We start from the raw sequence: 57,671 nt of genomic DNA, 5'->3' as shown, positions 1-57,671 counted from the left end.
ACCATATGAAACAGCTGTCCCAAAATTAGGGGTTCCATCTTCGTTCCATGTAAACTTCTGCGCTCTCACGCTGCGATTCGCCCACCCGCCATTCGAATTTCTAAAAGCATGATAAACCATCCAATCCTCTTTTCCATCTGGTGACTTGGTAAAGCCATGATGTCCTGTTCCAAATGCTTGACCTTCTGGATTTTTTCCAAATACAGGTGTACTTTTCTTCGTCCAAGAAGAAGGATTTAAAACATCTCCATCCGTATTGGTTAATTGTCCTAACACATAGTCATCCATCCAGCTGCCATTGGCAGAATAGATAATTGATATCGTTCCATCCTTGATGATAACTTCCTGACCTTCCTGAATTGTACCTTCCCATGGTAGTGTTGGTGATGAGATTTCCACGCGTGGTCCGCTAATGGTCCAAGGGTTACTCATTGGAGCAATATACGTTCGCTGCGGCATGCCATCGTTTGCATTGCGCCAGCCGGACCAAACAAAGTACATGGACCCATCTTCCTTTTGAAAGGCCATTCCATCAATCGCCCAGACATCGGATGGATCACTTATTTTCCCTTTAAATGTGTATGTCCCTTGTGGATCTTGAGAATTCCCTTCCAGGACATACATTCGATGATTCTCATTTCGTCCATCATCAGCAGCGAAATAGATATACCACTTTCCATTTAAGTACTGTAATTCAGGTGCCCATATTTCTTTTGAGTACATCGTCCCGCTTGGAGGTGTGTACACCGTAACACGCGGGGCAGTTCCGATATCTTGTAGTCTTTTGGCTTTAGCCACAATGATGGAGGTATCTTTATCGGATTTTACGTAATAATAATACCCATCCTTATAGACTACGCTGGGGTCAGCAGAGCCGGCATGACCTGAAACAGGAACAATCGGATTTTTAAAGGTATTGGGTATATTAGTTTCCTCTACTGGTGCTGCCTCTGCTTTTTCTCTTGAAAAAGAAGGTAAAAATGTGACAAGAACAAGGGTAAACACTAAAACCTTGTGAAGCAATGTCTTCCTATTGGACCGGTTTCGTTTCAAAAATAAACACTCCCTTCCTATACTGATCAATCTCCTAACCTAATACATTCGTTACAGAATGAAATTTTCCTACTTAAAGTCACCCGAAACAGGCTGCGATGGAACGGGGAGTGATGGATTCTGCTTTTCCAAGCGAATGACCTTCCTTCTTCCTCTTCTCATAACAATCAAGCGTTGGAGCAAGATAAACAAAAAGAGGAGAAATCCTACAGCAATCTTCGTCCACCATGAGCTTAGCGTGCCTTGAAACATAATCAATGTCTGAATGATTCCCATACTTAATACGCCGAGAAGCGGTCCTATTAAATAGCCGAATCCGCCTGTCAACAAGATCCCGCCAATGACACACGCTGCAATGGCATCCATTTCCATCCCCAGCAAATGCAATCCATAGCCAGACAGCATATAAAAGGTAAAGACCAACCCACCTAAGGAAGCACAAAATCCTGAAAGTGTGTAAACCAAAATAATCGTTCGTTTCACCGGTAATCCCATTAATTTGGCAGACTTTACATTTCCGCCAATCGCATAAACATTGCGACCAAATTTTGAAAACTTTGCCATGTAAATCGCTATGATCACCACCATGATGGCAACAATGGCCCCGATGGATACATAGCTATCTCCCAGAATGTAAACCTTCGCACGTGAAATACTGCTATAGGTTTCATTGGTAATGACGATACTGTCGGTACTGATGAGAAAGCTTGCACCCCTCGCTAAAAACATACCTGCAAGTGTGACAATCCAAGGATGTAAATCAAAACGGTCAATCATATATCCTTGAAATGCACCAAAAATGATTCCGATTAGCAGTGTCACTAGGATGACGATATAAGCATTCACACCCTGCTCCAATAATGATGCAGAAACCATACTGACAAAGGCCACTAACGCCCCTACAGATAAATCAATTCCACCTGTAATAATCACAAACGCTAAACCAGTGGCTACAATGATTAAATAGGCATTATCAATGAAAAGATTTAAGATTACCTGGGTACTAGAAAATCCTGTAAAAGAAAAAGAACCATATCCATATAACAAAAGAATAAGAGCCGTGGTGGCAACAATAAAGATATGATTCTCCTTTATACTAAACGGAAGTGATTTCATGAGAAGCTCACCTTCTTCTTCGTAAACTTTAAAAATAGCTTTCTAAATTCTTGAGATTGAAATAAGCAAACTAGGATAACAACGATTGCTTTTACCACCATGACAATTTGCGGATTAATCCCTACGGAATAGATGGTTGTTGAAAGTGTTTGAATAAAAAATGCTCCCACGATCGTTCCGCCAAGAAAATATCTGCCTCCACGCATCGAGGTTCCGCCAATTACGACAGCTAAGATGGCATCTAATTCAATCCACAATCCTGCATTATTGGCATCCGCACTGCTCACATTTGCACTGACGATAATGCCGGCTATGGCAGCACAAACTCCACAAATGGTATAAACCAAGATGATCATTTTTTTCGGCTGGATTCCAGCAAATTTACTGGCTGTCATGTTGTTCCCAATCGATTCAAGAAATAGTCCCATCGCTGTTCTCTTCTTTAAATACATCATAATGAGAAAAATTGCTGCTCCGATGAAAATAGGAAATGGCAGTCCCAGAAGAAAACCAGAGCCAAGGTATTGATATACACTATTGTCAATGGATAAAATCTGCCCACCCGTGATCAATTGGGCAATTCCTCTGCCCACTGTCAATAAAATCAAGGTTGCGACCATTGGCTGTATTTCAAAGACAGAGACTAAAACCCCATTCCAAAGGCCGCAAATGATTCCCACCCCCACAGCAGCAAGAAGTGCCACCCAAACAGATGTATGTTCCATCATCGCTGCAGCCAATGCACCAGAGATCGCCAGTACAGAGCCAACAGAGATGTCAATACCTTCTTTGGCAATGACCATGGTCATTCCAAGGGAAATAATTAATAATGGCATAACACGATTTAAAATATCGATTACACTTCCAAACAAATGTCCGTCTTTTATTTGAATGGAAAAGAACCCAGGCAGTAAAAAGAGATTTAACAGGAGGAGGACAGCCAAAGCCACAAGCGGCCAAAATATCTTCATCTGTGTGATCTTGTAAAAATTATGTTTCATCTACTGGCACTCCTTCCGCAATCATATCCATGATTCTCGATTCGCTCATCTCTGTCCGGTCTAATTCTCCTATTTTTTTTCGGTCGCGAAGAACGATGACCCGGTCACAGCAAGCAACCATTTCCTCTAGTTCTGCAGAAATAAACAGGATGGATATTCCCTGGGATGCTAAATCTAGGATTAACTTCCGTATCTCGGCCTTCGAACCAACATCAATTCCTCTGGTCGGCTCATCTAAGATTAATAGCTTAGGAGCTGTTGCCAGCCATCTAGCAAGGATCACCTTTTGCTGGTTGCCTCCGCTTAAATTATCAATTCTTTCTTCCATATTAGGGGTTTTTATGTTTAACAATTCAATGTATTTTTGAGCGATCTCCCTTTGCTCGTTCATGGGGATGTACTTGAACAACCCTCTCTTTGTTTGCAGACCTAAAATGATATTCTCACGAATTGAAAGATCGTTGACTATTCCCTCGACTTTACGGTCCTCAGGGCAAAAACTAAAGCCCTTATCTATGGCTGCTTTTGGTGTCATATTTCGGATTTGTTGATGATCAATGGTCAACACACCTTGGTCTGCCTTTTCAATTCCAAAAAGGACTTTAGCAAACTCTGTTCTTCCTGACCCTAGCAAACCTGCCAATCCCAATATTTCTCCTTTTCGTAAGGTAAAATCGAGCGGGCTAATCATCCCCCTGCGTCCCAAATTTTGTGCGCTGACAAATACCTGTTGCACTTCTTTTCTTGTATTCTTGTTCTCTTGATTCGAATCTTTTCCCCATTCTCTGCCAATCATTTTCGAGACCAGCTGGGATCTTGAAATTTCTTTCGTTACATATTCGCCGATTTGTTCTCCATTTCTTAATATTGTAATTCGATCGGTAATTTCATAGATTTGATCCAAAAAATGACTGATGAAAACAATTCCCATGCCCTCACTTTTTAATTTTGTCATCACCTCAAACAGCTGTTTTACTTCGTTTTTATCCAAACTGGAGGTTGGCTCATCAAGTATCAGGACGCCGCTTGATATATCGACAGCCCTGGCAATCGCCACCATTTGCTGAATAGCAGTAGAATAAGAGGATAAAATTTTCGTTACATCAATATTAATTTTTAGCCGCTCGGATAGAATTCTCTCCGCCCTGCAATTCATTTCCTTCCAATCAATTCTCCCTCGTTTCTTTGGCTCTCTGCCGATAAAGATATTTTCGGCAACAGAAAGGTTTTCACATAAATTGATTTCCTGGTAGACGGTGCTTATTCCTAACCGTTGTGCGTCTTGGGGCGAAACGGGGCTGATTGGCTTTCCTTCTAAATAAAACGATCCCTCGTCTTTTTCATGTACACCTGTTAACACTTTTATTAACGTCGATTTCCCAGCTCCGTTCTCACCCATTAGGGAGTGAATTTCACCTCTTCGCAAGCTGAAGTTGACGTTGGACAATGCTTTCACTCCTGGGAACGACTTTGATATTCCTTCGGCTCTTAGTAAAATAGCAGAACTCAAATGCATCACCTACTTTATTCAATTTAATAGAATAACTCCAAGCTCTATCATTCTTACGTTTAGTTTAAAGAAGCCCGCAAAAAAAGTATTTAAAATAAAGAGTTATTTTTTATAATTTTCAGTTAACACCACGAAAAAGAGTCAAGTATTGATTCATACTTGACTCTTCCCATCACCTATTAATAATTCCGTTTTTTAATTTCCTTCCCCGCTTCCTCTTGCGTAAATGTTCGTTCTGCCGTAATAATTTTCATCGGAATTTCTTTCCCTAGCACTAAGTCTTTTGCAGATTTCATAATCTGTGGTCCTAACAGTGGGTTGCATTCGACAGAAAAATTTAATTTCCCGGTACTTAAGGCACGAAATGCCTTTTTGGTTGCGTCAATGCTGATAATTCTAATTTCGCTGCCTGGCTTCAAACCAAATTCTTCAATCGCTTCAATTGCCCCGATTGCCATATCGTCGTTATGAGCGTATACGACATCGATATCCTTGCCATATTGTTCAAGTGCATTTTTCATCATTTTCTTTCCTAAAGCATGGGTAAAATCACCTTGGTACGATTTAAGGATTTTAAAGTTTGGATTTTCAGCCAAAATCTCTTCAAACCCTTGTTTTCTTCCCTCGGCAGGTGCAGAATTCCTCGTTCCTTCAAGTTCAATAATATGAACACTTTCGCTCGCCTCTTCATTTACAAGCCACCTAGCCGCTCTTCTTCCTTCCTCGACAAAATCTGAACCAATAAAGGATGTCCAAAGAGATGAATCCTTAACATTAATTTCCCTGTCGGAAAGAATGACGGGGATTCCAGCTTCTTTTGCTTCCCTCAAAACTTCTTCCCAACCATGCTCCACTTTCGGAGAAAATGCAATCACATCTACCTTCTGTTTTATAAAGTCCCGGATGATTTCGATTTGTTTTTCTTGGTCGTTATCTGCGTTTTTTAAAAGAAGTTCAACACCTGCTTCTTTTGCTGCCTCTACAATGGACTGAGTATTTGCGGCCCGAAATTCGCTTTCGTTTCCCACCTGGGCAAATCCAAGAGTTAAAGAATGATCCCTAACACCTTCATGGGAACTGGCTGTCATCTCTTTTTCTGTCAGGTAATTCTTTATATTCGTTTCATCAATCTCATGATTTCTTAAAATGATTTTTTTTGGAATGACTTCTTTTTTTCCAAGAATTTCAATTGCATACTGGATGGCTTCCTTACCGCCCGTAGGAGTAATGAAGGTTGTATTTATTTTCTTCTCTTGCACTAGTTGCAAACCGCCATTGTGTTTATTCACGCCGTCACTGCCAATGATGATAATATCCTTTAATCCCAAAGATTGAATGGCTCGATAAGCACCCAATGCCATCGCATCATTATGGGCATAAATCAAATCAGGCGGGTTATCACGATGCTGCAGGAGTAGCTTTAATTGATCCTCTGCATCATCTCTTTGCCAGTTCGCCACAAGGACATCACTTATTTTATACGCTGGATTTTTATGTAATGTCTCTTGAAAGCCTTTGCTTCTCTCCTCTGCTTGCAGCGCATTCGTAATTCCCTGTATTTCAACAATAGAGCCCCCTTTATTTCCTAATAGATTCATTGCCGCTTTAGCTGCAGTCTCTCCTATAAAATAATAATCAGAGCCAATGTAGAGTGTATAATTGTAGCCTGTCACTCCTCTTCCAAGAACAATAACGGGGATTTCTTTATACATGTCTGAAATAATCGGCGTTAAATCGGAAGAATTATCAATGGAAACAATTAATAAATCAATGCCGTATTCTTTTAACGTTTGAATATCTCTGATTTGCTGTTCTGTACTTTGAGCTGCATCGGTATAAATGACCCGAATATTCTCATGCTTAGCCACTTCGTTTTTTAATTCCTCATTCATAAGAACCTGCCATGGTTCGTGTAAATTAGGCTGAGACACCCCAATTACATAATCCACTTCTTGTTGATCAGACGCACTTCCATTCATTTCTGTCTGTCCAAACATATAAAGAAGAAAGAGGCACATACTCGTCCCAAACAGCATAGTTCCAAAAATCACTTTTTTATTCATAGCTTTTTGCACCGCCCCTATATACCGTTGGAGAAATGCCTGTTACTTTTTTAAAGGCGTTAGAAAAATAGTGTTGAGTACTATAACCAACCATGTCAGCTATTTCATAAATCTTTAAATGAGGATCTTTCATTAACATAAGGGCCTTTTTTATACGGACTTTTGTCAGATAGGTAATAAAAGAAGCACCTAGCTCTGTTTTAATCCTTTTACTTAAATAGGTCGGACTGACTTGAACCATTTCAGCTACCTCATTTAAAGAGATGCTAGGTTCAAAAAAGTGATGATCGATATAGTCTTTTGCCAATATCACCATCGGAGAAAGACTGTGGTAAGATGCAATCTCTTCTTTTAACATCTTGTAATGGTCAGGTAGCTCTAATTGTGTCAACATCAGTTTCTCAAGATTGATTATCACTTTTCCTAAAAAGTTTTCTGTGTATTCTTTTATTTCTCTGTTCAAACGCATCAATACTTCCCCTTCGGCATTTGGCAGGAGGGCGATCATATGTCCCAATGGATCCTCAAACACTTCGGAAAATGGATGCGCTTTCAAATGTTCTTTTATAATATTTTTCATTGAAAAAGAAATTAGCCCATCATTCCATTGCTCTTGTGTGATACTTTCTTCAATCTCTTTGACGACTTTGAACATGCTGATACCGACTGGTCCTTCTAATTGTATACTTAATAACTGAAATTGTTTTCTGACTTCATCATCTGCGACCATGCCTGTTACCCATTCTTGCAAGAATTTCTCTTTAAGTAATGCTTTATTATCTTCTAACTGTAAATCTACTTGTCTTCTTCTATTATTCTTTTCAAGAATCTTCACTGCTTTCTTCACAGTCTTTATCAATTCCTCTTTATTGACTGGTTTTAATAAATAGTCGAATGCATCCATTTTAAGGGCTTGCTGTGCATAACTAAATTCATCATACCCGCTAATAACAATAAAAATAGCTTCTGGAAGATGCTCCCTTAATGCTTTCATCAATTCTAACCCATTTAAAAATGGCATATTGATATCGACAAATAGGATATCGGGTTGTCGTTCCATCGCCATTTCTAAGGCGATTTCTCCATCTTCCGCTTCCCCAACAATGGTAATAGAATAATCCTCCCAATTTGCAGCAAACCTAAGCCCTTTTCTTATGGTCGTCTCATCTTCTGCAATCATTAATTTCCACAATACTATCCCCCCTTGCTCATCAACCAATTTCATAGCTCTATAGAAACTTAATAGGAAGTAATGCGATTATTGTGGTTCCTACTTGATATTCGCTTTCAACAGTGATGCCAAATTGTGAACCATGTGTCAATTTAATTCGCTCATTTACATTAAATAGGCCATAGCCTTTTTTACGTTCATCGCTCATCGTCTTTAAGGAGTGATTTAATTCCTGCAGATGTTCTTTTTCGATGCCAATCCCCGTATCATGAACACTTAATTCAAGTGCGGCATTCTTCTGCCTAATTGAAATGGTAATTTTCCCTTTTCCTCGCTTGTTTCTGATCCCATGATAAATGGCATTTTCCACAAGTGGCTGCAAGGTCAGCTTCAGTACTTGAAATTTTTTCACAGCTTCATCAATCTCGATTTCATATTCAATCTTCGATTCATAACGTGTCATTTGAATGATTAGATAACTTTTGACATGCTCGATTTCTTCTTCAACAGAGATAAATTCGTTTCCTTTATTTAAGCCGATGCGAAATAATGTTGTTAGTGCGTTAACAAGTTCTACAATTTTATAAGCTTTATATTCCTGTGCCATCCACTGGATTGTATCTAACGTATTATACAAGAAATGGGGTTTAATTTGGGCTTGTAAAATCTTAAGCTCTGCTTCTCTTTTGCTTTTTTGTTCCTGGTAAACTAATTCAATAAGCTTTTCTACTTTTTGTATCATCTTATTGTAACTGTTACCCAATTGCCCTATTTCGTCCTCGTATTTTGCATGAAATCTTAGGTCAAATCTACCTTCCTCCACCTTTCCCATTAAATCCATTAATTTCTTCACTGGATTCGTGATGGTACTTGCAAAAAACAAAGACATCATAGAACCTATCAATAATGTCACAATAGCAATGATTAATGTGTAACCCTGAACCTTTGATACCACCTCAGTCGTTTCATCTAAAGAAAACACACCAACAAATTTCCAATCTATATCCGGAATCGTATTATAAATGATCTGGAACTTATGGCTATCAATCTCTTTTTCTATTGGTGGTGACTTTTTTTCTGCAATCCATGAAGGATGAATATGATACACCGTTGGGTTAACAGGGGAGTAGACAACGTTTCCATCTTTGTCCATGATAAAAATGAATCCACTTTTCCCAATCTTGATGGATTCAATTACATTTTTAATGAAATCTAACTTTAAATCGATTAAAATAACTCCGGCAACTTCGTTTGTTAAAGGGTTCACGATTGCTTTTGCTAAGGATAAGACATTATTTACTTGATAACTGTGTTGATTTTTCAGATTTCTCCCAATTGGATTGCTGATTAATTGGATTTTTTCTGGAGATTCCAACGCTTTTTTATACCAAGTCTCTTCTGTGAGAGGATCTCTGGAAACACGAATCATTTCATTGCTGATAAATTGATCATATTGATTGACGATTACCGTCCCCGCAATTTCAGGATGGCGTTGTTGATAGACTTGTATTTGTTCTGTCACACTGTTCGTCATTTCATCCGTGGTGGTTTGCTGTTCCATAAACTCTTTTACAGATTCTTCATTCGCTAAATAGTACATAATATTATCATTTTCTTGTATTGTACTCTCGATGGTATTCCACACTTGCTCAAGCATTTGATCCGTATAGGCGTTCGCTTCTTCTTCCATAGATTTCTTATAAATATTTCCGCCTAAAATGCTTAAAGTTGAAATACATAGGATAATGATGACGATAAAATAAAATAATAGTTTAAATCGGATACTTACGTTTCTTAAGCGCGCTATCATTTTTGAAACAATATGGTCCACCCTCTCTTTCCGGCTTTTCTTTATTATTAACAAAATTGAAATAAAATTCAAACATTTTTAACAATTCGATAAATAAGAAAATCGAAATTGTTGTCCCACAATTTCGATTTCTCCCTATCTATTAATATTTGCGTGATGGTAATGCAGTTTCTGCCGCTTCTTTACCAACAAAAACGGTTTCTTCTGTTTTAATCCATCTTTCGATTTCCTTTCCAGCTTGTAAGTCTAAGGCTGCTTGTGCAAGCTGTGGTCCAAGTAGTGGATTACATTCAACAATAATATTTGCTTTCCCTGCTGCAACCGCTTCAAAAATTGCTTTGATTCCATCGACTGAAACCACTTTGATATCTTCCCCTGGTTTTAATCCGTATTCTTCAATGGCTTGAATGGCACCTAATGCCATGTCATCATTATGAGCATACACTGCATCGATGTTGTCCCCATCCGATTTCAAAAATGCTTCCATTACTTCTTTCCCTTTTGCTCGGGTAAAGTCACCACTTTGAGATTTTATAATGTTATAGTTTGAGTTTTCCTTAATGACATTCGCAAAACCTTCCATTCGGTCATTTGCTGCACTAGCTCCTACGGTTCCCTGTAATTCTACAATGTTAACCTTTGTATCTTCACCCATCAGTTTAATTAATTCTTTGGCAGCGTTTTCACCTTCAAGGATAAAATCTGAACCGATAAAGCTTGTATATAATGATTCATCTTTTACATCGATGCCGCGGTCTAATAAGATAACCGGGATTTTTGCATCCTTTGCTTCTTGGAGCACTGTTTCCCATCCTGATTCAACAACGGGAGCTAACGCAATGATATCTACCTTTTGAGCAATGAAACTTCTAAGTGCTTTAATTTGATTTTCTTGCTTTTGCTGAGCATCTGAGAATTTTAATTCAAATCTTGAATCGTTTCCTAATGTTTCTTTGATTGATTCTGTTTCTGCTGTTCTCCAGCCACTCTCAGCGCCTATTTGCGAGAAGCCCACTACAATTTTTTCTTCTGCTTTTTTGTCGCCGTCTTCGTTGTTATTGCCTGTACTAGTTGAATCGCTATTACATGCTGCTAGTAAGAGAATTAACATTAGTGTTGAAAATAAGTACGTGAGAAGTCTTTTTGTTTTTTGCATTTTTCGCTTTCCCCCCAATTGATTTTGTCTCCTTTAGAATACAAAGAAAAGAAACAATTGTATTTATAATAAAACAGTAATATTTGCAATTTTCAGTTTTGGGGAAAAAAACTTTTATAGCGTGCTGTGTTAAACTAGGCTGTTGATTTGCGCTCCAGGCGCTATGCTTTCCGCGGGCTCGCCCGTAAGCCTCCTCGGTCGTACCGACCTGCGGGGTCTCACTCAGCTCGTACATCCCGCAGGAGTCAAGCGCCTTCCGCTCCAATCAACAGGTTCTTAAATCAATAGTTTCCTTTAACACAGAATTATAGAAAAAGGATGTTCCAAAGTTACTTTAGAACATCCTTAAAACTAGCTTATGAGTCTATTTTATTGAATCAAGTAAACCGGTTAGATCTGTATTTAGGTTTTCTTTCACATCTTCTTCAATATATTTTTCCATGGCTTTATTATTTATTGCTCTTAAACTATCATTCAATTTTTTGATGGTTTGTTCTTTATGACCTTTATCGAAGTGGTGCTTAGCTTGGTTTAAGAGGTTGGATAGTTGGCTCGCTAATGGATGTCTGATACTGCCATTCTTTTCATACTCATTTACCCTTTGATAGAGTGTTTCCAATTCTAATTTTGGCGTAACCGGGTTTGGAACATCTGCTTTATACATCGTGATATAGTCTAAATTCACATTCCCAATGGAACCATTGTCAATTCGATAACTAATCACATTTTTTCCCACTTTTAATGATAATCGCTCGGAAGCTGTGAACCATTCTTCCCAACTGATGGCTGTTTTATCAGGTGCAATTGTTTTCGCATGAATGCCATTTACATAGACATCCACTTTTGCTCTTGCTGGCAATTGAGTAGAAGGATTATGATTATATTCGCCATTCACTTTTTCACCATAGGCATACCTTACTCCCACAATATAATCTCCCGCTACTTCAGCATTTACGGTGAAACTTGCTTCGGCACCTGCTGTTTTTGGCAGGTTGATATAACCTGTTCCTTGGTAGTTTGCAAAAGTAGTATCCTTTGTGATTTCACCATAGAGAATGGCATCTTCTGCTTGATACATATCTCCCTGCCCCAAATCACCAGAAGGCAGTTCCTGCCACTCATAAGGAGAAACTGGTTCACCAAAATTAGGAGTTCCGTCTTCATTCCAGGTGAATTTTTTAATATTTACCTGACGCCACCAATTACGCTCAACATCTTTGTAAACACGCGAATGATAAATCATCCAGTCCTCAGTACCATCAGCCGATTTCACAAAACCAGCTCTTGCAGGGCCGGATACATCGCTTGTAGCTTCAAAAACATCCTCTGTGCGACTCCATGAGTCTGGATTTAAAATATCCCCGTCTGTGTTCATAAAATACGATAAGCGGTAAGCATCCGATTGGTAGTCTCCTTCAGATACAGTAATAAAGGTCTTTCCATCTCTTTGCAGGACACGAGGACCTTCTCCGCCGCCGCCTGGTAAAAATGAACGATCGGCCGTAATGGTGTAAGGATTATCCATTGGAGCGATGGCCGGACCTTCTGGTTCGCCGGAACCTAATGTTCCCCATACGGCATATAATTGTCCGTCCTGTTCAAATACGGTAATATCATTTGCTTGTTTATATTCGCCATTTTCACCCGTATAGAGGGCACCTTTATCAATATACTCACCTTGTGGATCATCTGTAACGGATTCCAATACCGTTGCCATATGTTTGTAGCCATACTCTTTTAAATCAGCACAGTAATAGATATACCATTTGCCATCAAAGAAAAAAATTTCCGGTGCAAAAATACGAGTCTGTGTTCCTTTTGAATCAAAAACCATTACCTTTTCCCCTTGATCGGTCAGGGTCCGGGATTTTGATACATAAACTTTATTGTTGGAGTCTAAGTTGCTCGATGAGACAAAATAATAATAGCCGTCTTTATATGTTACAAACGGATCCTGTCCCTGGTATAATGGGTTGTTAAATTTATCAAAAACAGAGGAGCTTGTGACTCCCATCTCTTTCATAAATTCTGAACGTGCAATCGAAACGGTTTCCGCTTCTTTTATTATTAATTCTGCCTTGCCTCGGTCCTCCATTCCATTATCATCAATACTCCGTAGCAATTCTTCTGCAGTTGATTTTGCTGCCTTTAATGTTTTTAGCGTTTTTCCGTTTACTTTGTCAGAAAAGTTCGTCGTTAAGTAGTCTGCCTTTTGTATTTCTGCAGCTAAATCAGCTTTTTTCGTTTCAATTACGCGTTTGATTGGAAAATATAGCGCGGACTCTGGAACAATTTCTCTTTGTTGGCTTGCACTTTCCCATTCCATTTTAAGCCAAGCCCCGCCCCAGCCTTGCAGATATTCCACTTTGATATCGTAATGTTTTCCAGCTTCCAATGGTATCGGTTTACTTTGTTGTGGTAATTCCCATTTTTGCTGCCAAAAATCAATGATCAGCTCGTCATTAATCCAAAGCCTAAAACCGTCATCCCCTACCATATGGAAGGTATACTCTTCGGAATATTTCGGAACAATTGTCCCCGTAAAGCGTGCTGTATTATAATCCGGTGTACCAGAAAATTCATTGAAAATACTGGTAAACGAATCACCATTCAAATTCGCAATCGCTCTTTCTCCGCGAAAGTCCTCGAAATTGAATACGGTGATATCTTCCCGATCATCAGGATTGCGTTCCACCTTAAAAAATTCACCCATCAAGCCATGGCCATCCATTGTTGGATCTGCTGCATGGCTATTGATGGGTTGGCTTAACATGCCTGCTAAGAGAACAATGGTCATGAAGATTCCTAACATTCTTTTCATCTCTTTTCCTCCTTAAGATATTTGACTATCTTAAGATTACAGAGATAGATTAAAATTGTATTTATAAAAAAACAGAATATTTTGTAATATTCAGTTTCATTAGTCATTACGCTTTTATTGCCATTCTAGCATCTCCCTCTTTTACTTAATATTCTCCTGTACACGAATCCAAATTAGAAAATCACGCTCAGTTTAGTCACGTAAATAGTGGTTTTCGATATGGGTCAAAACTTGATTGTTAAAAGGAAAATTCCCTTTTTTTACTTCTTCTTTTAACTTTTCTAGTGCTTTAACAGCCCCATTCTTTAATTCTACTGGGTACTTATATTTAATACTATTTAACTCAAATTCATCCTCGTCTACTACTTTCCATTCTTTATTTTTTTCCTTAATGTAATCTAAGTCTAAATCAAGAAAACTTATTTCACCGTTTTGAAAGAGGGAAGGTTTTGCTACATTGCAATATGCAGAAACAACCTTTCCCTCTTCAATTTCCATCGCTGCAGTGAACCATTGTTTTAAAGAAAAAAATTCTAATGACGTGTTATTGACAGTAAAAACCTTATTTTTGGTATGATGAATTAATTTGCGGCCTGGTTTACATAAGACAAGTACATAGTCTGGCGTGAGTCGAAGTAGTTCGCCTTCCCACTCATAGTGGAGAATATCAGGGTATTTAAGAGCTTTAATTTTTATCACTTTACTCACTATAATCATCCTCAATTCCTATATTTTCTTGTCCATTATCAACGCCTAACCAAAAAATATTTCTATAAAAAAAAAGTTCGGCTTCCTTACCTATGACGATATTATAGTAAATATAAGCTTATCCCAAACCCAAGCTTGAAAGGTTACGCTGTTTGCTTCTACCAAGATGATACTTCCTATCTTCGGATTAATGCCAAGCTTTTGCTCAAATGGAGAACCATGTCCTGAGAATGTATTACCATTTACACCATTAAAGTTAAGTGTTGTATGTAAATACTAAGAATAACCATATTATAGATAAGAGAATTTTTAGAGGATGATTTAAGATGCTATATATCTATAATGATTTTGCTGGTACCCATTCCACTGCTTTGGCAGCAGCCTATCATTTGAAACAACTGCCTCAATCAGAAAGAAAGCTGACAAAGGAAGAAATCCTTAATGTTCCTTATTTTAATCAGTTAACGAAAAGGGATTTTGGAAAACTTCTTTTTCACGGGATTGATCACGAAGGTAACTCCGTTTATTCCATTGGTCGGAAACGAAACAAATATGCGGTGCCAGCAATGAAAGAGTTAGCGTTGGTCTTTCATGAAAAATTTGATGTAAACGAAAAAATTATTTTTTCCAATACCTCTCCAACTGTCCCAATGGCCATGTCACTTGGGGGATTGCTTTCAAGAGGGCTTAAGATTGACGTCATTGGCGTCCCTTTATTAGTGGTCGGTGCCAAACAATGTTGTGATAATATTTACCGTTTGGTGGAGAATACGAAACATGTCGCGAACACAACCTTTAAAGAGAATGTGATTATTTTAGATAATGAAATGTACAAATAAAAACACTATTTATGTTTGAGTGTACGTCGCCAGTTTAATAAAAGTGCCAGGCACACCCAATATTTGAATGGCGCCTGGCACTTATATTTTTTTTATTACAAACACCCATTGAATCCCCATTTCTTCACAAAACCCCAACTGCTCCAGATATTGATTTTCTCCCTTTTTGCTGAATTCTCCACCTCTCTATATGTTTCAAAGTATTTATAAGGAGGATTCATGATATAAGACACTCGTGCGTACCCTTCTTTCAGCAGCGTTTCTTGAATCGATACTCCATCCACATACACATAGGCTAACAGTCGGCCGTAGGTATCTCTGGTGTTATCCTTTTCAAACTCTAATGTTAACCTCCCGCTCTTTACTAGCTCGCTATTCCGTAAGAATGCCTCCTTCGCATAAGGTTGGACACAGGTTTTGGGACTCTTTGATTCTGGTGTATCAATCAATAAATAGCGCACAGTTTCTATTTTTCCGGACACCATTACTTTAATGGTGTCTCCATCAATAATATTGACTAGAGTAGCAGGTACATCGCTTGCTTGATTTTCGGTAACCTGAACAGTATTTTCTGGTAATGTTTCTTCAATTAGCGTTGGAGCTGAATAGAATGCTATAGAAGCAGTCGCTGCGATTACAGCGATTCCACCAGTTCGTTTCCTCATGAATCTCCCCCCATGGTATTTTAATTGACCTTACATAACTCATATATGGTTTTAAGACTAAAACGGACATGATGTTTTATATATAATAGTGAATGTTATGTGACATAAGGTTTAGAAATTTACACTATTTAAAGAAGATATACGGAGTAGAATGGATCCAATAAAAAAAACCACTCGCAAACATTGATTGTTCAACGTTTACGAGTGGAAGAATTGTAGGGTTAAAGAATATTCATAGTTTTAAAGAGTTTAATACTTTCCTTAGTGAAGGGATTCCGTACCTTTTTGTCATTACCAATTTGTTAGATTATAAAACCGCTATAGACCATTCCAATATTAATTACGATATGAAATATGATACTCGGATAGATACTGTTTGTCTTAAGTGTAATTATTGCATAAATTAACCCTGCCAATGAAATTAACAAACTTAGTGAAATAGAAAATCCTATTGAGAGATGGAGAAGTCCAAAACCAACACTTGTAACGATAACAGCATATCCTGTAGATGCGTGTTTCTTTAAAGCAGAGAGCAATATCCCTCTCCAAATAACTTCTTCAAAAACTGCATTGATCAGTGAAAAAAATAAACAAAAAACGATTAGCGTTTGAATATGCTCTATATCCTTTTGAACAATAAAAAACGCATATATTACTACATTAACAACTATTCCAATCATCCAAAACCAAAATGTATTAATCTTATGAAACGGTAAGACGATAGGATTATTCCAATCAGGTTTTCCATTGTACCAAGAAATCTTTTTATTAAAGATGAGATGGTTAAAGATGATTCCTGTAATAATAAAAATAAGAGATAGACGATTAAGAATACTTTTCAACTCTTTTGAAATGTTCATACTTCCAACGAATTCATTTGAAACCATAAATATCACATAACCGATTAAAAACGATAGCAGTAGTGATATAATGAATCGTTTTTCTTTCTTAGAAAAGAATAACAATACTCCTAAACTCATAAATACAAGTAAGGATACAACTTCTTGCTGATAGGAAATAGAAGTAATCCCTATGAAAAATAAAGCCGCAATAATAATCAACAACAAAAAATTCCCCATTTCCCTTAACTCTTGTACATTATCTTTATAACATTCTCCCAGTAAAAGGGAATATCCTTCAATATCCTACCCTTTAATGATGAAGCGACTTATTACAACATTTCCCTCAGTCGTCGTATGTCTTTCATTGGGGACAGGCCAAATTTACGGCTGTATTCCCGGCTGAAATGAGATGGACTTTCATAACCTACCTGAAACGCTGCCTCAGCCGCTTCTAGGTTTTCCGTTAAAAGCAATCGGCGTGCTTCCTGCAACCGAAGCTGTTTCTGAAACTGGATTGGGCTCATACCCGTGACATCCTTGAAATGATTGTAGAAGGATGAAGAGCTCATTCTGGCATCTTTCGCCAATTCGTTTACCTTTAAGGGCTGTGCAAATTCACGGTTTAACACCCCGATCACCTTTGCAATCCGTTGGGCCTGACTCCCTACAAGTGCAAAATGCTTTAAGGAATCATTCCGGTCATTCTGTAGAATCCGGTAAATGATTTCACGTTTGATACCATCGGCAAGGATTGGTATATCCTGTGGAGTCTCCAGTAGCCTAATAAGCCGTAATACCGCTTCAAGGAGCGAGTCATTTATTGTGCTGATTACCAGGCCACGTCCAGGGGAGTCATTAGAATTTACTTGACTCGATGACTGAACGACTTCGAAAATCTGGTTCATATCAAGCTGCAAATGTACGCATAAATAAGGGTTTTCGGGCGAAGCCTTTATGACCTGGCCCGTAATCGGCAGATGAACGGAAGCAGTCAGATAACTGGCAGAATCATACTGATAGCTTTCTTCCCCAAGCATGACCAATTTTGATCCCTGGGCCACAACACATAGGGAAGGTTCATACACAGAGTAAACGGGTTCAGAAATCTGGGTAGTACGAACAAATCGCAATCCTGATATAGACGTGTCATACGTTCCATCCACCGCTACATTTCTCTCGATTAACTCCGCTAATTCCTTAATCCGCTCCATGAACCATTCCTCCGCTTTTCTGAGTTACATTTATGGATCTCTTGCTCACTATACTATAATTTATTGGAGTATTAGGCAACAATTGTATATTTTCCGACTATCCCCTCTTTGGGGCAAAAGTTCATAATGAGTTTATGGTCATACACTTCAATTAGATGGTATGGATTTGATAAAGTTTCTGTTACGTTCTTTGGATCACTTTATTTGCCTTTCAATCCTGCCAAGATTTGAGTGCCATCCATCTTTTAAATATGAGAGGAGATTATAAAATGAAAAAAGAACTTATAAAAAATTCTCATCCCTATGTAGGGATGTGGGTGACCGCGGACGGCTATATTCAGCACGAGCTGCTTCCAAACGGCCGATACGATGAAGCCCGCGGCAACCGCGAAAGCGCATATCAAGGCAGCTATATCGTCAAAGACAATCATATCGAATATGTCGATGATACAGGCTTTACTGCCAATGGTGATTTTATCAACGGGGTTCTTTACCATGCAGGTATGGTGCTATATCTGGAAGAAGGGAGCAAGGAATAATGTCTGTACTTAATGGAAAAGTGGTTGTGATTACAGGGGCAAGCAGCGGAATTGGTGAAACAACAGCCCGCCTGCTCGCAAGCATGGGCGCTCATGTTGTGATCGGGGCAAGACGTGTGGAAAGACTAGAGTCATTGGCATCTGACATTCAAGGGGATGGCGGTTCTGTAGTCATTCAACAGCTCGACGTGACAGAACTAGAACAGATGCAGGCAATTATAGGTGCAGCCCAAAGTCGCTTTGGAAGAGTTGACGCCATTATTAACAATGCAGGGGTGATGCCGCTCTCTTCGCTGGAAGCATTAAAAATTGAGGAATGGAACCGGATGATTGATGTCAACATACGCGGTGTCCTCCATGGCATTGCCGCAGGTCTTCCGGTCATGAAAAAACAAGGTTTTGGACATTTCATCAACATCGCATCCATCGGCGCCTACGAAGTGACCCCGACGGCAGCTGTCTACTGCGCGACCAAATATGCCGTACGTGCAATAACGGACGGATTGCGGCAAGAGACTGTAGGCCAAGGGATCCGTGTGACCCTTGTATCGCCAGGAGTAACGGAATCAGAACTAGCTGAAAGCATTAGCGACAACCAAGCTAGAGAATTCATGAAGAAATACCGACGTAACGCTCTGCCAGCTACGGCTATTGCCCGTGCGATCGTCTATGCACTTGAACAGCCTGTTCATGTCGATGTAAGTGAACTGGTCATTAAACCTGCAATGTAAATGAAACAAAGAGATATCAGGAATACAAATAGAAAAATATAGCTTTCTCCGTTCACGAATTAATTCGGAGAGGATTCATCGTTTTCCTGACTCCATATCATCACAGAGAAGAATTGTATGTAGTAAAATACCCTCAAATCCTCACACGGTAGGGACTTGAGGGTATTCCTTTATTTTTTGCATCAAAACCAAATGAATTTTTCAGAGGTAACTAATTATTATGTCGTTTGTTAACTTCAATTCTAATGAACTCCGGCAAATAGCTGGGAGTACATCCTTTTGCTACTTTTTCATCTTTGTAAAGACCCGTTTTCTCACCAAGTTTCATACTACGTGCACGATTCTTTTCATCATAAACGCCTATCCAGCCTGCGGTGAAATTCATAGCCCATTGAACTTCCGGTTCTTCCTGCGTAACATTAGCTTCTATTGCAGATAGCAAGTATGCGGTGTTATCAGGCGGTGTTTTACCCGTTAGTGAAAAAACTACAAATACTCTGGCAAGTGATGTTTATACATTTCTAATGTATTTGTATTTTCTTCTAAAACAGCCACAATTTTGGGATGAGGCTTAGCAAAGATAACTGGATAATCCTTTTCATCAAGTTCTTCATTAATGGGAAAAGCTAATTTTTCTTCTTCAATTGAAAATTGGGCATCAATTCCCTCTTTATTTCCACGAGCATCAACCCTAATCCATTTATTAAATGATTTAAGGAATATGGCATTTAAAGCGTGAATACAATACCCTTTTTCTGGAGAATCAAATAACATCAATCTTTGATAACAAAAACCTGTTGGTATTCCCTGTGAACGCAATAAAGATGCTAACAGGTGTGATTTTGCATAGCAAATTCCTTCTTTAAAATCCAATACTTCCGAAGCATTACAAGTAACTCGCTTCGATTGAATATCCCAAGAATGAGAAATTTCATCACGAACAAATTCATAAGCTATTTTTGCTTTTTCAATTTCCGTTTGAGATGGATTAAAAAGCTCAACTGCCTTCTTTTTTATAATTGGATTAGAATAATTAACTTCGGTTAATTCGCTTAAATAGTCATCTAGTTTTTCCGACTCACAAAACAGAATCATTAACCTTCTCCCCTCAACAAATTGCAAAGCAGTCTTCATCTTTAACTCTTGCCCCGGTTACTGAAATAAAGAGCTATCTTTTGGCTTGTTTCTTTCCATACCATTTTATAATTAAAATACCTATTACACCAATCCATAGGGATGTTAAAACCCAACTATTAAATCTATCAAAAAATTCTCTTCCAATATCGAAAAATGCCAACGTGTATGAACCTCCACTGACAATAATTAAAGATTGGAACAACCAGTTTAACTTTTGCTTCACTTACTAACCTCCCTCCTATCGTTTTCCTTTATCTATATACGTTTATGAAATTTGTAAGTTTCAGTTTTTTAACTATCCTGCTCGTTATTCTGGGAGGAATAGTTAAGGGTGATTGCCTTAAGCTATCATTCACGTTCAAATATATGTAGGAAATCATATTCTCAGTTTAAGAATGTGAAGGAGTTTAATAGTCATCGAGATGCGGTTAGCGGTGAAGAAGGAGGAATGTCAGTTGAGGAAACCAATCGTTTACTAGAAGCCGGATTAACTGAAGAAGCTATTAAACTGATACTATAACACCAAGGGCAAATACCATTAGGTTGGTTCTCGTGGACCTTTTTTACCACGAGAACCGACCCGCTGGAGTTCCTTAATCTCTGCCAACCACTTCAGGGTCACCAAACTGACGCTTATTCTGATTAAGTGTACTTATTTGCTGTAAATCTTCTTGTGTAAGTTCAAAGTCAAAGATATCCGCATTTTCAGCAATACGATGTGGTTTAATTGATTTTGGAATCGTCACCACACCTGTCAGGATATCCCAACGCAGGATTACTTGGGCAGTAGACTTATTGTATTTATTAGCAATCTCAACTAAGACCGGGTCGTTTAGCAGACTGCCTTGCATAAGCGGGGACCATGCTTCAAGCTGAATTTCATTTTTCTTACAAAAGTCATGTAATTCCTGTTGATTAAAGACAGGATGATATTCCACTTGGTTGACCATCGGTTTTATTTCACAGTTTGCTAGAAGGTTTTCGAGATGGTTCACATTGAAATTACTTACTCCAATAGCACGGACGCGTCCATCCTTATAAAGCTTCTCAAGTGCCTTCCATGTCTCAACATATAAGCCTTTAGAAGGTACTGGCCAGTGAATTAAATAAAGGTCTAAATAGTCTAAACCTAATTTGTTCAAACTTGTTTCAAAAGCAGCCAAGGTAGATTCATAGCCTTGATCACCGTTCCAGACCTTCGTTGTAACAAATAACTCTTCACGAGGTACGTTGGATTCAGCTATCGCTTTCCCTACTCCCTCTTCGTTTTGATAAATAGCAGCGGTATCAATGCTCCTATACCCGACCTCGATGGCGGTCTTTACTGAATTTACTACTTCTCTCCTTCTTGTACCTTGAAAACACCAAATCCCAGCCATGGCATTTTCACACCATTGTTTAACGTAGTAGTACTAAGCAAATCTTTTGTCATTATACTCTCACTCCTTTATCCTTTTATAAAAATAATTTTAGTTCTACATAATTTCGCCATTGATGGACAGGCTTCCAATTTAATAGCTTCTTAGCTTTTTCATTACTTAACAATGATTGAAATCCTGACAAATCACTTCTGAAATCCTTCACTTCCGGAAAACATGTTTCCATAAGCTGCATGCTCTCAATATCCATACTCGAATCATCCGCAGCAATACATAGAGGGACTGAACCTAGTCCCTCTGTTTCTACTGCTAAACGATAAGCAGTTGCTGCATCTCTTGTGTCAATGTAGCTCCAAAGAATACTTTTTCTTAATTCAGGCTTATGTATAAAACTAGGGAAATTTTCATACATCTCAGGCGAGATTACATTGCCTAACCTCATCGATACAACCTGCATACCCGTTCTTTGATGGATCATATCAGCGGTTTTCTCATTCACGATCTTCGATAACCCATAGCTATCTTCAGGCAGTTGTGGATGATCTTCATCGATGGGTACATATTTTGGTGTTAAATTCTGTTTTGAAAAAACAATGCCATAGGACGATTCACTCGAGGAGATCACCGCCTTTTTAATCCCTAAATTCCCTGCTGCTTCTAAAATATTATAAGTACTCATCACATTATTCTGGAATGTTACTTCGTTTGGATGGGAGTATGCAACGGGTATAGCTGCCAGATGTACAACAGCATCAACTCCTGCTAAGACGCCATAAACTTCGCCAAGATTTGTTAAGTCTGTAATCACCGTTTTACAAAGAGCATCTTTTGGATGCTTTATATCAGCATTAACCACTTCGTACCCATGATTTAAAAATTCTTTTATCACATCGTGACCTAAAAGGCCGCTGCCACCTGTTACAACTACTTTTGGCATAATAATACCCCCTATTTAAACCTCCACAGCCTGTGGATGATTAACTGATACCAAGTCTAAGTCTGCAGCCCTTGCATTTAATTCAACTTGTTCTACATTTTTACATCCTGGGATTACACTCGTAACTGCTGGATGCTTTAGACACCAAGCAAGTGCCCATTGAGCCATGTTAACTCCTTCTGGGACTTCATTTTGTTGAATTTCTTCCACTAGTTTAAGCTGCTTTAACACTTCACTTTGTACATGGTTATTCCGAACATCGTTTTGGTCAAATACTGCACCTGGCTTATATTTGCCGCTTAAATAACCGCTTGCTAATGGAACTCGTGCCAGGACACCAAGATTTTGCCGCTCACAGGAAGGAAAAACCAGTTCTTCTGGTTTACGGTCTAACCGGTTATACACAACCTGAATCACACTGGCATTTACTTCTGTTGCTAAGTCCGTTTGATAGATATTTTCATTTGAACCAATTGATATTCCTAGATGGCGGATTTTCCCTGCCTTTATCTGCTTGTCCAACGCAGTCCATAATTCATCATTTTTAAATACGTCATCACTGCCAGAATGAAATTGATAGATGTCTATATAGTCTGTTTGGAGAGCTCTTAAAGAATCGTCCAATTGTTTAACGACTTCCCCTGGTGACCAATGATTTGTACGGGTAAAGGATTCATGGAAATGATGGCCGAATTTAGTTGCGACAATCCAATCCTTCCTGTTTTGATTTTTTAAGTAGCTGCCGATCAATCTTTCAGAAAGATGGTCACCGTAACATTCGGCTGTATCAATCAAATTAATTCCCATTTCCTTGGCTTTGTCTAGGATTTCATCCACTTCTTTTTGTGTGAAATCTTTTCCCCATTCGCCGCCATATTGCCAAGTCCCGATTCCGACAACAGACACATTTACATCTGTTTTACCAAGCTTACGGTATTTCATATGTTTGATCTCCCTTTCTATATCTTGGTAATAACCTTACACAAAAAAGTATACGTTTTCACCATTTAAACAACAACCACTGAAATATTTTTGATATACTAACCTATATATTAATTACTATAAAATTTATAGTTTCTATAAATAAGAAAGAGGCAGTCTATGAGCGAAATAAAAGAAACGAAACCCTTAGTGATTGAATGTTCGATTGAAAAAGCACTTAGTGTCATTGGAGGAAAGTGGTCTTTCCTCGTATTAAGAGAGTTATTCGAAGGGACAAAGCGATTTGGAGAATTACAAAAGGCTATATCAAATGTAAGTCCAAAGGCCTTAACCGATACGCTAAGACATTTAGAATCCAATGGTGTTCTAATTCGGACTGTTTACGCTACAGTACCCGTAACAGTTGAATATTCACTTACAGAAAAAGGACAATCCTTACATACCATCATAAAAGAAATGAAATACTGGGGTTCTTACTGGGCGTAGCATTACCCTATTATGGGAAACTCCTTCGAAGATATTGGGATTACACCCTGACCCAATAACAGAGGAAGTCCCTCCCCAATTGCAAAAACTCTAAACAGGACAATTAAAGGAACACCTATAAATTCGATATTTTAAGGAAATTAGCTCCTCTTATGCAATGATTGGTCATAGGTTACTACATTTGTTCGTATAAGATATTAGCTGGACTAATTAACAGTTCACAAGACTGTAACAACTTCTTGAATATCACCTTGTCCTTCTGCCCCCTAGCTTCCTAATATAGAGGGCAGAAAGAGTGGTGCAATTTTATGAATTTAAAATCTGGCAGAATTGAATGCTTTGAAGGATATTCTCAGTTTAAGAGTTTGAAGGAATTTAATACACATATCGAGATGTGGTTAGTTGTGAAGAAGGATGAGTTCTCGAAGGGCGAGCTCGACTGATTAATAAGTCTAGTTCGTTTTTGTTAAAAGTCCCTGGTTTTCTTTATGCAATATTGGAACGCTGTTAAAGGCTATTAATGAAGAGTATCAAGGTAATGGCATCTCCTGCTCTATTGTTAAACGAATAATCATTAAGCGAAAGATTTAGGAATTGTCACCAACAAATTAAAACACTCTTTCTCGATCATTTACCTATAGTTCGTGAATTAAACCGTTGCTCTATGTGCTCGAAACAGGCAAAGTTAAGTACTTTGATTGTCTTCACGGTGAAACACAACAACAAGTTTGTTAGCAAATCCAAAGAAATAATTAAAGAAGATGAGCTCCCTTTCAACCCATAGAAAAATGTAAATTTACGCTGGGTTATGAATACTATAGGATACCCCCTTTTTAGGAGCGTTTGGAATTATGACAATTCGTGGAGAAGACCTTCTTATTTCAGGCACTTGGTTACTAGTTGTTGGGTCACTCATTGATACAATCGGGCAGACCCAGCAAACTTTCACTCACAGCGATTTGGGGAAAGATTTAATAATTAAAGGAAATGGGGTTGAAGCCCTCGGAAATACGTTGCAAGCTATTGGGAGATCTAAGCTGTTAAAGTCAGAGAGCCAGCTATCTCAACTATATACCATCTTCGGTAATTGGCTTGAGGCAGCTGGTAATACTACAAATTCAGTTGGAGTAAGTTTAGATATCCATGGCGCTGAGGAAGAGGGAATAAAAATCGATACCCTTGGGAGTGCAGTCCAGGGTCTTGGTGCAGCTTTTGAAGCAATAGGTGCATCCCTTGAAGAGGATTCATCCTTTAGGAACCTTGCTATTACAGGAAATAGCTTAATTTCTTTAGGTTCCTTTTTAGGTGCGATTGGTAACATTTATGTTATAAACGAAAAAAACGTAATTGGAGAACAGATAATATTAGCTGGCAGCTGGATTCAAGTTATTGGCGCATTTATATTAATTAGTGCCATTACACTTGAGGTTGAATACATTGAACACGAGGAAAAACAAAAAAATGAAAACGGCGACTCATATTCCTATTCTTATGAGTATTATAATTCGTTCAGTAAATAAACTTTTAAAACGGGAAAAATCAAGGACTAGTTAATCAAACCCCTTTTTAAGATTGCACCATTGCAATTTCAATTCTTCGTTGATTTTATATTTCCTTACCTTTCTCGTAATCGAAGATGCATCTACTCCTAGCTTCTTACTGGCTTCTTTCAAGGTAGAAGAAGTTTTTAAGTTTGAATGAGAATTTGCTTCTCGAATTGCTGCACTTCCTCCTTAAATTTAAATCCTTTCCCCCCAGCTCTATGATAATATAAAGCTTCCCGGAACGTAGCATTTTTCATCATTTCTTACCTTTCCGCTTTTCAGATAACGCTTTATTAGCAAAGGGGAGGAGATTCTTGCACCGTAAAGTGTGAGAATCTCCTTCCTTTTTTTGCTATGGGATCTGACCCCAAAAACAAGTTTAATTTTAATTCTTCCAGGTATTGACAACCGACTCAGCATCATTATTTAGAATTTCTTTTGCATGATCAGTCACATACTTACTCAAATCTTCATTATTTAAGCGCTTAACAAAATCCTGTATTTTTTTCATCGCCTGTTCCTGGTTCCCTTTATCAAGCTGATGCTGTACTTGATTAAGAGAATTCGTTAGCTGTGGAATCAAGTCTCCGCTTAATTCTTTAGAGTCAATGAAACGGTTGATTAAATGCTTCATTGAATCTACGCTCGTAACGACATGGAATTGGAATGTCTTGTGCAGAATATTTCCAGCAGTATCCTCAATAAATATCGTTGCACTTTTTTCTCCTACATTCCCGGCAAAATCGATGTCTAAACTTTGCTGTTTCTGTGGATCCAGCTTATATTCCTGATCATCAAAAGTGATGGTCGCTGATTTGATACTTGATACATTATCCCAAACTTTAAAGTTTAAAGTCTTGTAATCTTCAAATGAGTCTCCCACTGCTAAAGCAACCTCGCCTGCGGAAAGTGAATAGGAAGGCAAATTCTTACTATCTATTGTAATACCGCTTGATTCATTTCCGGATGTATCGAGAGCACTTATCAAAATAGAATAATCCAGATTCTTTTCCAATCCTGATAGAGCCACATTCTGTATTCCTCTATTCACCTCAACCTCGCCTCCCACTGGCTGCCCCTTGCTTAATAGGGTAATTTTCACCTTTTGAGCATCAATATCATATGGACCATCCCAATACAGCTTCAGTTGATCATTTTCGTTCATGACCTGCACATTTTCTACCTCTCCCGGAGGAACACTGTCCTCTACCGGTTCAGGCTTTGGATCTGGTGCTGAGAATACCGATGGATCACCGAAAGTAAATTTATCAAGGTTATATAACCAGCTGTCACCTTTAAATAATAGGTAGACAATGTGCTTACCTGTTATAGGCGTTGTGACATCCGTTGAGATGACTTCGAAATTCTGCCATCCGCCCGTTCCTGAGACATCAGCCGTTGCGATTACCGGGCCATTCATGCTGTCAATTCTTACTTCAATCGTACCTCCGCTTGTGTCGCTGGCTGCATTCACATGAAATTGAGCAGGACTTGTATCGCCAAAGTCGATATAATTGTACATGGCATTCGGATGATTAGTGCCAAATATTCCAGCCAGGTAGGTTTGACCTCCGCTATTTTCCGTTCCGATGCCTGTACCGCTCGTATAGTTTTCTGCCTCTAGCTTCCCATAGGCATCACTGGCTTTCCCCTTCACGGTCGTAAAAGTGAACCAATCTAAATTACAAGGGTAGTCTTTTCCGTCCACACCATGGAAAACGAGATAAACATCATGAATACCGACTGCGACAGTGTCATCGATGTTGGCCATCACGTCAAACCATTTATTCCAATCGCCATTGGCAGGGATGTCAATAACACCTGCTGTTGGTCCGTCCAGACTGTCCAGCTTCACTTCAATCGTACCGCCTTGACCTCCGCTAGCAACATGAGCAGTAAAACCGGCTGCACCAGTTTCAAAATTAATGTCTTCATATAAGGCATATGCGTTGTGATGAACGCCTTCTACAAATCCCCAATCAGCATTTTTGCTTAAACCAGAGCTTTCATTGAAGTTCCCTGCCTTAAGTCTGGTATAAGCATCTGTTCTGGTTGGATCACTTTTGGTGAATTTAATCCAGTTTAAGTTGAATAAATAATCATCATTTTTCTTGGTAAAGACAAGGTAGACATCGTGTTTTCCTGTTACCGTCGTTGGAATTCCCTGCTCATCCTTCAGAACAGTAACTGCATCGGTAAAATTATTCCATCCGCCTGTTCCTTCTACGTCTACGGTACCAACCTTTGGACCATCCAAGGAATCGAGTCGTATTTCGATCTTACCTCCACCTGTTCCGCTTGCTGCTCTCGCAATAAAGCCTACTGCTCCATCAGATCCGAAATCCACATTTTTATAAGAGGCATAAAATCCGGGTTGAATTCCTCCCAATTGAAGGGTGCCTTCTGGACTGCCTTCCATAACAAAGCCAGTACCGCTATTGTACTTTTCTGCTTCGATTTTAGTATAGGCATCTTTATCCTCATACTTTAATTCAACATCCTGTGAGTCTAAAACCGTCAGCGCTTCAACCGCTGCAGCTGATGCCCAGGATTCATATTTACCAGAAAGCAATTGCCCTGACCAGTTACCATCCACAATATTCTCAGCATTACGATGGCTCCAGGCAAATTCTGCATTATATGCAAGCCAGTAGTTATAGTCGCTTGTAAACTGCTCATATTTACTTTCACTCGTCTCATTTAGCGTATCTTGAAGATAGGCAAGATTACGGACTAGGATGGTTTTGCCGCCTTTCAAGTCACCATTCGGTCCTTCATACCGCAGCAAATCATTGCCATCTACCAAATGATCCTGTGTGAATTTTGCTGCCTTCACAGCATCATCAAGATAAACTTTGTTTCCAGTGATTTGATAGAGTCCAACTGCTGAACCAATAAAAGTTCCCTGATTGTAATGAGTAGCATCCGGGACCGTACCACGTTCTACTTCTATGCGGTCAAACACTTTACCGTTACCATCTGTAAGCATCGTTTTACTCCAACGATAGATACGAGTGGCTGCTTCTAAATAATGCTCGTCCTTCGTAATTTTATAAATTTCTATCGCTGCTTGTGCCGCCGGGAAATTAATACAAGCATTCTTTGTGGTATGTTCATCATTCTTCCACCAGATACCGCCGTTCGCAAAGTCGTCATCCCATTCATTGTCATAGACAAAGTCAAAATAATACTTCGCCTTTTCTAAATATCGCTCATTTTTGGTTATGTCATAGGCTCTTGCACTCCCGAGCGCCCACCACATGATGTCATCATTGAAAGGATTGTTTGTCCAATCTTCCCCATACTTAGCAACCGTTCCTTCAAATATGTCATCAATCTGCTTTCTAAGCTTTTCTTTCAAACTAGCATCTGAAGTATGCAGATAGGCATCCATGACCATTTCCCAAAGCTCTGCTTCTACCCAAAAACCTTGATAGTCGTTGCCCTGATTTGAATTCGTCCAAAAATACTTCTCCTCACTGTCCCAAAACTTAGCATTAAAGGCTTCAATCGCCGTATCAGCATCGGATGATGTAAAAGCATGTACTGTTGAAGCTTCGTTCTCGGAAAGGGAAGGAAATGATAAGGCAACCACCATAGGTATGACAAATAATTTAGATAGGATTCTTTTTTTCTTTTTCACTTCATGACCTCCACTTGTAATTGTTGGATATGTGTGTCGAATCTCTGAAGTAACGAAAAGCTGGTGCATCAATCAACTTACTAACCCTTTGGTTCTTTCGTGTTACTAATGCTTAATGTAATTTTTCTTAGCTCTATGATTCTATAAAACTTTTGTAAATCAATTCCTTGAATTGACTTTTGCATCCAATAAGGCCAGTTGTTCAAAAAGCTTGACACCGCTTAAATGGACAGAAAGATCCACGATGGGTTCACTCGGTGTTGTCCATGATGAACCGAAAAAAAGATGGTCTTAATCCTTGTCCCCAAAGGATTGAGAAAGACGGTCAGCAAGGATAATGACCGGACCGTTGGCCGGTGCATTCTTGTAATCCAATTGCGGCTTTCTCCAGGTGATTCCACCGCACATGATGTCATTCCATCCCTATTAACTTGATATAAAACGCTTACATTTTATATGTTATTACCATAACAATTAGATGACAATAACTAAATGTCATAAATAAAACATAATGTTATAATTAATTGTTATATAAAAATTTATGATTTCAGCAAAATAAACTAGAAAGCAAGAAAAAAGGTACAATGATCTCACTCAGTGTACCTTGGATGTGGAGTTTCCTATCTTCAGGTTTGCCTCCAGCAGGGTAATGCTGTTAACTTTCTTTCCTTGCGAGAGTTCCATGACCATCTCGACAGCCCGCTTCCCCATTTGTTTTTCGTTTTGCTTCAAATGTGTAAAACTGAATGACTCAGCTAGTTGAAGCGTTGGTCCATCAAAACAGATAATGGATAAATCACTTGGAATCTTATAACCTAGTTCTTCAGCGGCTTTTTTAGCCAATACAGCAATGTGGTACTCGATGGCAAACAATGCGGTAATGGAGGGGTTTTCTTGTAGAAAAGACTTTATCATATTTATATCCCTCCGGATATTTTCCTCATTCAATTGATTCGGCAATGTACTGGTGATGGACGTCAGCCAAAGATTTTTGTCCACCACAATCCCCTCTTCTGCATGGGCAGAAATGAAGCCGTCAATCCGTTCTTCAATAGCGGTTGTTAATTCGGGAGGTGGTGTGAGAAGCCCTATGTTCCGATGTCCAAGCTCAAACAGATATTTAACCCCTAAAGCCGTAGCCCGGGAGTTATCCGTGCTGATGGAAGTGGTTGACAGCCCCTTTAGATGACGGTCTATTAATACAATCGGGAATTTCTCAATCACCAGTTTTAGGATTTCTTCATTCAGGTTTTCCCCCTGAGCAGGAAAAATAATGAGTCCCTCTACTCCAAGCTCCACCAAGTCCATGATGGCCTGCTTTTCATTCTCAATTTGACCGAGCGTACGTCTAGGAACGATGAATGAACCCAGCTCCCTTGCTGCTTCTTCCAACCCATAGATAATTTCAGTTCCGTAGGTATAATCGAAATCGGTAACAACCACGCCAATTAGCATGTTTTTGGTCATTAGAAATTCATCATCTTCCTCATGGGAATGGTACGAAAGCTTTTCTTTCTCGTAGGTAACAAACGACCCTCTGCCTCTCTGTCGAATGACATGTCCCTCTTTTGCCAGCATATCGAGAGTCTTTCTGCTGGTGATCCGACTCACATTGTATAAATCCGCCAGTTCTTTTTCAGACGGAAGCCTCTCTCCTTCCTTATATTCTCTATTTTTTATTTTTTCAGAAAGTATTTCAAAAATCTGCATGTACATGGGTTTAGACTTCTTATCTAAAATCAATGAAGTGAACCTCCTTATAACAATATATATCATTTATATAACAATATAACATTCGTTTAGCGGTTTGCAAAATACTTTTTTGAGTTGGAGGGCAACGCCAACGTGTAGCCATCGCTAACGCTCTATATAGCAATCCCTCCATTATATTAGCTGATGAGCCTACAGCTTCTCTAGATTCAGACCGTGCCTATGAAGTTATGGAACTATTAAAAAAGGTAACCAAGCAGAAAATAACAACCACCATTGTGGTGACTCATGATGTTCGGCTTGTGGGATATTGCGACAAAGTTTACAAAATGACAGATGGTGTTCTTTCTGAAGTGGTAGAGAAACAAGCTAGAGTGTCCCCTTCCGCATTCTAAGATAACAGTGAAATTAAAAAAGGTAGCTCCAAAACTGGAGCTACCTTTGTTCAACCATATTCAAATGTACGTTGTAAGAAGAACCTTTCCCATAAATCAAGAAAATAATTCTGGATTTTCTATTAGTATGTGATTTAGCAAGTCTGTCATTTTTACAGTGTCACATACTCTTACTGTTGCATCGCCAAATTGCCCTTTGTACATCACTTGATTGGTTAGAAATATATCTTCAACCCGTTCGTATTTTTCAGAGGTATGACCAATATGTCTCCTTTGCGATATGGGTATTTCCGTTTTATCCGGTAATATTGTATAAAGCATTTCGTGATCATCTGTCAATCGACCCGGTATATCAAGCCATTCCTCGACTCCATGAATATACGTACATCTCCGTAAATCGACTCCGATTAACAAGATGGCTGCCTTCTGGTCAAGTAATTTCCCCCAACTTGATTCTCGTGCACAAGGTGTGTCGAATTGTTCATTACCCGCTATAAATTCATCTGCTCCTTTTCCCAGGGCAGCTACCGAATGCGTTGGATGCCATGAGCGAACAACACCAGGCCGTTTTCGAAACATTTCCGTTAAAATACCAACACAAGATGGTGAGTCATTGACATAAAACCGAGGATTCTCACCATTAATATACGACCATGTATGGGTAGGAAAAACCAAAAGACCATTTTTCATATATTCCGAAAGTGCGTCAAGGACAGTATCCGCCCCTCCCTCTACCTGGCCAATACTTTTCATTGACGAATGTACAAGTAATACTCCATTTTCGTCGATTTCCAATTCTTTTAGATGTTTTAGTAAATCTTGTTTCTTGTACATCACAATCAACCTTTCAATCTTAAAATATACCAAAAGAATACCATATTAGGATTATTTGTCTATGATTCCTGGAGAAATACAGGATAAAGATGTGCTTTTTTGCGAGTATTGCAGTACCAGGATTTAATGTATCAGTTTCAACCCGATTACTGCGGCTAAGATCAATCCTATAAATAAGATTCTCTTCCAATCTTTCGGTTCTCCGTAAAACATCATTCCGACGATTGCTCCCCCTATTGTCCCGATTCCTGTCCAAACAGCATAAGCTAGTCCCATAGGGAGGATATCCATTGCTAAGGATAATAAACTAAAGCTTACCCCAAATCCCAAAAATAATATGAGATAAGATTTAACGTTTTTTCCTCTATTAATTAAATTCATACCGGTCACTCCGACCACTTCAAAAATACCAGCGAAAATAAGAAATACCCAAGACATTATACAGCACCCTCTTTCTCACCAGATTCTTTCGTGACAAGTTTTAGACCAATTACACCCACTAAGAGCAGCATAATAAAGAAGATTTTATTCCAGCTGAAAGGTTCTCCAAAAACAATCATTTCAACTAAAACGGTTCCAGCTGTTCCTATCCCAGTAAATACTGCATATGCAGTCGCCACTGGTACTTTTTGAGTAGCTTTTATCAATACAACGAAGGATAAAAGTATAAGAAGGAACGTTCCGGCCCAAGAGATCATATTAGTTGAATACTTTAACCCCATTGCCCACAAAATCTCAATAATACCTGCTAAAATCACATATCCCCAGTTTCGGTTCATCTAAATTCCCCCTACGTTATTGACTAACTCATTGAAAGTCCACGCCATAACACATACCAAGATGCATCTAATCTCTTTTGTAAACGATCAGGCCCACCATATAGCATTTCAACGAATATTCCATCTAAAACTCCCATAAATGCTGTAGTGGCACGATTGTGACCAACAGCTGAAGAAATTTCTCCATTTGAAATTGCACGCTCTATCATCGGTAAAAATAGTTCTTCTACTTTGTCCAGGTATTCGTAAACGTATTTCATTACCTGTTCATTAAGATGCATGGGCGGATAAAAAGCAGTACGAATCATAAATTTGGTAGAATCGTACTTTTCATACCTTTCTATACAGTGCACTAGGAAATTATATAAAAAATCATTAATAGCAAGAGCTGAATTTCGGTCTATAAACAGAACAACACTTGATAATTCATTCTCAAACGTATCCATGCAAATTTGAAGGAACAGCTCATCTTTTCCTTTAAAATGAGTATATATGGATTGTTTTTTTATACCTACATCCTTAGCAATATCTGCTAGCGATGCTCCTTCATAACCATTTTGTGCGAAATGCTTTAAAGAAACTTCCTTAATTTGATCTGATGTCATTACTATCATCCTTCCGAACGGTCGTAAGGTAAATTTAACACCACCCTTAACCTATGTCAAATATTATTTTTTCATTTAGAGTTAGAAACCATTCTTCTTTACAGGTAACACATAGGTAAAAGCAAAAAAAACTTGGATACCTAGATGGTTCCAAGTTTTATAACTATTGGTTTTATTACATGTGGAACTGTTACTTTAGGTATTTTCCTCTGAAATACGATACTCTGGAAACCTATCTTTTAATAGATTTTTGTATTTTTCTTCATAATTTACACCAGCATGTGATTCTAACATTTCTATCGAAACTTCTTCTCCTTGTACGTAATAATTATATTCCTCCTCACTAAGGAGAATAATGTTTATATATGGGACTTTTTTTATTAAATCATCAATTTCTTTTTTACATTGACCACTGTTTTCTTCGTTTTCACTGTAGCAATTGTGTCGTACTTCAATATAAATTGGATGTCCTTTGAAATAAGTATTCAAATTAAAATTTTTAACGGTATAAACCTCTTTATACTTGCTGTAAATGTCCTTAAAGTTTTGTTCGTAGAAAGAATAATGCGAAGAGTATGGGTTATTAATAAAAATATAATCTGTGAAATTAGGAAAGATTGTCTTTATTTCAGACTCTATCGTGTACCCTATATTTCGAAGCAAAAAAAATGCAAGATTTTCTGCATTATTCACGGTTAGTATTCTTTTTACATCATTGTGATCGGAATATTGTATTTTCCAGGTAGTATACGTTTGGTATAGTGGTATGATGGGTACAGTATCATTCGTATTTACGGTTTTTGTATCCTTTTCGACCACTTCCCATTCACCAAGCACTTCATCAAAAACATAATCATATTTTGTTGTAGGGTTTCCTAAGCTGAGACTGTAACACCCCGTTAACAAAAAAGAAATTGAAATTGCTATAACCATTAATGACTTTTTTAACATATATATCCACTTCCATTTATTACCTATTTATTATAATTCTAAGATTTTTTAACGTTATTTATTAAATGCTTCACTATAGATTTTACGCAGCTCAGCTGCGTTATCGTGCCACTTAATTGGGTTCCCATTGACGATTTGTCCTAGAACATCCAGACACCTATGCCATCCTGCCGCGGTATTCACTGCCCATGAATCATCGTCAAAGGTATGGGTAAAAATCATACTGCACCTTTTATCTTCAACCTGCAATGAAATGTTTATCAAATCATCCACTTCGCGGAAACCAAATACATATGGTTTTTCTAATTCTATAATGGTTCCCTTATATGTCGTCCCTTCACCGTCATCAAAGGCAATCTCACCGCCAATTCTTAGATCCATCTCCCCAGTTGCAAAAGGGTACCATTGTGTGAAGTAAATAGGATCCGTAATGACCTGGAAAACATCTTCTGGATTCTGTGTAAAAAACCGTTTGAACTTTATAGCATAACGACCGTTTGACTTATGTAGTGTGCCATATTCATTCATTATTCCAGACTCCTTCTTTTTCTTATATCCTTAACCTTTTCCTAATCCTACCATCCCAAAACTTTTTCCACCATAGGAAGATAGTAAGTGATTTGCATACTTACTTGAATAAGAAAAGCGATCCTTCGTTAGCGAAGCACCGCCTCGGAGCTTTTAAAGAAAAATCAAGAATTATAACCAACCGTTTACATATGTAACTAATCCCAATACTGCACCTATTCCAGCACCTAGAAAACAAGGAATAATGAATCCTGCCTTGTTCTTTTTATTCCTTTCGTTCATACCTTTAGCCATCATTACCTTCCCTCCTCCATTATTCTATACGAATACCCTTGGTGAATGTTTCATATTCTATTATTGTTTTCTTATAATACTAGCGTGTTGTCATTAATGATGGCAAAAACAGAAACAGAAAAGTTTGTTTGTATTCGCCTTCTACTTTAATTTCACGCTGTAATACCTCATACCTTTTGGGATCCCCCTTATTTCAAAAATCCCCATATAAATTAGACTTCTCAATCTATATTCTAAAAAGGTATCTCCTACATTGTTATCGATATGACCAAGCACTTCTCCGATGATCCTCGCTGATTTCATAAAGTCCTTCTCTTTTTGTTTAGAATGTAAGTGTTGGGCAGCGGTAATAATCATTTCATCGTAATAATCTTCCTTTACAGTGATGATTTTATTATTCTCCCAAATTCGAACTACCCCTTTAGAATGTGATAGAGATAGCCATTTTTCTTCTAATTGAATTCGTTCCTCTATACTTAAAGGCTGAGTTAACTTCTCTTGATAAATAACTTTTAGTTTATCAGGAGCCACCTCGCCCGTATGGAAATAAAAATACTGATACTCACTTGTATTAAATAATTCTTGGTATGCAATGGTTGTATTGATAAGATAAATAGGATTCGTTTTTCCTTTCATTACGTACAATAAAAAGCATACTCCTGTTTGTTCATCTGCATTTTCACCAGTCCAGATGACAATGGGAACTTGTTCAGGTATTGCTTCCATTTCTGAAAGAGTGTTTAGAAACCTTCGATTATACTCTTCTTCAATAAAATCATCCTGGTAATTCAAATGGTCTTTTAGCCATTCATATCTACGGTTACGGCCATCGTCTCTATGAAGTTCACAAATAGGACCTACAGCAAAGAAATCTGGTAAGCCAATTACCCTGTTCTCACATTCTAACCCTACTCTTAAAGAGCCCGCAGCAGATTCTCCACATACAATATGTACGGCACTATACTCCCTTTGAACGTTATTGTTTTCGTTTTTTATAGCACCGAGAATACTATCGTGTAAGAAAGATAGTTTTTCCGCCATATCTTCATGTGAATCATGGTTTTCTTTTATCATTTTTAATTGATACGACATATGGAACAATATGCTTTTTGCTTCACTACCACTTATATTTTGAATAGCCTGATATAATTCATCATCCATTAGTAATCTCTACCTTAATTTTTTATATCTACTTTACCATACATTCCCATCTAATTGCAGTAATCTACATTATCCTACTTTTGTAAGATTCTTTCGCATGAGTCATTCACTTTTGTTGAGAATGCTTCAAAGACATAATACCTTGTCATGTCTGCATATATGGGGAGATTGAACATAGCAGCGCGATTCTTATCTTTGAATCGCGCCATTTTTTGAAAAGCTCAATTTTTATAACACTGCCTCTTTATCAACCAATAAATTGCTGTAATACCTGATTAAACTTGTCACGTTCTTCCCAGAAACAACCATGACCGCTGTAATGAAATGGAACTAGATGTGAACTTCTTATACTTTGATTCAGTTCATGAGCTTGTGCAAATGGAATCACTTTGTCATGAACACCGTGAGCGATTAAGGTAGGAACATGTATTTTTTGCAAATCTGCATAAAGCTTCTCATCTCTTAGTGTATTGATGATCGCTGCCGTTGACCAACCTGCTGCTTGTAGCCCCATTTGAAAAAACCACTCTGAGAATGAGTTCGTTATATATTGAAAGAAAAAGGATTCTGTTACTTCTCGCATCATCTTTGGACGGTCATTTAACGCTAGAGTTAGGAATTTCGTTGCTGTTTCTGCCGTAAAACCTACAGGAGCTGCAGCGTCTACAAGGACTAGGTTGGATACCCCTAAACCATTATGGCGGGACATATATCGAATCGCTATTGCTCCACCTGTGGAGTGACCTACAAGAGTGAAATTTTCTAATTGAAGTACACCCACTATGGTCCGTATATCGTCTGACAATTGATCGAAGTTGTAACCACTAATTGGCTTATCCGACTTTCCGAAACCTCTCCAATCAATACCGATACAGCGGTATCCCATGAAAGGAAGGACATCAAATTGATACTCAAACTGTTTATGGCTTAATGGCCAACCATGTAAAAACACGATCGTCTTACTTCCCCCTGGATGAATATCTTCTACATATAATTTTACGCCTGAAGCTACCGTTACATAGTATCCCATACCGATTCCCCCTAAAATGCCTTTAACTACAAAATATTCATTAAGGACCATTAGGTGTATACCTATGACTAGTTCGAATGCCTTTTGTGGTATTTAATAATTTTTTGACTGCTTTCTCTATGGTTACCATTATAGCAACCTTACTAAAATATGAAATATTATCTCCATTTCGAAAATCATCTATTATTTCACTAAATATGAAGCTAATAGTCCAAATTCTCCCACGTAAATATTTCATAGTTAGATCAACAATCCTTCTTTAGCTATGTCACACTATCAAATTACGAAAAATTACACCGGCTCTATCCCTTTTATTACTTATTTTTTGGCTTGTTAATGAAGTAACCTATACAAGCTGTTTTGATTCGGCATAAGGTATAACATATTAATAGAAAGAAGGTTTTAATATGTCAACTTGCCAAAGACTTGCAGATATTATCGGTGGTGAAGTTATTCAATCGTCTCCTGTTTGTGTCGTTATGCGTCTTCGAGATGATATTCGAGCAACTATTTTAGGTCGTCGCACTCTATCACCACTAGCACTTCCATTTATGTTATCTTTTGAAAATAATTGTCTTAACCTAGGTGAAACGGTTCTCCTTCAAAAAGAAGTGAATCCAATGCTTGATGCATTACGATGCAGAGGTATTATCGTAACAGCATTTCATAACCATTGGCTGTTTGAAGAACCGCGGTTAATGTATATGCATTGGGAGAATGTTGGAATGAGCCCGACTGAGTTTGCTAGGCTCAGTATAGAAGCTGCAGAAGAAGCAGGACTTTTCTAAAAAGCAAGCCATTTGTGATATCCTCACAAATGGCTTTATTTCTTATCAATTCATTCTCCAACTAATTGCACCATAACTAATTATTATTTGTGAATTTGTGAAAAAATCTTTTCATTATCATTTTTAAATGATATTATTCCTATTAGTATAGTAGGGATTGAAGGTGTTTTTTAATCATGTCTTTGTATGAAAGATTACCTAGTGACTTTTTGATTCAATTCTATAATGAAATGAAGAAAATGAGTTCAAACGGTTTAGTTTCTAAAAATATGTACTATGAATTAGGATTAATAATTGCAGCCGCATCAAAGAGAGGGATACAACTGGACAAGCCAAAGGATTTTGATCATAACGTTGACCACGAATTATTAATGGAATTAGAATGTCGTACATGGTTTCTCAGAAAAAACAAATAATATAGCCGCTGAAAATTAGTGGCTTTTTCAACTTTCCTTCCCTTTTAGTTCAATGACAAAAGCTGTTTTTTAAGGCCCCCCTCTCTTCCACTCTCGCACTCCGTTGTGAAGTAATACATAGTAACGTCAAAACTGAAAATAATACCAATGAGGTGCTGTTTTTAATTTTGTTCAATTCAATATGGTGAGAGCGAACAGAGCATGTCTCTAACTATAAAAGGAGATGAAGTAATGGAAAATATCGCTAATATTGTTCATATAGGTGAATTAATAGCTGTCTCTAAGATTTTTGAACTAAACCCTTTTCGAATGGTCACATTGATAGAAAAGGGCTCAATGGAAGTATTTGAAACGAAAGAAGCTTTCTTAGTAAAATACGGAAGCAAGGACACTTATGAAGAATTAGAAGATTGGTGTGAATTAAATAATGGAAAGATTTTTACTAAACCTAAAGTGGTCAGTGAGAAAAATAACTGTCAATGACGGATGTTTTCAACAAGTGCCCCCGTTAGTGGAATCAAAAGACCTTTATTCGTTTGGATAAAGATTCTGATATGTTTCTACTGTATGTTTAATTAAATCCTTTAAAACATTGGTATCGATATCAGCTAATTTATTCACATAAATACAAGCCTTACTCTTCGTGTGTTTTCCAAAGTTTGCTAATAAGTTTTCTCTTTCCTCACTTTCATAGGCCAAATAAAGACTAATTTTCGCTTTTCTTGGAGAAAAACCCACTAAAGGTGCATCCCCTTCATGTCCTGATGCATACTTATAGTGATAGCTGCCAAAGCCTATAATGCTAGGACCCCACAATTTTGCGTCGTAACCCGTTACCTCTTCAAAAATTTCTAATAACTGATAGGCATCTGCCTTCTTCTTCTCATTTTCCACTCTTTCAATAAATTCAATTACACTATTATCGGTTTCTTTCATCTTTGGTTCATACATATCTGCGTTCTCTCCCATTTTTCTGATTAAATACCTGTTTACATTATAAGCATTATTACTTTCTAGAATACAATCTATTTTCCTGCATCTTCCATAAACAACCATAGCTGATGATCCATTATTATCCATATGACCAAGTATTTCTCCAGTTATTTTTTCTACTCGGAGAATAATATATATTCCGTTTCTGTTTCAATAAAAAATTCTTTATATCCCGCCCCATATTCTGAACTACTAAGCTCGATTGCATTGATAATGCTACCACTAATGTGGAAATGAAAGTCTTCCACCTTACATATTATCTTATCAACATAAATTCCTGCTATGCTAGGATATTCTACATCACCGTAATCTATCGGATGTTCTTTTCTTCTATTTAATTGCTTAACTTTCATTTCCTTCGCTCTACTTGAGATATAGTTAAACGTGCTTTTGGGACTTACTTTCAAGTATTTATACTTTGTCATTTCTTTCATTATCCAATAATCATAAATGTTAGTCGCAAACTCCATATCATATTCATACTTCCATTCTTCTACATCATAAAGAAGTTTTACCCACAATGATATTAATCCATCTAATTCATTCTCAAAATTGTCTTTTTCACCTCTATATACCCAAAACTGAGGATCATATTCCTTTCCAGTGTAAGCTATCGTGCTTTGTATGTTCTTCTTGCTACTACTGACAATATATTTAATAATTGTATCTTTTTCGTTATATAGCTGCTCTTTCAATAATAAGTTCAATACAAATACACCCCTTTACACTTCACTACTTCAACAAAAAAAGTACTTTTCCTTCTTCAGAAAAGTACTTAGTGTATAAATAATAAATGAAATTTATATTCCTGTTTTAACGCCAAAACCTAATAAGAGTAAGCCGGTTGATTTTTGAAATACTTTCTGGAATTTGGGGTTATTTAACCATTTTTTTGCGTAATCAATTACATTAACAAGGGTTAGAAACCACAATACAGCAAGTAAAGTAAGGATTGATGCTAACAGTATTAATTGCTGATTTACATTTCCGTTCAAATCGATAAATTGAGGCATGACAGTTATATAAACCAAAACCGTTTTTGGATTAAGAACATTGCTCAGTAAAGCTTGCATAAAGGACTCTTTATTATGCCGACTTGAAGACTTGGGAGATGTATTCGCTTGTGCTTGAATCTCCTCTAAAGAAAACGCACTTTTAGCAAAAAAACTTTTTATCCCCAAATAAATTAAGTAAGCCGCTCCCAAATATTTGATTGTACTAAAAAGAATGACCGACTTTGCAATGACCACAGATAACCCAAGAATCGCAATAAGTGTCCAAAAAGAAAGTCCGGTTGCCATTCCGAGTACCGTATAACGTCCGGCTTTTGGACCATAGCTAAGGGTGTTTTTCACGAGGAGCATCGTATCTGCCCCTGGTATAACCACCATCATCGCAGCAATCGATATGTATGTTAGTAAGCTATCCATGTTGTTTCCCCCTTCTTATCATAATAGTGACTACCAAGGTAACTACTTAAATGAGTATACCAGAAGTATTTGGAAATAATCAACAATTTTGCTAGAATATTAGTTACTAAGGTAGCGACTACTATATAGTGGAGGCTTTATGAAAAAAACCATTTTTGAAACATTAAAGAATTTAAATTTTACCGAATATGAAGCGAAAGCGTATCTGAGCCTTTTGGAGGAATCTCCCTTAACTGGATATGCAGTAGCGAAGAATTCTGGTGTACCACGTTCAAAAATATATGAAGTTCTAGATAGTCTCGCCATACGAGGAGATATTCTGGTTAGTCCTGGAAACACGCCGCAGTATTCTCCTGTGCCCGCAAAGGAGCTCATTAAAAACCGGCGAATGGAAGCAGAACAAAATTTTGAACTGGCAGAAAAGTCACTAGCAGAGTTTGAACAATCTGCAAATGACCGTGAAAATATCTGGAATATCATGGGCCGCATTGAAATACTACAAAAGGTTAAAGATTGTATCGCATCTTCAAAAACAAGGATTCTCCTAGAGGTTTGGGAAGAGGAATACGAAGAGTTGGAGTCTGAACTAAGGCAGGCAGTAAATAGAGGAGTCAATGTAACGATTATTGCTTATGGAGAAATCGTCTCTGATTTTGCGAACCTCTATCTCCATTATATGGGGCATGAAATTACAGAAGAGTATGGTGGACGCTGGATTGTTATTAGTGCAGATGATTCAGAGGTAGTAGCAGGGATTGTCTCGCTGGGGAAAGATAGCCGTGCTGCGTGGACAAGACATGTTGGTTTAGTTATGCCAATTACAGAAGTCATGATCCATGATTTGTACCTCATGGAAATTATGAAGAAACATAGAAAACCTTTAGAAGAAAGTTTCGGGGAAAATCTCGTGAATTTACGCCGAAAATTCTCTATCCATCCAGATTTTAAAAAACATTATGTAAAATAAATTTGTCAGTTTAAAACAACATGGAAGAACAGCTTTCTTCTTAGCAAATTGGCTGTTCTTCTACATCAATCGGGGATGTTAATCTAAGAAGTATTAACGCTCCCCCCTTATACAAGGGATCTATCCCGCCTTGGAACATTTGCTCAACTATATCCAAATATTTTAGGATTCCCGTAATTGCATTCAGCAATTCTCCTATTTCGTGCTTTGAAATTTAAACTGAATGTTGATTTTACTGTGTTTGGAAAATAAGCGGAGAATTTCCGTTTAAATTGGGAAATACCTGTATTTCCTTAAAAATAAGCGGAGTTTTTCCGCTTATTGTATCCAAATTCTTGGAATTTGTTTTATTTAAAACAGATAGCCGGAATATCTCCGCTTATATCTGCTCCTTAAGGTTCCTCTATAAACAATAGCCGGAAATTCTCCGCCTATGAATTCTCAATCCTACACGAAAATCAACAATAAATAATAACAGGGCCTATAGAAAAAAACCCACCACATCCCCTACTAATCACTTTAAACAAATTTATTTGGGTACCTTAATCTATGCCCGATCATTTCTGCCACCTAACTTTCATTTCGGTCAGGTGCAGCGGGGGAATCATGTCGCGTTTTTCCATTCTTATTGCCATCCTAAACTTACTATTATTGAATGATGATATTCCCTACATATTGAGCGGTTCCTTTATCAGTAGGGAGGTCTAATACAATCATATACTCGCCTTTTTCTTTCGGTAAGTTGAAATATGAACCAGCATGTTCCATTTCTAAATCCATTTTGTTTTCATTTTGCAAAAGTGAAATTTTTACTTTTTTTTCGTCAAAATGTCCATCTTGAAGGGAAAACTGAACTTTCTGCCCCGAATTAAAGTACATTTTATTTTGTTCTTTTGCTAACGAAAGAATATCTTTTGTTTCCTTGTTGTATTTTTCATCATAAGTCCAATCAATGTTTGCTTCTGCTAATTTTTCTTCTTGAGTAATATCCTCAGGATTTGTAAGCGAAGCAGATGGGGGAGAAAAATCATATTCTTCTCCAATACATCCTGTTAATAAAACAACAAAAAGCATACCAAAGAGAAAAGTACAAACCTTTTTCAAATAATTTCACCCCATTTAGTTTCCTAATTACTTCTATACAATTTTTAACAATTAATTTTATTTTAACATAAAAATAAAATACTCATATTTAATCCCAATGATGTTGGTTACCATCTGAAGTTTTCATATTCCTAGTGAGTTTTTTAGGAAAGTAGTTACATATTCCACATTCGTTATCTTTTTATTGCATTCGCTGCTATCGACACAAATAAGATTGCCGATGGACTTGTAATAATCCGGATTATTAGACTTTTTTGCTTTTGTTATAGTAGAAAAATAGGCAACATCACCAAAACTATTACAGAAAGAACAAAGATTTTTTTTACTAGATGGTGCAAATTCACAATCAATACCAACTATTTTGCCCTCTAGCTCATAGACTATAAATTTTTTATTATATCCTAAGTCATTCCAGCTTAAATAGGTCAACTGGTTGAGATCTATAGTTGATAAATCAGGGAGTTTAATTTTTTTATGTTTTGGAAACATTTTTTTCAGTTGCTGCTCGGTGATTTTTGGAAAGGGCAGTAAATAGTCAGTTAGATGCTGAATATATTGTTCATACTCTTTATCTCTTTTCAGTTTGGAAAGATCCAGCATTTCTTGTTTTTCCAATGATAGATTTGGAAAGAGATCTAAGATTTTGGCATTGGCTAAGTCAATCACAGCAGTCAAAACGTTTTGAGGTACGTTCTTCTTGCTGCTCTCCTTAATTAAAGCTATCTGTTTTTTTATGAAGTTTAACTGTTCATTTTTAATAAATTTTTCGGTCATCATATATATCTCCAATCCTTTTGCTGTCTTTTCTGTCCTTTTATTTTAAACCATGCAAGCAAACCACCAAAATGGATAAAATGACTATGAAACGTTTTTTACATAAAAAACAGCACTGCTAAAAAATTTTCAACAGTGCTGTTCACCTACTTTTTATTTGAATAAACAATTTTCTTAATGGTTTCAGTAGAAAGGTAATATTCATCAGCCAGTTGCTGGATACTGCTGCCACTATTAAAAGAATGTCTAATGGTGTCATTACGGCGATCAAGTGTCATTCTCCCGCCACTCAAGGTTCCCCATTTCAGATGCTCTGTTTCCAGCTTGGGAATGTAAATCGTTTCCCCTTGGACATACTTTTGGATTTCTTCAATTAGCTTTTCAGGTAAAACTTTGTTTGCATTCATATATTTCAATTTTGCTCGCTCCTTATTTTAATCTTGACAAATAAGGTGCAAAGCCAAAATATTAGAAAAGCTTGTTTAGCGATAAGAGTTAAATGTTTGCCCCATGCAAAGTATCGCCTTTCCAATAATAGGCTTTGCATGAGTGGTAGAAGTACCAGATATTCTTATGTGATTATCCAACTATAAGCACCCCCCTTTACATTCAATTATAATGAAAATTACTATTTAATTATATCTGCTTTTGTAAAACCCTGGGGATGGTAAAGATACAAAACTTAATTTAAATTGTTTGACTCCTCTATTTTCAGGGCTTTAGTTCAATAAAAGAGTTTAATCCTTCTAGAAGGAAAGGAACCTTACTTCAATAAGCTATCTACTTTTGTTCTTTAATAAATCAATAATGTAAAATAACTGTGTTATTATAAAAGACCCTAATAAAACTAAAATTGTTCCTACAATAATCTTAACTTCACCAAATATACCGCCAACCAACAATGGTAATGTAAAAAATAATAAAATAGCTACTAATATCGTAAGCAAAAAAAGACTAAAATAACGTCTCATTTGCCCTCCCCCTTACTATAAAATATCTATAATTATTCAATAAATCTATATGTATTCCTTGTTAAACAATACTGCCCCGTTAGTACAAGAAGAAGCCGCCAAAATGGCGGCTTCTTCTTGTACCCTAATGCTACTGTCACCTAATTGGAACATGAAAGTAAATAACAAAAAAGAAAATAATCGGAATAGAGGTTATTAAAGCAACTGTTGGGTATTTATAATGCAGCCTAAGCATAACAAAAATAATAGCATTAAAGAAAACTGACCAACCTATTGTCCACCCATTATGATGGGTAATTAAATTTAAAAAATGCAAATTTATGTATTCAATCAATGAAAACAAAGATACCCAAAATATTATCCATAAACCCATATTTAATTTTTTCTCTGGAAATCTTCCCAGAAATATTAAGATACTTGATGGATAAGAAATAAACATAATTAATAGTGTAATAATAGTGTGATTTGGCATTACAGCAAGGCCAAAAATACTTTCCTTATACTCCCACATCTTGTAGTCATAACAAAGAAAATTATATAGTAAATCACCAAACCATATAAATAAAATAGTGGAATAATATTTCCTCCAGTTGCGCCAGTCACCCCATATTATTGCTGCAATGAGAAATATAGCATTGAATAATAAATGCATATTATCAGCCTCGAATTCTTTTGTTACTTAGATAATTTAACTTCCGAAATAATTCTGGCTTCAGATGACTTGAATAAGGTAAAACTATCTTTTGCTATTGAAGAATAGTACCCGTTATTTTGGAAGCTGCTGTATTGCGCTGTAATATTAAAACTTTTTAATGCGTTTAAGACTTCGAAAAGTATTATTTCGCTTAATATTCTCTATAACAAATTGAAAACCATACAGTAGAAACCCTCAAATAGTAAGTAATAATGTCAATTGGATTGGCTTCATCTGAACTAAAGACACTATTCCTAATCGTTTTAATAATTTCATTCCTGGAAAAGCAAATAAGATATGAACAATTGCATTGGGAATCATAAATAAAGTTAACTTGCCATAAGGAAGTTTTAAAATCCATATAGACAAAATAAGGTAAGGACCCAAAATAAAAGGAATATCACCTGAAATTTTAGGGTGAATACTATTATAAAACTTCCACCAATTTCGTTTCTTTGCAGTAATGTTATTTATCTTTACGACACAGGCAATAAGTATAGTTACTGGTAGAAAGCGTTTTATTGTACCTCGTCCCAAAAGTGGTATTGAAAACCATGGAAGAATCATCATAGGATTAATAAAAATCTCGAATGCCTCACTATAAATGCACCTCCTATTTCTTATGTTGTGCATTTATCTTATTAAATAATACCAAATATATTTTCACTTTTCTTTAAAGTCAGGAATGAAAAAAGCCTTAAATCAATTCTTATCGTTACTATTCACTAGGTAAGTGGGGAGTTCCTTTATAATTTCGATCAATATTGATGAATCGAAGGCTATTTACAGCAAAAATATAATATATTACTAGAATTTAACATTAATATGATAAAATATCCAAAGACTATCACTGATGAGCATCTAGGGAATAGAGTACAGAGGGGAATGGATTGTATGGAATTTAGAGGTGCAAGCGCTTATGATCAGGATGAATTTTTATCAAATTATATGAAGAGAAGGAGTAGAAAGGATAGTCCAAACAATGCAATCGAAACTCCTATCATTTATGAACTTCTTGGAACCTTTCAAAATAAAAGTATTTTAGACCTACGATGTGGTGATGCTTCGTTTGGAATGGAGTTACTTAATCAAGGTGCAGCGTTTTACACAGGAGTAGAAGGCTCTAAACAAATGGTAACATCAGCAAATCTTACGCTAACAGATAAAAATGGAAGTATTCTTCACGAGACAATGGAATCATTCAGTTACCCACCCGAAAAATTTGATATTGTTACTTCTCGTTTTGCAATACACTATGTCCCAGATGTCCATTTATTGTTCCAGAATGTACATAAAACCATAAAGGAAAATGGTAAGTTTGTGTTTAGTGTTCAACATCCCCTTACTACTTCTTCATTTATAAGCAAACAATCAGGAGATAAGCGTGTAAACTGGGTAGTCGATGATTATTTTCTTGAAGGCGAAAGAAAAGAGCCTTGGATTGAACAGATTGTGGTAAAATACCATCGAACAACTGAACATTATTTTAAGGCCCTTACTGAAGCTGGCTTCTCAATAGTTGATTTACGCGAAGGAACACCGAAGCGAGAACATTTTACTAGTGATCAAGAGTTCGAAAGAAGACTTAGAATTCCAGTCGTACTGGCTTTTTCTTGTACAAAGTAGCATTTGAAGAGTACCATGGGACGGTTCGTCATCCATTTTATAAGAACTGTCCCATGGTTCCATTCCTTTTTTTAAATGTCTCTGTTATTATTCATTGTTGTTTTTCGTGTAGTGTTGAGAATTTATAGGCGGAGAATTTCCGGCTATTGATTATAGAGGAACCTTAAGAAGCAATATAAGCGGAGATATTCCGCTTAACTCCTAAAAATAAGTCAAATTACAAGGATTTAGATACAATAAGCGGAAAAACTCCGCCTATTTTTAAGGAAATATGGGTATTTCCCAATTTAAACGGAAAATATCCGCTTATTTTCCAAACATAGTGAAATAAACATTCAGTTTTAACAGAGCATTTAAATAAAAATTTAGATTTTCTACTAAAGTTATTTTTTCTCCAACATTGGTTTATTAACTATTATTCCCGCAGCATTTCTTATACTTTTTCCCGCTTCCACAAGGGCATGGATCATTTCTGCCAACTTTCGTTTCATTTTGGACCGGAGCATGCGGGAGATCATTCCCCTGTTGTCTAAAGTCCAATTCTCTTTCCAGTGCGACTTGCTTCCAGAGAGCTAGTTCTGGGTGTTCTAATCCCAGAATTGAAAAGTAACTATAGACCGTCTGTTCAATATCAACAAGACCGGAAGAATACTCTAGCTCCATATGTTCATTAATTTCAGGGAGCGCTTCTTCGGAAAGCTGGTGACAAAGTGCTTCAATTAAAATATCTTGATGATCCAGTTCTTTTGCAGAGGTATAAGCTTCTCTTAAAACTTGGACTGCAAAGTCTGATTTAATGTTTTCTATGATGGAAGCTGCATAAATAATGGATTTGTCTTTCCTAAGATAAGGTGCAGCCTCCTTTACCACCTGATCACTTTGGAAGCTGATTAACGTTGATGACAGTTCTTCTAACAAACTGTCATCGTCGTGATCCAATAAGGGAACCAATAAAGGAATATATTTTTCTTGTTTTAACAATCCAATCATATAGACATTTAGTATCCCATTATATGAAAACCATTGCTCCTCTATCTCCTCTTTCAGTACGAGTTCAATTTCTTTTTCTGTAACCCAGCCCTTTTTCACCAAACAGCCTGCTATTTTTTTTGCTTTAATGTAGAGTTCATGCTGCTCGGAAGAACCGGCCCTCTCAAGATCATTTATGATTTGACCATATTCGGAATACACTGCTTCTTCGGTACCATCTAACAATAAATCATATAGGGCCCATGTACTCTTCGGAATATATTTATGAAGTTGTTTCTTATATTTAAGAGCAAGTTCCGGTTCGACACGTTGGACCAAGTTCACCGCCAGATGACGTTTGGAAGGGTCCATTAATGGAATATTTTCAATCAATATCTGAACAGCCTCTTCATTGATGGTTTGATTTTCTATGTAGATGAAGATTGAAGATTGTTTGTCTTCATTTCGAAATGATTCTTTCAGTAATTCATTGGTCCAATCTTCTGGGACATGTGGATAGTCATGCAGTGCATGCAGGACTACCTCTTGAATTAAAATATCATCGCTTACCAAGTGTGGCTTCATTTTTTCTAAAAAAGTCATTATGTATCCTCTCGTTCCTCCAATATTCTGTACAATTATTGTACTTTATTGTCGATCCAAAGTAAAAAACAAGTAGAATTCTCATAACTATTAATATTCTTTCAAATGAGTGAATAGGGTAAAACAAAAAAAAATTTAAAGGGTGAGTCTGATTGGAATACTTTAGAAAATGGATAAATCGGACGTTCAATCATTTTTCAAGAAAAAAATTGACTCTCGTTATGGGAGCTCAATACGCACCGCAAACATTTGGACAATCCGTTGAAAGAAACCAAACTACTTTAATAAGGACGAGAGATGCTGAAAAATACTTTCGTCCTTCCACCCTCCCTATTAAAAACACCCTTGTTAAGAACAGCCAATTCTTTGAACCCTATTATGAAAAAAATCACAAAGAAATTAAACTCCCTGCAGCATTAACTTTGACTCCTGATGAAACGGTTTTAAACTACTTTAGTATTTTAAGAGAGGCAGAGAACCTCACTGAAAAACAGATGGGTGGATGCGGAACTGTGGGGATGGCAAAGATGCCTTATCCAATTGCTTATAAATTTTTTACGAAAGACTATCATAAAAGGGTCACTTATCATGAATATCTTCAATCGTTTGCCGGAATTGGACATCTAAATTTAATTAAGGTGAACAGACTTCCTGATGAAAAAGGTATTATTCCTTATTTCATTGAGCTAGAAACCATTGAAGGTTCATCAAAAGGTGTGACCTATTTTGCTTATTATTACGGCTATGTCCAACTAAAAAAAGTTCAAAAGTTGTATAAAATTGACCAGATAAAATTGTATGGAGAGGACTTCCTTTGTGCCCCCTACCATCTTTGGCAGCATGATGCGGAAGCAGTTGTGGGGATTATGTATGGAGAATGGTGTCAATTAATAAAAAAACAACTGCCTGCTAAACAAGATGGTTACGTCAAAACCATTGATTTTATTGGTACGGATGGAGCCGATTATCGGTTTATCTTTTATCAATTAACAAATGATACAGATGTAATTATCTCTCAATATAAAAAGAATACTGAAGGAATCTGGGAATCCATCAAAATTGATCCATTTAAATGTATTAAAAACTAAGTGTAATATGTAAGAACTAGAACCTTTTCTCTAAATTAAGGGGAGCCAGTTTTGATAGTGTACTTGTAATAAAAGATAATGAGTGTAACAAAACTGAAATCGATTTGTATAAACCCATTATTTATTTTCATGATACTCTTAAGAAAGAATACTAATTTCCTATAACTATTGTACGGCAAATAACCTACATTATTGTTATTAATATAACAAGAATTCAACTGGAGATTAATTTATGCGCAAACATCATGAAAACAAAGACAACTCCCACTTGAGTAGAAACCAGTTACAAAAAGAAATTATTGCTTTCCAGCTAGTGTTAAACGACTATAAAATCTCATTTAGTGATTTAACATACTCAAGTCCAAGAGAAGCAGAGATACGTCAAGATGCTATAAATATTGCAAAGATTATATCAGAAAATGTTCATTTAAAATCATTTTTACTAGAAAAAAAGAAGCTCCCGATAAAGGAACTTCGTAAGTTCGTACCGACCTGCCATAAAACCTTAAAGAAATATAAAATCTATTTTATTGCTTTGGCTCTTATCTTTATCGAGGGATTTACATTACTAAAGGGATACTTAAATCCCTAGTAAGTCCCTCTATTTTTCTGATTTGCCATTTTTCATAAAAAATCAGAATTTGAAAAAAAAGGGAGAAAATCTCCCTTTTAAAGTTTACTGTCTTAACTGATTACCGTGAAATACTTTGATAAGAAAATCACGTTCAGGAACCTGCAATAATTCATATGACTCTAAAAATTTTGTGTTATCATATGATACTTCTTCTAAACTAACTATAATTTTGTCCTTTTCTATTTCTACTATTGAATAGGGGGCAGTTGGTTTTGAATTGCACCCTAAAGAACCTGGATTTAAAAAGATAGTATCATTATCCTCAAAAAAATGAAGTGAGTGATGATGCCCAAAACCTATTAAATTTTCTTCGTTCCCTTTAAATAGCGAAATTAAATTATCTAAACTCGGCTCAACAATTCTACTAAAAGGATCTTTACTAATATGCTCCTTTAATTTGGTTTGCTCAATATGATAATGAGTAAACAATATAGACTTGTCTCCAATTGTTAAAGTGATTGTTCGAGGCAATTCTTTTAATTTTGAGATAAAACCTTTGTCCATTTTATCCGCTATCCATCGATGATGCTCTTTAGCGTGAGCGTGGCTTAATGGATATTCTTCCCCTTTAAGAAGTGCCATAACTGCTTCATCGTGATTTCCAGTAATCATAGATACATCCAATCTTTCAAATAATATTTTCAAGACTTCATTTGTATCTGGTCCAATTCCTATCATATCTCCTAAACAATATATATGTTCAATGTCCCCCATCTTATCAAGCTCATTTAGAACCGCTTTTAAGGCAGGAGCATTACCGTGAATATCAGTAATTACTCCAATCTTCATAACCAATTAACACTCCTTTTATCAATTTATGTATACCCTATTTTTCTCACGCGTGAAAAAAATTAAAGTTTACGTAATCACCTTTATCAAGCCGAAGTATAAAAAATCCAAGTCCTATGTGAATGAGTGCAAATAGCAAAATGTCTCACGCTTACAACCATTCAAATAATTGTAACACTTTGTAATTTAGTGAGTATATACATATTTTATTAACCTGCCTAAAACGAAGGTCCCACTTAGGTGGTTTGTTTCACAAATAACTGTCCCCATGGTATCTCTGAACGCTTCTTCCACACCCTAGAATCCGCCCTTTTTTGTATTAGAACAAAAATGGGCTTATTTATTTGAATCGACACCGTTAATATCACGTCAAAATATATGAGGTGATAAAATAACATGAAAAAATATAAACGTTTCATGCAAGTTGTTCTCAGTACAGTGTTGATGGGGTCCTTATTTTATTTCGGTAATGGGATGGCCTTTGCCGAGGATCAATATATTACGATTAAGAGAGGTGATACATTATATAGCATTTCAAAGAAATACAAGATTTCCATCGAAGATTTAAAGGAATACAATCAATTAAAAAGCAATAAGATTATTGCTGGTCAAATGTTAATAATCCCAGATTTTGATGAAATCAAACCTATGTATGTGGCTGTCGCTGGTTCTTTTAGCAAGAAAAGCAATGCAGATAAGCGAGTCGATGTTTTGAACAAGAAAGGCATTGAAACGATTGTCGTAAAGAAAGTGATAAATGGGAAAACGTATTATCGCGTTCAGGCTGGTGCCTTTTCAAGTAAATCCAATGCGGAGAAAATGATTAAGAAGTTAAAGAATAACGGAATAAAAGATGCTTTCTTTTTAACGGAGAAGCCTCTTCAAGTTAATGGAATCACAGTAGGTTCTTCTTATAGTCAGCTTATTCAAAAATTCGGGCAGCCAATCAAAACAGAGGATGACAAGACTACCAAGTCTCTTTATTATATAACTGAAGGTGCCGGAGTTCGGGTAACTATTAATACAGCCAATAATACCATTGAACAGCTGCAAGTATATCCAGAATTCCTGAAAACCACGACCATTCCAACTGAGAAAGAAAAAATCCTTGATGCTTATGGTAACCCAAATGAAATTAACATCGTAAGCTGCTATGAAAGTGCCAATTGTGAACAAATCATTTATCAATTTAATAAAAACCAACTAATCGTTCAGATTGATCGAGATGGAAAAACCGTTCAGTATTTGGAATTACGAAAAACGAAATAAAATATTTGAATCGCGTTCCTTACCTTTTGGGTGCCTGTCACCACATGTATAGCCAGTAGTGAATCTTCACAATCTGCATGTATAAAATCTACCAAAAAAAACTAGTCGGAAGGATTTCCGGCTAGTTTCATATTTTTGAGGAACCTTTGGAATTAATCTCCTCTTCATTTCGCTATCGAGTGGTGTTAGAGAATATGGGTGGAATTTGCTGTTTTCTCTCTGTTCCGATCCAAACTAATCCAAAAACAATGACGACTCCACCAACGATTTGAGCTGCCCAAATCGGTTCATTAAAGAAAAATGCACCCGCCACGGCAGCTGCCGCAGGAACGAAATAACGGAAGAAGTTCGCTTTTGCTGCGCCCACGTGTTTCATGGATATATTCCAAACCACAATGGCAATAACGGTACACATTAGCACATTGTAAGCTACGGCTCCCCACGTGGCCATCGATAGATTTTCCCACTGGATCAAACTCCATTTATCGAGTGAAATCGGAAATAGAAAGAGTGAACCAAAGAAAATGAACCATGTAGTTACCCGAAGAGGAGAGTATTTTTCCATCAAAGGCATGGTGGCTAAATTAAATATTGCACCGATTAAACTAATGCCTAGAGCTATATAGTTGCCTATCATGTACTCAGAACTTAGGTCAAAGCCATCCTTTCCACCAAGAATAATCATCGTTACCCCTATTAATGCAATTAATCCTCCCGTTACTACTCTGGCAGTTATTTTTTCACGAATAAATAACGGTGCAAATAGAGCCGCAAAAATGGGCCATGGAGCAACGTTCAAAAGAGAAGCATTCGCTAGTGTTGTATACTTGATAGAATACATGACCATAATTTCCAGCGCCGTGATGCCAATTAATCCAATAAGTGCTAATTTTAGCAAATCTCGTTTATCCACTTTTACGCTGCCTTCTGTCACTTTTAACATGATGAATAATATAGGTAATGCCAGTCCAAATCTAAGAAACACAAACACCTCTGCAGGAAAAACTTCCATTGCCCACCGCGAAACCCCAAAATTGATTCCCCAAACAATGGATACAAAAATCAAGCCTAAATAATAAAAGGTATTTACCACCCTATATTTTCTCCCTCCATACCAAGGGGTTCCTTGATATCTATCTAATTTTGAGCCATGAGAACCGTCCCTTTGGAAACTTTTATTCTCTAATAAACCATACCTTGGAAATCAAATTTTCCTTTATTTCGTAAATAGCCATTAGGCTAGTACTTTCCCCTGTAATTCCGTTCGTGGCAATTTCCCAATCGATGACTTTGTTACCGACAATGGAACGATTTCTTATCTCAGCAAACATCTTCTTTTTAAAGGTTTCCGTATACCTTTCAATCAGCTTCTCTTTCCCGCTTAAGGTGATGGTATTATCAGGAAAAGTGTATACGGTAATATCATCTGCATATGTACTTGCAAATCCCTCTATATCTTGACTATTGTAGTACTCTATTTGCTGCTGAACAACTGTTTCAACTGACATTTCTTCGCCCCTTATCCTTACTTTTAGATAATTTTGATTTTCATCAATAAGTTTACAACATAATACGGATTTGAACCATCTTAAGAAAAGATTAGTTATTTATCGCAGGAATGATTTCTTTTTCTAATATATGTAAAAATTCATTCAGTTTATTACTACTCTTGTCACACAAAACCACCATTTTCCTTGAACCTGAATCCTGCCTCTATAAACATAGACTCTATCAGTTAGAGTTTCCATTTCAAGCATACCGGACATTGCACTAATAAGGTTATCCTTCAATAATTGCCAGGTAATTCAAATCGGCACCTTCCGATTCAACTATTAAAATACTTCCTCTTTCCTTCGTTGAGAAAATCTTTGCACCAACAGGAAGTTTATTCGACATTCCATCCTTGAAATCTGTATTCGTTTCGTTTTTGGTTTTTATTTCACCAATCTGAACATCTTTTGTTAAAGTCAATTCTTCAACCCAATCCACATTGGTTTTATAGATTGCTCCATCATACTGAAAAATATCAGCACCGGGGTCTAATGTTAATACTTCCTCTGCATCTATCCTTTCAATGGATACTTTTGTTGATTCCCCTTGGTTACTGCACCCTATAATCAATAATATAAAGATTGCAAATAAGGTATAGCATAACTTTCGAAACAACTGACTTCCTCCTCTTTTTTATTCTAGTAGAAGATCCTGACCGAACAAAGATTCCCTTTCATTCATTAGGCGAATCTAAGGTCAAACTTTTATTTTAAGTCAGATAATTTTTCTTCCGTAATCAGTTCGTATAGGATTGCCGATTTCTTGTTGTCTAATTGAGCATATTTGCTTTCAGCGTCAATAACCAGTTCTACTTTGTCTTTATTTGGGCTAATCCAAAGCTCATACAACACGGTTTTCGATTCGATGTTAGGATTTTTATATTGAAATCCAAATCTATAATCAGCAGGTCGCACCATCGAAACTTGGGCATTTTCCCAATCGATATTAGCTACTATATCTTTCACTTGTTGAACTGTTTCATTAGTATGAATTTCTTTGAAGTCATTATTTTCATTCCCCATATAATGTTGGACCTCCAAAATTAGTTCCTCATTCTCCATATCCTTTGAGCAGCTTGCGATAAACATTAAAATGATCCAAACAAATACAATTAACGTTTTTTTCAAACGAATCCCCCCCTTTTATTATAGGACGAATAATATGGGGTAACGTTTCAAGCTATACCTTCAAAAAACATTCTTCAGCTCCCTATCTGATAAACACGATTATTCCATTATAAAGTAGGGAAACCTTTCTCAAGGCTTCCCCCTTATCAAACCGTACGTGCCCTATTAAGGCATACGGCTTACCAATATGTTACAATGCTTTAATCAAGAGGATGCGTTCCAGGCATTTTGCATCTTTTGGATTCTGTGGGGAGTGAAATATTCCTCACCTTTTTCTTTTGCACGCTTGATTGCGTTCTGTTGTTTTCGTTTCCCTTTTATTTTCATTTCCACTAGATATTCTTCGAGGCTATAGCCGTATGCTTTGTTAAGATATAGCCAATAACTTGGTATTAATTTAATCGATACAAAGAACCCATTGTTCCATTTGTATCTCATCTTTTGTTCTTTCTTTTGATTCGGATGTTTATGAATAAATGCCACACGTAGTCTCTTCCTTATGTAGCCATCTATCGCTAGAAATATTCTTCTCATCCATCTTGTTGTACAACTGCTCTTCTGTCCAAGTTCCTCATTAGCTTTTATAGCCTTGATGATGGTCACATAATAATTGACCTTCCCTCGAATAATTGGATTTACTCGATTTATCCATTCTTCCTTATTCAAAGTCAACATCTTTCGAGTCTTCTCTTTGATTTTCAGCCGAAAATCCTTAATAGATTCTTTCTTTGGAGTAACATGAAAAACAGGTTTATTGTCCTTTTCCCTTGGTCTCCAGTGGTGGAAGGTGAACCCTAAGAAGTCAAAGTCGTCTTTGCGGAAGTTAACTACTTTTGTTTTCTCTTTTGAGATTTCCAAACCTAATTCAGCTAACTTTTCCTTAGTTAAGGAGGCAGCCTTTTCGATTATCTCTTTCGATTTGGCAAACAACAGAAAATCATCAGCGTATCGAACAAATCTTATGCCATGTAAGTCCCATTCCCAATCCAATTCATTTAAATATACATTCGCAAGTAATGGTGAAATTACTCCACCTTGTGGTGTTCCATAGTCCGAGTGTATTAGCTTTCCTTCTTCCATAAACCCAGCTTTAAGCCATTGTTCAATAAGACCTAAGACCGTACGGTCTGAAATATACTTCTTTAATATTCCAATTAGCTTCTTGTGTGGAATATTATCAAAGAATCCTTTTATATCGCAATCATAGATGTAGTTGTATCCTTGTTCGATATTCCAAAGGATTATTTGTAATGCTCTTTCTACTCCACGATTCGGTCTATAACCTACCGACCAATTGTGAAATAAGCTATCTTCGAATTTTGGTTGAAGCACATTAACCACACTTTGTTGGACAATACGATCTTCAATTGTTGGAATGCCTAGTGGACGTTTCTTCCCGTTCTTCTTCGGAATGTACACTCTTCTAACTGGTTGAGCTTGATAAGCCTTTGTTTTTAGTTTGTTTAGGAGAGTCATGATATTTTCTTCTAACTTAGAGTCAAAACTTTCTATCGTTTCCCCGTCGATTCCACCTGCTCCTTTGTTTGCTTTTACCTGGTCGAAGCTTTGGGTTAATTTTCGGTCAAACAAGATTTGTCCATATACACTGTGTAACTTAAATTTCCACTCTTGATTCATTGCGTATTCCACGCCTTTCCTTGATGTACATTCAAACGGTTTTACCGCAGTATCATGATTGTTGTCATTACATCTTGTTCATGGCTTGGAGCCATAGGTCGTTCCCCTTCCGTTCACTCGATGTTATGGTCATCGAATTACTTCCGTACTATGAGAACGTCTGACTTCTCCACCCGTTCTTTGTCACTTCGGAGTACCCTTATAGACTAGAACCCTGCCTGTTCGGTAAGGTGGAGACCTCACGGGGTTATCCCATTTCCCTTATAAACATACCCTGCACCAACACGTTATAAGTCACATTTTCCTGCTCTGACTTCTAAAGAAAATGCCTTTTGAGTGGGCTTCCTCACTTTTCGAAAAGTCGCCAACTTATCCCGCCGCTGTGCTTCACACTTAATGTATTAGGGTCTATCTATTCACTTGTGGGTCTCTCGATTTTCCACATCTCCTTCAGACAACACCTCACGGTGTTGCCCTAGATTAAGCTTCCCGAGCTAGGTCAGTCTCCTCGGGGATGGATTTTCACCATCTGGGATTCCATTTCGTTATCATCATCCAGTCGTTTCATCGAGATGACGTCTCTGTTAAATAATGAAAAGAAGAGTGTTGACTGAGTCAACACTCTACGGGACTGCCCGTCGCACAAAAA

Annotated in this window: 58 protein-coding genes and 3 pseudogenes (1 of these 61 running past the window's edge); 16 read left to right on the top strand and 45 right to left on the bottom strand. The window is 37.1% G+C overall.

All coding sequences use genetic code 11. The features are described from left to right. The 10 genes from H0184_RS25785 to H0184_RS25740 all read right to left on the bottom strand — a co-directional run. Positions 1-1,053, bottom strand: partial view of a family 43 glycosylhydrolase gene (locus H0184_RS25785; protein ID WP_221830326.1) — the beginning only. Its footprint begins 3,585 nt before the window's first position; the window shows 1,053 of its 4,638 coding nt (coding positions 1-1,053); it begins with the start codon at positions 1,051-1,053; the stop codon falls past the left edge of the window. A 69-nt stretch (positions 1,054-1,122) separates the two neighbouring features. After that, a complete protein-coding gene (gene yjfF / locus H0184_RS25780) occupies positions 1,123-2,169 on the bottom strand; it encodes a galactofuranose ABC transporter, permease protein YjfF (RefSeq protein WP_221830325.1) in 1,047 nt (348 codons plus the stop codon). Continuing rightward, positions 2,166-3,170: an ABC transporter permease gene (locus H0184_RS25775; RefSeq protein ID WP_221830323.1), complete on the bottom strand. Its 1,005-nt coding sequence runs from the start codon at positions 3,168-3,170 to the stop codon at positions 2,166-2,168. The genes yjfF and H0184_RS25775 overlap by 4 nt, the downstream gene beginning before the upstream one ends. Next, complete coding sequence (locus H0184_RS25770) at positions 3,160-4,680, bottom strand: sugar ABC transporter ATP-binding protein (RefSeq protein WP_260631805.1); 1,521 nt, start codon at positions 4,678-4,680, stop codon at positions 3,160-3,162. The genes H0184_RS25775 and H0184_RS25770 overlap by 11 nt, the downstream gene beginning before the upstream one ends. A 179-nt stretch (positions 4,681-4,859) precedes the next feature. Then, positions 4,860-6,743, bottom strand: a complete 1,884-nt coding sequence (locus H0184_RS25765; RefSeq protein WP_221830321.1) for a substrate-binding domain-containing protein — start codon at positions 6,741-6,743, stop codon at positions 4,860-4,862. After that, complete coding sequence (locus H0184_RS25760) at positions 6,736-7,935, bottom strand: response regulator (protein WP_221830302.1); 1,200 nt, start codon at positions 7,933-7,935, stop codon at positions 6,736-6,738. Before H0184_RS25760 ends, H0184_RS25765 begins: the two co-directional genes overlap by 8 nt. A gap of 37 nt (positions 7,936-7,972) precedes the next feature. After that, on the bottom strand, positions 7,973-9,745 hold the full coding sequence (locus H0184_RS25755) for a sensor histidine kinase (RefSeq protein ID WP_221830292.1): 1,773 nt from the start codon (positions 9,743-9,745) through the stop codon (positions 7,973-7,975). Positions 9,746-9,866: 121 nt separating this feature from the next. Then, positions 9,867-10,880, bottom strand: coding sequence for an ABC transporter substrate-binding protein (locus H0184_RS25750; RefSeq protein ID WP_221830290.1), 1,014 nt, complete (start codon positions 10,878-10,880; stop codon positions 9,867-9,869). A 364-nt stretch (positions 10,881-11,244) separates the two neighbouring features. Then, on the bottom strand, positions 11,245-13,701 hold the full coding sequence (locus H0184_RS25745) for a family 43 glycosylhydrolase (protein ID WP_221830282.1): 2,457 nt from the start codon (positions 13,699-13,701) through the stop codon (positions 11,245-11,247). 192 nt (positions 13,702-13,893) lie between these two features. Then, entirely contained in the window at positions 13,894-14,409 is a 516-nt protein-coding gene (locus H0184_RS25740; protein WP_313771832.1) for a DUF402 domain-containing protein, read from the bottom strand. Between the two features lie 326 nt (positions 14,410-14,735). Here H0184_RS25740 and H0184_RS25735 point away from each other — a divergent pair, with 326 nt between their 5' ends. After that, positions 14,736-15,248, top strand: a complete 513-nt coding sequence (locus H0184_RS25735; RefSeq protein ID WP_221830281.1) for a DUF3189 family protein — start codon at positions 14,736-14,738, stop codon at positions 15,246-15,248. A gap of 95 nt (positions 15,249-15,343) precedes the next feature. On the opposite strand, the gene H0184_RS25730 is transcribed toward H0184_RS25735, so the two are convergent. From H0184_RS25730 to H0184_RS25720, 3 genes are all read right to left on the bottom strand, one after another. After that, entirely contained in the window at positions 15,344-15,913 is a 570-nt protein-coding gene (locus tag H0184_RS25730; protein ID WP_221830279.1) for a thermonuclease family protein, read from the bottom strand. A gap of 302 nt (positions 15,914-16,215) precedes the next feature. Further along, the gene (locus H0184_RS25725) at positions 16,216-16,992 is read right to left on the bottom strand and encodes a CPBP family intramembrane glutamic endopeptidase (protein WP_221830277.1); all 777 of its coding nucleotides are present in this window, start codon (positions 16,990-16,992) and stop codon (positions 16,216-16,218) included. Between the two features lie 92 nt (positions 16,993-17,084). After that, on the bottom strand, positions 17,085-17,966 hold the full coding sequence (locus H0184_RS25720; RefSeq protein ID WP_221830268.1) for an AraC family transcriptional regulator: 882 nt from the start codon (positions 17,964-17,966) through the stop codon (positions 17,085-17,087). Positions 17,967-18,235: 269 nt separating this feature from the next. On the opposite strand from H0184_RS25720, the gene H0184_RS25715 reads away from it, so the two are divergent. After that, the gene (locus H0184_RS25715) at positions 18,236-18,505 is read left to right on the top strand and encodes an Atu4866 domain-containing protein (RefSeq protein WP_221830266.1); all 270 of its coding nucleotides are present in this window, start codon (positions 18,236-18,238) and stop codon (positions 18,503-18,505) included. Continuing rightward, positions 18,505-19,236 carry an SDR family oxidoreductase gene (locus tag H0184_RS25710; RefSeq protein ID WP_221830257.1) on the top strand — a complete coding sequence of 244 codons (732 nt, stop codon included), beginning with the start codon at positions 18,505-18,507 and terminating at the stop codon, positions 19,234-19,236. Before H0184_RS25715 ends, H0184_RS25710 begins: the two co-directional genes overlap by 1 nt. A gap of 211 nt (positions 19,237-19,447) precedes the next feature. On the opposite strand, the pseudogene H0184_RS25705 reads toward H0184_RS25710, so the two are convergent. The 3 genes and pseudogenes from H0184_RS25705 to H0184_RS25695 all read right to left on the bottom strand — a co-directional run. Further along, positions 19,448-19,711 (bottom strand): annotated as a pseudogene (locus tag H0184_RS25705) (DNA alkylation repair protein); the annotation flags it as partial. 11 nt (positions 19,712-19,722) lie between these two features. Next, positions 19,723-20,331 (bottom strand): transglutaminase-like domain-containing protein, encoded by a 609-nt coding sequence (locus H0184_RS25700; RefSeq protein WP_221830254.1) that lies wholly within the window; start codon positions 20,329-20,331, stop codon positions 19,723-19,725. Between the two features lie 73 nt (positions 20,332-20,404). Next, positions 20,405-20,596 carry a hypothetical protein gene (locus H0184_RS25695; RefSeq protein ID WP_221830251.1) on the bottom strand — a complete coding sequence of 64 codons (192 nt, stop codon included), beginning with the start codon at positions 20,594-20,596 and terminating at the stop codon, positions 20,405-20,407. 108 nt (positions 20,597-20,704) lie between these two features. Here H0184_RS25695 and H0184_RS25690 point away from each other — a divergent pair, with 108 nt between their 5' ends. Further along, positions 20,705-20,893, top strand: coding sequence for a hypothetical protein (locus H0184_RS25690; RefSeq protein ID WP_221830249.1), 189 nt, complete (start codon positions 20,705-20,707; stop codon positions 20,891-20,893). Positions 20,894-20,966: 73 nt separating this feature from the next. Here H0184_RS25690 and H0184_RS25685 read toward each other — a convergent pair. The 3 genes and pseudogenes from H0184_RS25685 to H0184_RS25675 all read right to left on the bottom strand — a co-directional run bounded on the left by H0184_RS25685 (position 20,967) and on the right by H0184_RS25675 (position 23,631). Next, positions 20,967-21,805: pseudogene (locus H0184_RS25685) on the bottom strand (aldo/keto reductase). Positions 21,806-21,828: 23 nt separating this feature from the next. Then, positions 21,829-22,689, bottom strand: a complete 861-nt coding sequence (locus H0184_RS25680; protein WP_221830247.1) for an NAD-dependent epimerase/dehydratase family protein — start codon at positions 22,687-22,689, stop codon at positions 21,829-21,831. A gap of 15 nt (positions 22,690-22,704) precedes the next feature. Continuing rightward, the gene (locus tag H0184_RS25675) at positions 22,705-23,631 is read right to left on the bottom strand and encodes an aldo/keto reductase (protein ID WP_221830245.1); all 927 of its coding nucleotides are present in this window, start codon (positions 23,629-23,631) and stop codon (positions 22,705-22,707) included. A 159-nt stretch (positions 23,632-23,790) separates the two neighbouring features. Here H0184_RS25675 and H0184_RS25670 point away from each other — a divergent pair, with 159 nt between their 5' ends. From H0184_RS25670 to H0184_RS25665, 3 genes are all read left to right on the top strand, one after another. Continuing rightward, complete coding sequence (locus H0184_RS25670; protein WP_221830243.1) at positions 23,791-24,117, top strand: winged helix-turn-helix transcriptional regulator; 327 nt, start codon at positions 23,791-23,793, stop codon at positions 24,115-24,117. A 308-nt stretch (positions 24,118-24,425) separates the two neighbouring features. Next, a complete protein-coding gene (locus H0184_RS27900; protein WP_260631803.1) occupies positions 24,426-24,560 on the top strand; it encodes a hypothetical protein in 135 nt (44 codons plus the stop codon). Positions 24,561-24,968: 408 nt separating this feature from the next. Further along, the gene (locus H0184_RS25665) at positions 24,969-25,637 is read left to right on the top strand and encodes a DUF6944 family repetitive protein (protein WP_221830241.1); all 669 of its coding nucleotides are present in this window, start codon (positions 24,969-24,971) and stop codon (positions 25,635-25,637) included. 409 nt (positions 25,638-26,046) lie between these two features. On the opposite strand, the gene H0184_RS25660 is transcribed toward H0184_RS25665, so the two are convergent. Together H0184_RS25660 and H0184_RS25655 are read right to left on the bottom strand one after the other, a co-directional pair. Beyond that, entirely contained in the window at positions 26,047-29,304 is a 3,258-nt protein-coding gene (locus H0184_RS25660; RefSeq protein ID WP_313771831.1) for a carbohydrate-binding protein, read from the bottom strand. A gap of 594 nt (positions 29,305-29,898) precedes the next feature. Next, a complete protein-coding gene (locus H0184_RS25655) occupies positions 29,899-31,047 on the bottom strand; it encodes a GntR family transcriptional regulator (RefSeq protein WP_260631802.1) in 1,149 nt (382 codons plus the stop codon). Between the two features lie 86 nt (positions 31,048-31,133). Between H0184_RS25655 and H0184_RS25650 the strand changes: the two are divergent. After that, a pseudogene (locus H0184_RS25650) lies at positions 31,134-31,409 on the top strand (ATP-binding cassette domain-containing protein); the annotation flags it as partial. Between the two features lie 96 nt (positions 31,410-31,505). Here the strand turns inward: H0184_RS25650 and H0184_RS25645 are convergent. From H0184_RS25645 to H0184_RS25610, 9 genes are all read right to left on the bottom strand, one after another. Further along, positions 31,506-32,243: an AAC(3) family N-acetyltransferase gene (locus tag H0184_RS25645; RefSeq protein ID WP_221830239.1), complete on the bottom strand. Its 738-nt coding sequence runs from the start codon at positions 32,241-32,243 to the stop codon at positions 31,506-31,508. Positions 32,244-32,366: 123 nt separating this feature from the next. Beyond that, positions 32,367-32,681 carry a DMT family transporter gene (locus H0184_RS25640; protein ID WP_260631801.1) on the bottom strand — a complete coding sequence of 105 codons (315 nt, stop codon included), beginning with the start codon at positions 32,679-32,681 and terminating at the stop codon, positions 32,367-32,369. After that, positions 32,681-33,022, bottom strand: coding sequence for a DMT family transporter (locus H0184_RS25635; protein ID WP_221830236.1), 342 nt, complete (start codon positions 33,020-33,022; stop codon positions 32,681-32,683). The genes H0184_RS25640 and H0184_RS25635 overlap by 1 nt, the downstream gene beginning before the upstream one ends. Before the next feature lie 23 nt (positions 33,023-33,045). Continuing rightward, positions 33,046-33,627, bottom strand: a complete 582-nt coding sequence (locus H0184_RS25630; RefSeq protein WP_221830234.1) for a TetR/AcrR family transcriptional regulator — start codon at positions 33,625-33,627, stop codon at positions 33,046-33,048. Between the two features lie 195 nt (positions 33,628-33,822). Next, positions 33,823-34,578 (bottom strand): hypothetical protein, encoded by a 756-nt coding sequence (locus H0184_RS25625; RefSeq protein ID WP_221830232.1) that lies wholly within the window; start codon positions 34,576-34,578, stop codon positions 33,823-33,825. A gap of 54 nt (positions 34,579-34,632) precedes the next feature. Beyond that, positions 34,633-35,106, bottom strand: coding sequence for an SRPBCC family protein (locus tag H0184_RS25620; protein ID WP_221830230.1), 474 nt, complete (start codon positions 35,104-35,106; stop codon positions 34,633-34,635). A gap of 171 nt (positions 35,107-35,277) precedes the next feature. After that, positions 35,278-35,403: a hypothetical protein gene (locus H0184_RS27890; RefSeq protein ID WP_260631800.1), complete on the bottom strand. Its 126-nt coding sequence runs from the start codon at positions 35,401-35,403 to the stop codon at positions 35,278-35,280. A 138-nt stretch (positions 35,404-35,541) separates the two neighbouring features. Further along, positions 35,542-36,561: a DUF1835 domain-containing protein gene (locus H0184_RS25615; protein WP_260631799.1), complete on the bottom strand. Its 1,020-nt coding sequence runs from the start codon at positions 36,559-36,561 to the stop codon at positions 35,542-35,544. A gap of 247 nt (positions 36,562-36,808) precedes the next feature. Continuing rightward, a complete protein-coding gene (locus H0184_RS25610) occupies positions 36,809-37,591 on the bottom strand; it encodes an alpha/beta fold hydrolase (protein ID WP_221830228.1) in 783 nt (260 codons plus the stop codon). A gap of 407 nt (positions 37,592-37,998) precedes the next feature. Here H0184_RS25610 and H0184_RS25605 point away from each other — a divergent pair, with 407 nt between their 5' ends. From H0184_RS25605 to H0184_RS25595, 3 genes are all read left to right on the top strand, one after another. Next, positions 37,999-38,379 carry a DUF1259 domain-containing protein gene (locus H0184_RS25605; protein WP_221830226.1) on the top strand — a complete coding sequence of 127 codons (381 nt, stop codon included), beginning with the start codon at positions 37,999-38,001 and terminating at the stop codon, positions 38,377-38,379. 176 nt (positions 38,380-38,555) lie between these two features. Continuing rightward, the gene (locus H0184_RS25600) at positions 38,556-38,795 is read left to right on the top strand and encodes a hypothetical protein (RefSeq protein ID WP_221830225.1); all 240 of its coding nucleotides are present in this window, start codon (positions 38,556-38,558) and stop codon (positions 38,793-38,795) included. Positions 38,796-39,026: 231 nt separating this feature from the next. Further along, entirely contained in the window at positions 39,027-39,278 is a 252-nt protein-coding gene (locus H0184_RS25595) for a hypothetical protein (protein WP_221830223.1), read from the top strand. Positions 39,279-39,323: 45 nt separating this feature from the next. Here the strand turns inward: H0184_RS25595 and H0184_RS25590 are convergent, their stop codons facing one another. From H0184_RS25590 to H0184_RS25580, 3 genes are all read right to left on the bottom strand, one after another. Next, positions 39,324-39,746 (bottom strand): DUF1801 domain-containing protein, encoded by a 423-nt coding sequence (locus tag H0184_RS25590; protein ID WP_221830362.1) that lies wholly within the window; start codon positions 39,744-39,746, stop codon positions 39,324-39,326. A 158-nt stretch (positions 39,747-39,904) separates the two neighbouring features. Beyond that, the gene (locus tag H0184_RS25585) at positions 39,905-40,495 is read right to left on the bottom strand and encodes a hypothetical protein (protein ID WP_221830221.1); all 591 of its coding nucleotides are present in this window, start codon (positions 40,493-40,495) and stop codon (positions 39,905-39,907) included. Positions 40,496-40,588: 93 nt separating this feature from the next. Beyond that, the gene (locus H0184_RS25580) at positions 40,589-41,218 is read right to left on the bottom strand and encodes a homoserine/threonine efflux transporter (RefSeq protein WP_221830219.1); all 630 of its coding nucleotides are present in this window, start codon (positions 41,216-41,218) and stop codon (positions 40,589-40,591) included. 139 nt (positions 41,219-41,357) lie between these two features. Between H0184_RS25580 and H0184_RS25575 the strand changes: the two genes are divergently transcribed. Beyond that, positions 41,358-42,185 (top strand): TrmB family transcriptional regulator, encoded by an 828-nt coding sequence (locus tag H0184_RS25575; RefSeq protein ID WP_221830217.1) that lies wholly within the window; start codon positions 41,358-41,360, stop codon positions 42,183-42,185. Between the two features lie 648 nt (positions 42,186-42,833). On the opposite strand, the gene H0184_RS25570 is transcribed toward H0184_RS25575, so the two are convergent. The 5 genes from H0184_RS25570 to H0184_RS28045 form a co-directional block, all read right to left on the bottom strand. Beyond that, entirely contained in the window at positions 42,834-43,289 is a 456-nt protein-coding gene (locus H0184_RS25570) for a hypothetical protein (protein WP_221830215.1), read from the bottom strand. 123 nt (positions 43,290-43,412) lie between these two features. Then, positions 43,413-44,066 carry a FusB/FusC family EF-G-binding protein gene (locus tag H0184_RS25565; RefSeq protein WP_260631798.1) on the bottom strand — a complete coding sequence of 218 codons (654 nt, stop codon included), beginning with the start codon at positions 44,064-44,066 and terminating at the stop codon, positions 43,413-43,415. 143 nt (positions 44,067-44,209) lie between these two features. After that, on the bottom strand, positions 44,210-44,479 hold the full coding sequence (locus tag H0184_RS25560) for a CD3324 family protein (RefSeq protein WP_221830213.1): 270 nt from the start codon (positions 44,477-44,479) through the stop codon (positions 44,210-44,212). A gap of 360 nt (positions 44,480-44,839) precedes the next feature. Beyond that, on the bottom strand, positions 44,840-45,034 hold the full coding sequence (locus H0184_RS25555) for a hypothetical protein (RefSeq protein WP_221830211.1): 195 nt from the start codon (positions 45,032-45,034) through the stop codon (positions 44,840-44,842). A gap of 136 nt (positions 45,035-45,170) precedes the next feature. After that, entirely contained in the window at positions 45,171-45,686 is a 516-nt protein-coding gene (locus H0184_RS28045; protein ID WP_313771830.1) for a CBO0543 family protein, read from the bottom strand. 936 nt (positions 45,687-46,622) lie between these two features. Here H0184_RS28045 and H0184_RS25550 point away from each other — a divergent pair. Then, positions 46,623-47,354: a class I SAM-dependent methyltransferase gene (locus H0184_RS25550; RefSeq protein ID WP_221830209.1), complete on the top strand. Its 732-nt coding sequence runs from the start codon at positions 46,623-46,625 to the stop codon at positions 47,352-47,354. A 408-nt stretch (positions 47,355-47,762) separates the two neighbouring features. On the opposite strand, the gene H0184_RS25545 is transcribed toward H0184_RS25550, so the two are convergent. Next, positions 47,763-48,926: a YecA family protein gene (locus H0184_RS25545; protein ID WP_221830207.1), complete on the bottom strand. Its 1,164-nt coding sequence runs from the start codon at positions 48,924-48,926 to the stop codon at positions 47,763-47,765. A gap of 152 nt (positions 48,927-49,078) precedes the next feature. Between H0184_RS25545 and H0184_RS25540 the strand changes: the two genes are divergently transcribed. Together H0184_RS25540 and H0184_RS25535 are read left to right on the top strand one after the other, a co-directional pair. Further along, the gene (locus H0184_RS25540; protein WP_221830205.1) at positions 49,079-50,014 is read left to right on the top strand and encodes a hypothetical protein; all 936 of its coding nucleotides are present in this window, start codon (positions 49,079-49,081) and stop codon (positions 50,012-50,014) included. 232 nt (positions 50,015-50,246) lie between these two features. Beyond that, positions 50,247-50,606, top strand: coding sequence for a hypothetical protein (locus H0184_RS25535; RefSeq protein WP_221830203.1), 360 nt, complete (start codon positions 50,247-50,249; stop codon positions 50,604-50,606). Between the two features lie 84 nt (positions 50,607-50,690). Here H0184_RS25535 and H0184_RS25530 read toward each other — a convergent pair whose 3' ends face one another. Beyond that, positions 50,691-51,437 carry a metallophosphoesterase family protein gene (locus H0184_RS25530; protein ID WP_221830201.1) on the bottom strand — a complete coding sequence of 249 codons (747 nt, stop codon included), beginning with the start codon at positions 51,435-51,437 and terminating at the stop codon, positions 50,691-50,693. A gap of 396 nt (positions 51,438-51,833) precedes the next feature. Between H0184_RS25530 and H0184_RS25525 the strand changes: the two genes are divergently transcribed. Then, positions 51,834-52,706, top strand: a complete 873-nt coding sequence (locus tag H0184_RS25525) for a LysM peptidoglycan-binding domain-containing protein (RefSeq protein ID WP_221830199.1) — start codon at positions 51,834-51,836, stop codon at positions 52,704-52,706. A 172-nt stretch (positions 52,707-52,878) separates the two neighbouring features. Here H0184_RS25525 and H0184_RS25520 read toward each other — a convergent pair whose 3' ends face one another. From H0184_RS25520 to ltrA, 5 genes are all read right to left on the bottom strand, one after another. Next, entirely contained in the window at positions 52,879-53,799 is a 921-nt protein-coding gene (locus H0184_RS25520) for a DMT family transporter (RefSeq protein WP_313771829.1), read from the bottom strand. 82 nt (positions 53,800-53,881) lie between these two features. Next, a complete protein-coding gene (locus H0184_RS25515) occupies positions 53,882-54,214 on the bottom strand; it encodes a nuclear transport factor 2 family protein (RefSeq protein ID WP_221830198.1) in 333 nt (110 codons plus the stop codon). 271 nt (positions 54,215-54,485) lie between these two features. Then, entirely contained in the window at positions 54,486-54,872 is a 387-nt protein-coding gene (locus tag H0184_RS25510) for a hypothetical protein (protein WP_221830196.1), read from the bottom strand. An 89-nt stretch (positions 54,873-54,961) separates the two neighbouring features. Further along, on the bottom strand, positions 54,962-55,384 hold the full coding sequence (locus tag H0184_RS25505) for a hypothetical protein (RefSeq protein WP_260631797.1): 423 nt from the start codon (positions 55,382-55,384) through the stop codon (positions 54,962-54,964). A gap of 204 nt (positions 55,385-55,588) precedes the next feature. Continuing rightward, positions 55,589-57,022 carry a group II intron reverse transcriptase/maturase gene (gene ltrA, locus H0184_RS25500; RefSeq protein ID WP_221830194.1) on the bottom strand — a complete coding sequence of 478 codons (1,434 nt, stop codon included), beginning with the start codon at positions 57,020-57,022 and terminating at the stop codon, positions 55,589-55,591. Between the last annotated feature and the right edge of the window lie 649 nt (positions 57,023-57,671).

Origin of the sequence: Neobacillus niacini, from assembly GCF_019749295.1 — a bacterium.
In the GTDB taxonomy this organism is placed as follows: domain Bacteria; phylum Bacillota; class Bacilli; order Bacillales; family Cytobacillaceae; genus Neobacillus; species Neobacillus niacini_D.
This window is presented reverse-complemented; position numbering and strand designations above follow the sequence as displayed.

Excerpts from the sequence above, each read along its gene's own strand:
- H0184_RS25735 (WP_221830281.1), top strand. The coding sequence starts at position 14,736 with ATGCTATATATCTATAATGATTTTGCTGGTACCCATTCCACTGCTTTG.
- H0184_RS25700 (WP_221830254.1), bottom strand. The coding sequence starts at position 20,331 with ATGATTCTGTTTTGTGAGTCGGAAAAACTAGATGACTATTTAAGCGAA.
- H0184_RS25715 (WP_221830266.1), top strand. The coding sequence starts at position 18,236 with ATGAAAAAAGAACTTATAAAAAATTCTCATCCCTATGTAGGGATGTGG.
- H0184_RS25535 (WP_221830203.1), top strand. The coding sequence starts at position 50,247 with ATGCGCAAACATCATGAAAACAAAGACAACTCCCACTTGAGTAGAAAC.
- H0184_RS25600 (WP_221830225.1), top strand. The coding sequence starts at position 38,556 with ATGTCTTTGTATGAAAGATTACCTAGTGACTTTTTGATTCAATTCTAT.
- H0184_RS25630 (WP_221830234.1), bottom strand. The coding sequence starts at position 33,627 with ATGACATCAGATCAAATTAAGGAAGTTTCTTTAAAGCATTTCGCACAA.
- H0184_RS25720 (WP_221830268.1), bottom strand. The coding sequence starts at position 17,966 with ATGGAGCGGATTAAGGAATTAGCGGAGTTAATCGAGAGAAATGTAGCG.
- H0184_RS25750 (WP_221830290.1), bottom strand. The coding sequence starts at position 10,880 with ATGCAAAAAACAAAAAGACTTCTCACGTACTTATTTTCAACACTAATG.
- H0184_RS25665 (WP_221830241.1), top strand. The coding sequence starts at position 24,969 with ATGACAATTCGTGGAGAAGACCTTCTTATTTCAGGCACTTGGTTACTA.
- H0184_RS25550 (WP_221830209.1), top strand. The coding sequence starts at position 46,623 with ATGGAATTTAGAGGTGCAAGCGCTTATGATCAGGATGAATTTTTATCA.
- H0184_RS25545 (WP_221830207.1), bottom strand. The coding sequence starts at position 48,926 with ATGACTTTTTTAGAAAAAATGAAGCCACACTTGGTAAGCGATGATATT.
- H0184_RS25775 (WP_221830323.1), bottom strand. The coding sequence starts at position 3,170 with ATGAAACATAATTTTTACAAGATCACACAGATGAAGATATTTTGGCCG.
- H0184_RS25640 (WP_260631801.1), bottom strand. The coding sequence starts at position 32,681 with ATGTCTTGGGTATTTCTTATTTTCGCTGGTATTTTTGAAGTGGTCGGA.
- H0184_RS25595 (WP_221830223.1), top strand. The coding sequence starts at position 39,027 with ATGGAAAATATCGCTAATATTGTTCATATAGGTGAATTAATAGCTGTC.
- H0184_RS25590 (WP_221830362.1), bottom strand. The coding sequence starts at position 39,746 with ATGTATGAACCAAAGATGAAAGAAACCGATAATAGTGTAATTGAATTT.
- H0184_RS25670 (WP_221830243.1), top strand. The coding sequence starts at position 23,791 with ATGAGCGAAATAAAAGAAACGAAACCCTTAGTGATTGAATGTTCGATT.
- H0184_RS25565 (WP_260631798.1), bottom strand. The coding sequence starts at position 44,066 with ATGATGACCGAAAAATTTATTAAAAATGAACAGTTAAACTTCATAAAA.
- H0184_RS25645 (WP_221830239.1), bottom strand. The coding sequence starts at position 32,243 with ATGTACAAGAAACAAGATTTACTAAAACATCTAAAAGAATTGGAAATC.
- H0184_RS25615 (WP_260631799.1), bottom strand. The coding sequence starts at position 36,561 with ATGGATGATGAATTATATCAGGCTATTCAAAATATAAGTGGTAGTGAA.
- H0184_RS25680 (WP_221830247.1), bottom strand. The coding sequence starts at position 22,689 with ATGCCAAAAGTAGTTGTAACAGGTGGCAGCGGCCTTTTAGGTCACGAT.
- H0184_RS25725 (WP_221830277.1), bottom strand. The coding sequence starts at position 16,992 with ATGGGGAATTTTTTGTTGTTGATTATTATTGCGGCTTTATTTTTCATA.
- yjfF (WP_221830325.1), bottom strand. The coding sequence starts at position 2,169 with ATGAAATCACTTCCGTTTAGTATAAAGGAGAATCATATCTTTATTGTT.
- H0184_RS25610 (WP_221830228.1), bottom strand. The coding sequence starts at position 37,591 with ATGGGATACTATGTAACGGTAGCTTCAGGCGTAAAATTATATGTAGAA.
- H0184_RS25745 (WP_221830282.1), bottom strand. The coding sequence starts at position 13,701 with ATGAAAAGAATGTTAGGAATCTTCATGACCATTGTTCTCTTAGCAGGC.
- H0184_RS25530 (WP_221830201.1), bottom strand. The coding sequence starts at position 51,437 with ATGAAGATTGGAGTAATTACTGATATTCACGGTAATGCTCCTGCCTTA.
- H0184_RS25555 (WP_221830211.1), bottom strand. The coding sequence starts at position 45,034 with ATGAGACGTTATTTTAGTCTTTTTTTGCTTACGATATTAGTAGCTATT.
- H0184_RS25515 (WP_221830198.1), bottom strand. The coding sequence starts at position 54,214 with ATGTCAGTTGAAACAGTTGTTCAGCAGCAAATAGAGTACTACAATAGT.
- H0184_RS25525 (WP_221830199.1), top strand. The coding sequence starts at position 51,834 with ATGAAAAAATATAAACGTTTCATGCAAGTTGTTCTCAGTACAGTGTTG.
- H0184_RS25730 (WP_221830279.1), bottom strand. The coding sequence starts at position 15,913 with ATGAGGAAACGAACTGGTGGAATCGCTGTAATCGCAGCGACTGCTTCT.
- ltrA (WP_221830194.1), bottom strand. The coding sequence starts at position 57,022 with ATGAATCAAGAGTGGAAATTTAAGTTACACAGTGTATATGGACAAATC.
- H0184_RS28045 (WP_313771830.1), bottom strand. The coding sequence starts at position 45,686 with ATGCATTTATTATTCAATGCTATATTTCTCATTGCAGCAATAATATGG.
- H0184_RS25765 (WP_221830321.1), bottom strand. The coding sequence starts at position 6,743 with ATGAATAAAAAAGTGATTTTTGGAACTATGCTGTTTGGGACGAGTATG.
- H0184_RS25580 (WP_221830219.1), bottom strand. The coding sequence starts at position 41,218 with ATGGATAGCTTACTAACATACATATCGATTGCTGCGATGATGGTGGTT.
- H0184_RS25575 (WP_221830217.1), top strand. The coding sequence starts at position 41,358 with ATGAAAAAAACCATTTTTGAAACATTAAAGAATTTAAATTTTACCGAA.
- H0184_RS25620 (WP_221830230.1), bottom strand. The coding sequence starts at position 35,106 with ATGAATGAATATGGCACACTACATAAGTCAAACGGTCGTTATGCTATA.
- H0184_RS27890 (WP_260631800.1), bottom strand. The coding sequence starts at position 35,403 with ATGATGGCTAAAGGTATGAACGAAAGGAATAAAAAGAACAAGGCAGGA.
- H0184_RS27900 (WP_260631803.1), top strand. The coding sequence starts at position 24,426 with ATGAATTTAAAATCTGGCAGAATTGAATGCTTTGAAGGATATTCTCAG.
- H0184_RS25625 (WP_221830232.1), bottom strand. The coding sequence starts at position 34,578 with ATGTTAAAAAAGTCATTAATGGTTATAGCAATTTCAATTTCTTTTTTG.
- H0184_RS25605 (WP_221830226.1), top strand. The coding sequence starts at position 37,999 with ATGTCAACTTGCCAAAGACTTGCAGATATTATCGGTGGTGAAGTTATT.
- H0184_RS25635 (WP_221830236.1), bottom strand. The coding sequence starts at position 33,022 with ATGAACCGAAACTGGGGATATGTGATTTTAGCAGGTATTATTGAGATT.
- H0184_RS25710 (WP_221830257.1), top strand. The coding sequence starts at position 18,505 with ATGTCTGTACTTAATGGAAAAGTGGTTGTGATTACAGGGGCAAGCAGC.
- H0184_RS25675 (WP_221830245.1), bottom strand. The coding sequence starts at position 23,631 with ATGAAATACCGTAAGCTTGGTAAAACAGATGTAAATGTGTCTGTTGTC.